Origin of the sequence: Enterococcus sp. AZ149 (genome assembly GCF_051714285.1) — a bacterium.
GTDB lineage: Bacteria > Bacillota > Bacilli > Lactobacillales > Enterococcaceae > Enterococcus_D > Enterococcus_D entomosocium.
In genome coordinates, this window is the sequence record NZ_JBIORO010000001.1 from 2,962,961 (window position 1) to 3,020,631 (window position 57,671).

The 57,671-nt window shown below is 43.4% G+C and carries 45 protein-coding genes and 1 other annotated feature (1 of these 46 cut by a window edge); of the genes, 14 read left to right on the forward strand and 31 right to left on the reverse strand.

What is annotated here, in order from left to right:
• Window positions 1-16: 16 nt before the first annotated feature.
• Window positions 17-140: a sequence feature (ribosomal protein L20 leader region), on the reverse strand.
• Window positions 141-239: 99 nt separating this feature from the next.
• A complete protein-coding gene (gene nox, locus IGI94_RS13680) occupies window positions 240-1,574 on the reverse strand; it encodes a H2O-forming NADH oxidase (RefSeq protein WP_061053308.1) in 1,335 nt (444 codons plus the stop codon).
• A 332-nt stretch (window positions 1,575-1,906) separates the two neighbouring features.
• Here nox and IGI94_RS13685 point away from each other — a divergent pair, with 332 nt between their 5' ends.
• The gene (locus IGI94_RS13685) at window positions 1,907-2,542 is read left to right on the forward strand and encodes a pentapeptide repeat-containing protein (protein WP_074536712.1); all 636 of its coding nucleotides are present in this window, start codon (window positions 1,907-1,909) and stop codon (window positions 2,540-2,542) included.
• Here IGI94_RS13685 and IGI94_RS13690 read toward each other — a convergent pair.
• Together IGI94_RS13690 and IGI94_RS13695 are read right to left on the reverse strand one after the other, a co-directional pair.
• The gene (locus tag IGI94_RS13690) at window positions 2,539-3,444 is read right to left on the reverse strand and encodes a magnesium transporter CorA family protein (RefSeq protein ID WP_008379505.1); all 906 of its coding nucleotides are present in this window, start codon (window positions 3,442-3,444) and stop codon (window positions 2,539-2,541) included. The two genes, IGI94_RS13685 and IGI94_RS13690, sit on opposite strands and share 4 nt — an antisense overlap.
• A 90-nt stretch (window positions 3,445-3,534) precedes the next feature.
• Window positions 3,535-4,179: a deoxynucleoside kinase gene (locus IGI94_RS13695; protein ID WP_008379503.1), complete on the reverse strand. Its 645-nt coding sequence runs from the start codon at window positions 4,177-4,179 to the stop codon at window positions 3,535-3,537.
• A gap of 305 nt (window positions 4,180-4,484) precedes the next feature.
• On the opposite strand from IGI94_RS13695, the gene mvk reads away from it, so the two are divergent.
• From mvk to IGI94_RS13720, 5 genes are all read left to right on the forward strand, one after another.
• Complete coding sequence (gene mvk / locus IGI94_RS13700) at window positions 4,485-5,417, forward strand: mevalonate kinase (protein WP_175445295.1); 933 nt, start codon at window positions 4,485-4,487, stop codon at window positions 5,415-5,417.
• Window positions 5,410-6,408: a diphosphomevalonate decarboxylase gene (gene mvaD / locus IGI94_RS13705; protein WP_034878304.1), complete on the forward strand. Its 999-nt coding sequence runs from the start codon at window positions 5,410-5,412 to the stop codon at window positions 6,406-6,408. The genes mvk and mvaD overlap by 8 nt, the downstream gene beginning before the upstream one ends.
• Before the next feature lie 36 nt (window positions 6,409-6,444).
• Entirely contained in the window at window positions 6,445-7,527 is a 1,083-nt protein-coding gene (locus IGI94_RS13710; RefSeq protein WP_005233792.1) for a phosphomevalonate kinase, read from the forward strand.
• Window positions 7,524-8,564, forward strand: a complete 1,041-nt coding sequence (gene fni / locus IGI94_RS13715) for a type 2 isopentenyl-diphosphate Delta-isomerase (RefSeq protein WP_074536710.1) — start codon at window positions 7,524-7,526, stop codon at window positions 8,562-8,564. Before IGI94_RS13710 ends, fni begins: the two co-directional genes overlap by 4 nt.
• A 294-nt stretch (window positions 8,565-8,858) precedes the next feature.
• Complete coding sequence (locus IGI94_RS13720; protein ID WP_061053311.1) at window positions 8,859-10,781, forward strand: heavy metal translocating P-type ATPase; 1,923 nt, start codon at window positions 8,859-8,861, stop codon at window positions 10,779-10,781.
• Window positions 10,782-10,862: 81 nt separating this feature from the next.
• Here IGI94_RS13720 and celB read toward each other — a convergent pair whose 3' ends face one another.
• From celB to rpsO, 4 genes are all read right to left on the reverse strand, one after another.
• Window positions 10,863-12,203, reverse strand: a complete 1,341-nt coding sequence (gene celB, locus IGI94_RS13725) for a PTS cellobiose transporter subunit IIC (protein ID WP_034872146.1) — start codon at window positions 12,201-12,203, stop codon at window positions 10,863-10,865.
• Window positions 12,204-12,205: 2 nt separating this feature from the next.
• Window positions 12,206-13,606, reverse strand: coding sequence for a glycoside hydrolase family 1 protein (locus IGI94_RS13730; RefSeq protein WP_438899882.1), 1,401 nt, complete (start codon window positions 13,604-13,606; stop codon window positions 12,206-12,208).
• Between the two features lie 219 nt (window positions 13,607-13,825).
• Window positions 13,826-15,943, reverse strand: a complete 2,118-nt coding sequence (gene pnp, locus IGI94_RS13735; RefSeq protein ID WP_438899883.1) for a polyribonucleotide nucleotidyltransferase — start codon at window positions 15,941-15,943, stop codon at window positions 13,826-13,828.
• A 558-nt stretch (window positions 15,944-16,501) separates the two neighbouring features.
• On the reverse strand, window positions 16,502-16,771 hold the full coding sequence (rpsO, locus tag IGI94_RS13740) for a 30S ribosomal protein S15 (protein ID WP_005228072.1): 270 nt from the start codon (window positions 16,769-16,771) through the stop codon (window positions 16,502-16,504).
• Between the two features lie 216 nt (window positions 16,772-16,987).
• Here rpsO and IGI94_RS13745 point away from each other — a divergent pair, with 216 nt between their 5' ends.
• Window positions 16,988-17,848, forward strand: coding sequence for a MurR/RpiR family transcriptional regulator (locus IGI94_RS13745; RefSeq protein WP_008379484.1), 861 nt, complete (start codon window positions 16,988-16,990; stop codon window positions 17,846-17,848).
• 69 nt (window positions 17,849-17,917) lie between these two features.
• On the opposite strand, the gene IGI94_RS13750 is transcribed toward IGI94_RS13745, so the two are convergent.
• The 7 genes from IGI94_RS13750 to IGI94_RS13780 all read right to left on the reverse strand — a co-directional run bounded on the left by IGI94_RS13750 (window position 17,918) and on the right by IGI94_RS13780 (window position 29,665).
• Window positions 17,918-19,303: a glycoside hydrolase family 1 protein gene (locus IGI94_RS13750; RefSeq protein ID WP_438899884.1), complete on the reverse strand. Its 1,386-nt coding sequence runs from the start codon at window positions 19,301-19,303 to the stop codon at window positions 17,918-17,920.
• Complete coding sequence (locus IGI94_RS13755) at window positions 19,300-21,555, reverse strand: glycoside hydrolase family 3 N-terminal domain-containing protein (RefSeq protein WP_438899885.1); 2,256 nt, start codon at window positions 21,553-21,555, stop codon at window positions 19,300-19,302. Before IGI94_RS13755 ends, IGI94_RS13750 begins: the two co-directional genes overlap by 4 nt.
• A 6-nt stretch (window positions 21,556-21,561) precedes the next feature.
• The gene (locus tag IGI94_RS13760; RefSeq protein WP_438899886.1) at window positions 21,562-24,609 is read right to left on the reverse strand and encodes an alpha-mannosidase; all 3,048 of its coding nucleotides are present in this window, start codon (window positions 24,607-24,609) and stop codon (window positions 21,562-21,564) included.
• Between the two features lie 84 nt (window positions 24,610-24,693).
• Window positions 24,694-26,346 carry an extracellular solute-binding protein gene (locus IGI94_RS13765; protein WP_061053315.1) on the reverse strand — a complete coding sequence of 551 codons (1,653 nt, stop codon included), beginning with the start codon at window positions 26,344-26,346 and terminating at the stop codon, window positions 24,694-24,696.
• A gap of 21 nt (window positions 26,347-26,367) precedes the next feature.
• Window positions 26,368-27,282, reverse strand: a complete 915-nt coding sequence (locus tag IGI94_RS13770; protein ID WP_008379474.1) for a carbohydrate ABC transporter permease — start codon at window positions 27,280-27,282, stop codon at window positions 26,368-26,370.
• Between the two features lie 15 nt (window positions 27,283-27,297).
• On the reverse strand, window positions 27,298-28,251 hold the full coding sequence (locus IGI94_RS13775; RefSeq protein ID WP_008379472.1) for an ABC transporter permease: 954 nt from the start codon (window positions 28,249-28,251) through the stop codon (window positions 27,298-27,300).
• A gap of 55 nt (window positions 28,252-28,306) precedes the next feature.
• On the reverse strand, window positions 28,307-29,665 hold the full coding sequence (locus tag IGI94_RS13780) for an alpha-L-fucosidase (protein ID WP_438899887.1): 1,359 nt from the start codon (window positions 29,663-29,665) through the stop codon (window positions 28,307-28,309).
• Between the two features lie 296 nt (window positions 29,666-29,961).
• Here IGI94_RS13780 and IGI94_RS13785 point away from each other — a divergent pair, with 296 nt between their 5' ends.
• The 4 genes from IGI94_RS13785 to IGI94_RS13800 are packed head-to-tail and all read left to right on the forward strand — an operon-like array spanning window position 29,962 to window position 34,324.
• Window positions 29,962-30,591: a YesL family protein gene (locus IGI94_RS13785; RefSeq protein ID WP_061053317.1), complete on the forward strand. Its 630-nt coding sequence runs from the start codon at window positions 29,962-29,964 to the stop codon at window positions 30,589-30,591.
• A 15-nt stretch (window positions 30,592-30,606) separates the two neighbouring features.
• A complete protein-coding gene (locus IGI94_RS13790; protein WP_438899888.1) occupies window positions 30,607-32,478 on the forward strand; it encodes a beta-N-acetylhexosaminidase in 1,872 nt (623 codons plus the stop codon).
• An 18-nt stretch (window positions 32,479-32,496) separates the two neighbouring features.
• Window positions 32,497-32,994: a hypothetical protein gene (locus tag IGI94_RS13795; protein WP_270276631.1), complete on the forward strand. Its 498-nt coding sequence runs from the start codon at window positions 32,497-32,499 to the stop codon at window positions 32,992-32,994.
• A gap of 25 nt (window positions 32,995-33,019) precedes the next feature.
• Window positions 33,020-34,324: an alpha-L-fucosidase gene (locus IGI94_RS13800; protein ID WP_438899889.1), complete on the forward strand. Its 1,305-nt coding sequence runs from the start codon at window positions 33,020-33,022 to the stop codon at window positions 34,322-34,324.
• A gap of 234 nt (window positions 34,325-34,558) precedes the next feature.
• Here IGI94_RS13800 and IGI94_RS13805 read toward each other — a convergent pair whose 3' ends face one another.
• The 8 genes from IGI94_RS13805 to IGI94_RS13840 all read right to left on the reverse strand — a co-directional run bounded on the left by IGI94_RS13805 (window position 34,559) and on the right by IGI94_RS13840 (window position 43,356).
• Window positions 34,559-35,059: a GNAT family N-acetyltransferase gene (locus IGI94_RS13805; RefSeq protein WP_005233764.1), complete on the reverse strand. Its 501-nt coding sequence runs from the start codon at window positions 35,057-35,059 to the stop codon at window positions 34,559-34,561.
• Window positions 35,060-35,209: 150 nt separating this feature from the next.
• A complete protein-coding gene (locus IGI94_RS13810) occupies window positions 35,210-36,511 on the reverse strand; it encodes a family 20 glycosylhydrolase (RefSeq protein WP_438899890.1) in 1,302 nt (433 codons plus the stop codon).
• Window positions 36,512-36,530: 19 nt separating this feature from the next.
• Window positions 36,531-38,798 carry a helix-turn-helix domain-containing protein gene (locus IGI94_RS13815; RefSeq protein WP_008379459.1) on the reverse strand — a complete coding sequence of 756 codons (2,268 nt, stop codon included), beginning with the start codon at window positions 38,796-38,798 and terminating at the stop codon, window positions 36,531-36,533.
• A 129-nt stretch (window positions 38,799-38,927) separates the two neighbouring features.
• Window positions 38,928-39,854 (reverse strand): ROK family protein, encoded by a 927-nt coding sequence (locus IGI94_RS13820; RefSeq protein ID WP_061053321.1) that lies wholly within the window; start codon window positions 39,852-39,854, stop codon window positions 38,928-38,930.
• A gap of 530 nt (window positions 39,855-40,384) precedes the next feature.
• Entirely contained in the window at window positions 40,385-40,921 is a 537-nt protein-coding gene (locus IGI94_RS13825) for a flavodoxin domain-containing protein (protein WP_008379457.1), read from the reverse strand.
• A gap of 19 nt (window positions 40,922-40,940) precedes the next feature.
• On the reverse strand, window positions 40,941-41,522 hold the full coding sequence (locus tag IGI94_RS13830; RefSeq protein WP_005233744.1) for a TetR/AcrR family transcriptional regulator: 582 nt from the start codon (window positions 41,520-41,522) through the stop codon (window positions 40,941-40,943).
• A 283-nt stretch (window positions 41,523-41,805) separates the two neighbouring features.
• Window positions 41,806-42,987 carry an AI-2E family transporter gene (locus tag IGI94_RS13835; protein ID WP_005233743.1) on the reverse strand — a complete coding sequence of 394 codons (1,182 nt, stop codon included), beginning with the start codon at window positions 42,985-42,987 and terminating at the stop codon, window positions 41,806-41,808.
• Window positions 42,988-43,002: 15 nt separating this feature from the next.
• Window positions 43,003-43,356 carry a PTS glucitol/sorbitol transporter subunit IIA gene (locus tag IGI94_RS13840; RefSeq protein WP_086298211.1) on the reverse strand — a complete coding sequence of 118 codons (354 nt, stop codon included), beginning with the start codon at window positions 43,354-43,356 and terminating at the stop codon, window positions 43,003-43,005.
• A gap of 118 nt (window positions 43,357-43,474) precedes the next feature.
• Between IGI94_RS13840 and IGI94_RS13845 the strand changes: the two genes are divergently transcribed.
• The 3 genes from IGI94_RS13845 to IGI94_RS13855 are packed head-to-tail and all read left to right on the forward strand — an operon-like array spanning window position 43,475 to window position 45,062.
• A complete protein-coding gene (locus IGI94_RS13845) occupies window positions 43,475-44,497 on the forward strand; it encodes a lactonase family protein (protein ID WP_034878296.1) in 1,023 nt (340 codons plus the stop codon).
• A gap of 19 nt (window positions 44,498-44,516) precedes the next feature.
• Window positions 44,517-44,867 (forward strand): hypothetical protein, encoded by a 351-nt coding sequence (locus IGI94_RS13850; protein ID WP_005233740.1) that lies wholly within the window; start codon window positions 44,517-44,519, stop codon window positions 44,865-44,867.
• Window positions 44,868-44,900: 33 nt separating this feature from the next.
• On the forward strand, window positions 44,901-45,062 hold the full coding sequence (locus IGI94_RS13855; protein ID WP_005233739.1) for a hypothetical protein: 162 nt from the start codon (window positions 44,901-44,903) through the stop codon (window positions 45,060-45,062).
• 43 nt (window positions 45,063-45,105) lie between these two features.
• Here IGI94_RS13855 and IGI94_RS13860 read toward each other — a convergent pair whose 3' ends face one another.
• The 9 genes from IGI94_RS13860 to IGI94_RS13900 form a co-directional block, all read right to left on the reverse strand.
• Window positions 45,106-46,653, reverse strand: a complete 1,548-nt coding sequence (locus tag IGI94_RS13860) for a bifunctional metallophosphatase/5'-nucleotidase (RefSeq protein WP_005228018.1) — start codon at window positions 46,651-46,653, stop codon at window positions 45,106-45,108.
• Window positions 46,654-46,828: 175 nt separating this feature from the next.
• Window positions 46,829-48,112: an ABC transporter substrate-binding protein gene (locus tag IGI94_RS13865; protein WP_005233730.1), complete on the reverse strand. Its 1,284-nt coding sequence runs from the start codon at window positions 48,110-48,112 to the stop codon at window positions 46,829-46,831.
• 16 nt (window positions 48,113-48,128) lie between these two features.
• Entirely contained in the window at window positions 48,129-49,421 is a 1,293-nt protein-coding gene (locus tag IGI94_RS13870; RefSeq protein ID WP_005228016.1) for an MBL fold metallo-hydrolase, read from the reverse strand.
• Window positions 49,405-50,223, reverse strand: coding sequence for a carbohydrate ABC transporter permease (locus IGI94_RS13875; RefSeq protein ID WP_005228015.1), 819 nt, complete (start codon window positions 50,221-50,223; stop codon window positions 49,405-49,407). The genes IGI94_RS13870 and IGI94_RS13875 overlap by 17 nt, the downstream gene beginning before the upstream one ends.
• Before the next feature lie 4 nt (window positions 50,224-50,227).
• On the reverse strand, window positions 50,228-51,109 hold the full coding sequence (locus IGI94_RS13880) for a carbohydrate ABC transporter permease (protein ID WP_005228014.1): 882 nt from the start codon (window positions 51,107-51,109) through the stop codon (window positions 50,228-50,230).
• A complete protein-coding gene (locus IGI94_RS13885) occupies window positions 51,109-52,182 on the reverse strand; it encodes an ABC transporter ATP-binding protein (RefSeq protein ID WP_005233711.1) in 1,074 nt (357 codons plus the stop codon). Before IGI94_RS13885 ends, IGI94_RS13880 begins: the two co-directional genes overlap by 1 nt.
• A 469-nt stretch (window positions 52,183-52,651) precedes the next feature.
• Entirely contained in the window at window positions 52,652-54,154 is a 1,503-nt protein-coding gene (abc-f, locus tag IGI94_RS13890; RefSeq protein WP_086316601.1) for a ribosomal protection-like ABC-F family protein, read from the reverse strand.
• A gap of 484 nt (window positions 54,155-54,638) precedes the next feature.
• Window positions 54,639-55,067, reverse strand: coding sequence for a hypothetical protein (locus IGI94_RS13895; RefSeq protein WP_005228008.1), 429 nt, complete (start codon window positions 55,065-55,067; stop codon window positions 54,639-54,641).
• Between the two features lie 171 nt (window positions 55,068-55,238).
• On the reverse strand, window positions 55,239-57,671 hold the 3' portion of the coding sequence (locus IGI94_RS13900) for a cation-translocating P-type ATPase (protein ID WP_086332708.1). 246 nt of this gene lie beyond the right edge of the window; only the last 2,433 of its 2,679 coding nucleotides appear in the window; its start codon lies beyond the right edge, outside the window; the stop codon is at window positions 55,239-55,241.

Here is a 57,671-nt window from a genome sequence, read left to right on the forward strand (position 1 = left end):
CTTGTCGATTCGAAATCAGACAATAAAAAAACGAGTTCTTCACGAACCCGCACGTACTCCACACAAATAAATGGTAGGAATCCTATTCTGCCCAGCGATATCTTCACTCAGGCGAGAAGCGGGTGCTTCTGCTTTTATTTCTCAACTTTTATAGTATACTGCTTTTTCCTCTTATTGTCAACAGTTTTCATGATTGTTTCAAAAAAAAGCCGGAGCATACGCTCCGACTTTCGTGTTTCTTATTCTGCTTTCAACGCAGCCATCGTGATGTAGTTGTATGGTTGATTGAAGTGAGGCAAGAAGAAGATATCTAATAGCTTCATCTTGTCGATCGTTACGCCTTCTTCGATCGCTAGTGAGAACATGTGGATGCCCATTGCGATTTCAGATGTTCGTGATGCCATTTGTGCACCAACGATGCGGCGTGATTCTTCTTCATAGACGATGCGGATTTTAACCGTCGCATTTTCTTTCATGAAGCCTGGTTTTTGGGTATCTTCGTAATCAGAGTATTTCACTTTCATGCCATTACGTTCGGCAGCTTCGACTGACAAGCCAGTTGAAACCATGTTGTAGCCGAAGATCGAAATCCCGTTTGATCCTTGAACACCTGTTGATTCTAAAGAAGTTCCGCCGATATTATGGGCAGCGACGATCCCTGAACGTACGGCATTCGTTGCTAATGCGATATAAGTGGTTTGTTGCAAAGCATTTGAGTACACAGTTGCACAGTCACCGACTGCGTAAACATCTGCATCGCTTGTCCGTTGATGGCGGTCCACTAAGTACGCGCCGTTAGCAAACAATTCCAAATGATCTTTGCCTAGCTCATTGTTTGGTAAGAAACCGATCGCATTGATCACTAGATCAACTGGGTATTCGCCGTTGTCTGTTACAACTGCTTCTACTTTCTCTGTTCCTTTGTATTCACGTGCTAATTCACCGAAATGCAATTCAATACCATTGTCAGCTAAGTTTTTGTCCATATCTTCTGTGAACCATTTGTCGTAGTAGTTTGGCAATGCCCGTGTCGCTGCATCAAAAAGCAACACATTTTTACCACGGCGTTTTGCTGCTTCAGCAATTTCAACACCGATGTAACCAGCACCGATAACGGCAACGTTTTTCACGTCTTCTGAGGCTAACTCTTTATCAACCGTTTGTCCATCTTGGAATTTTTTCAAGAAATGGATGTTTTTCAAATCACGTCCAGGTACTTTTGGTGAAATTGGCACAGAACCAGTTGCGATGACAACTTTGTCATAAGATTCAACGATCGTTTCACCGTCATTGGTTACAGCATGCACTTCTTTTTTCTCAAAATCGATATGGTCAACCACTGTTTCCATATGAATTTTTGCACCTTTTGCTTCAAAATCTTCACGTTTTGTATAGAACAAGCCTTCGTATGAATCGATTTGACGTCCAACCCATAAAGCAGTCCCACAACCTAGGTAGCTTAAGTTTGTATTACGGTCGATCATTACGACCTCTTGGTCTTTGTAGTTATCTAATAGTGTATTGGCAGCAGCAATCCCCGCGTGGTTTGCACCGATAATAACTGTTTTTGTCATGGAAAATTTCCTCCTTTTGTTTACATTGTCATTATAGCTCGCTTGTGAATTTGAAAACTATCAACTTTTTCGCGATTTTAAAAATTTGTGACAGTTTTTCGTTGATATACGTCACTTTCAGCGGATTAAGTTTCTATATCAAAATTATTTTCGTCTTGCAAGTAAAAAGATTGTGAAAAAATATGTATTCAAAATCAAAGGTTTTCCTTGTTATAAAAGCATTCTGCAAACCGATTGAATAAATTTCACAATACCCCACCGCTTTTTCGTAACTATCGCGGCATCGATTCGCCGTGTTATACTGAGAGAAAAACATACAGGATGGGATCTTGATGAAGAAAAAAATCGTATTGCCACTACCGCCCGTATTGTCGGCATTAGAGCCACAGGATTTTTATTTAGAAGAAGAACTGCTTTTCGAAGGTGGGTTGTTCGAAGGCGGTGATTATAGCTATGATACTTGCAAAAACCTTATCTTGAAGCAATGTCATTTCAAGAAAGTGACGATGCAAAAAACACGCTTGAGTCAATGGGAATGTCAAAATGTCCTCTTTGAGAACTGCGATTTTTCTAATCTGGAATGTTTTGGTGCCAGCTTTCATCGCGTTCACTTTAAACAGTGTAAATTGACTGGTACGAATTTTGCGGAAAGCTATTTCCGTGACTGTACCTTTGAAGATTGCGTGGCAAACTTTGCTTCTTTTAGCAATACCAATTTACGGACGATGCTGTTTCGTCAGTGCCAACTAAACGACAGTGAGTTTTATGAGATGGATTGGAAACACTTGACGCTACAAGAAAACCAGTTGAACAATAGCAACTGGTTTCACACAAAATTAGCAACTTTAGATTTTCGGACCAATCAATTTCAAAAGATCGCGTTGTCCTTTGAACACTTGCGAGGACTAACAGTCGATCAAGAACAAGCCTTGGTCATCGCCGCCGGTCTAGGTTTGGTGATCGACTAACGAATTCTGCGCCATAAAGCAATCAACATCCAGACGGATAACACTAAACTGATCAACAAGGCAATACCCCAACCGAAAATACTATTGGTAAAAGGCAGCGGAACATTCATGCCAAAGAAACTGGTGACGATGGAAGGCACAGTCAATAAGAGGGACCAAACGGTCAAAAACTTCATGGTATCATTCAAGTTATTGTTTAATAGATTATTGTAGGTACCAGACAATTGTTCCAAAATTTGGAATGCCAGTTGGGTCATTTCCACTGCCTGTTTGGCTTCGATCAAGGCATCATCCAGTTGTTCCCGCTCATCATCATCCATCAAACGATAAATGGATAATGCTTTGATTTGCTCCAAGAGGACCGCATTTTGTTTCGTGGCAGACACTAAAAAAACCAGTCCAACTTCCAAATCAGACATTTGCAGTAAGTTTTTATTGGTTGTTTTTTCCCGTAGTCGCTGATTCAAGCGAATCCGCTCACTATTGACTTCTTCGACTAACGGAAAAAACGTTCCAGAAATCAAGAACAAGCTTTGAAACAAAAAATGAATGGGCGTTTGCAGCGGGTTTTGCAGGATCAAGCGCTCCATCATTGGAATCACATAACGGGTATTGTGGGATGCAAAAGTAAAGAGTTGCTTCCTTTTTAAAATAAACGTCATCGGGCTGGTCTCAAAATGATTTTCACGCTTTTCTTGCTGAGGTACATTGAAAACCAGCAGCAATGCTTCCTCTTCGGCATCATATTCGACCCGCGCGCGTTCGTTTTTATCTAAAGAGTACGTAAGCATCTCGTCAGACAAATGATATTGTTTTTGCAGTGCCATCACGCTTTTTGCGTCTTGTTGGTCGACTTGAATCCATTCATAGTTTCCGTCATAAAAGACATGTTTGTTTTCCACAATCCATCCTCCACTCTTGCTTTCTTCTATTATAAAAGAAAACAGCCAGAAGCCCAATCAAAGGACTTTCCTGGCTGTATCGGCTATTACTTATTTACGGGCGTCTTTCAAGGCCTCTTCCACCATCGTTAAAACGGCCTGTGCCGCTTGCGGGTCTTCGACAAAATTGAATTGATCGCCATCGATCTGGATCTTTGGACTCTCATTGTACTCTTCGTACCATTGATCGTAGCGTTTGTTCAACTCTTTGTAGTAGTCGTATAACGAAGGATCAAAGGTCAACTGCTCATATTCCCGCCCACGTTTTTCAATACGCTCGAGCATCGTTTCAAAAGAAACGCGAATATGCACCAAAAGATCTGGATGCTTTTTGTGAGCTGCATACGGCAGCTCTTCTAACATATTGGCTAACAATTCATCATAGACTTTGACCTCGGTATCGGTCGCTCGCCCAAGGTCCGCATTTAAATGGAACAACAGTGAATCCTCATAAATGGAACGGTCCAGGACGTTATTGTCGTCTTTCATGGCTTGCTTGATACTTTCAAATCGTTTATTTAAGAAATAGATTTGCAGTAAAAACGCATATTTATTTGGATCTGCATAAAATAATGGTAACACTTCATTGTCATCGATCGATTCATAAAAGGCTTGACTGCCAAAATGATTGGCGATCAATGCGGTCAAACTTGATTTACCGGCACCAATCGTTCCTGCTAATACGATCACGCTCATATCCCCCAACTCACTCATCACTAAATATTGTATGTTGCATTTGCGATATCAACTATACAACACTATATCTTGTGCCGTCAACTGAAACTTTTGAAGCACAGATCAAGAATTTTTTCAATAAAAGTTTAAAGATTTTTGCTTTTTTTTGAAATCTCATACGGAATGCTTAACGAAAGAGCCTTCTTCTAGTAAAATAGGAAAGGATCTTTAATTAAATTGTGTTTTTGTCAGGAGATAGTTACAATTGACTGACAAACGATAAATGAATCATGTGGGGTAAGCTCCCTAGAGAAATGAGGAAAATAATGTCAATTGGTACTGGCATAGCTACAGGAAAAATCATCTTAATGGGTGAACATTCAGTTGTTTACGGTGAACCAGCAATTGCTTTCCCTTTTGCGGGAGCAAAAGTACAAGTCGAGATTACAGCAAATGAAACAAACACCTTGATTTCAAGTTACTATCACGGTCTGCTTGAAGAAGTCCCCAGCCACTTAAAAAATGTCAAAGACTTGCTGTATCGTCTGCAACAAGACTTCCACACGGGTCCTTTTGCAACCTCCATCGTCAGCACTATCCCTTCTGAACGGGGAATGGGTTCTAGCGCGGCGGTCGCTGTTGCACTGACTCGCGCTTTTTTTGATTGGATCAAAAAAGACTTTACAAAAGAAGAATTGATGACCTATGTCAACTTTTCTGAAAAAATCGCTCACGGCAATCCTAGCGGGATCGATGCTGCAGCAGCTAGCGGGACGGATGCCATTTACTTTATCAAAGGGCATCCCATCACTTCGTTTCCCCTCACGATCGACGGTTATTTGCTCGTCGCTGATACTGGAATCAAAGGGCAAACGAGAGAAGCAGTCAAAAGTGTCGCCCATCTTTTTGAAACCAGCAAGCAGCTGGCTAGTCAAGCGATCCAGCGTTTAGGGATCGAAACCAAAAGAGCCAAAGAGGCCATCATAGCCAATCAATTAGAAGTATTAGGCGAAAGCATGAACAATGCCCATCAGGCACTGCAGCAGTTAGGGGTCAGCAATCAGCAACTGGATCAGTTGGTTTCCTTAGCATTGGCACACGGGGCTTACGGGGCGAAGCTGACCGGCGGGGGCCGGGGCGGCTGTATGATCGCACTAACCAAAACGAAGGAACAGGCTGAGAATATCAGCCGTATTTTATTGTCCGATGGCGCTCGTGCGGCATGGATACAAGGATTAGGAGTTTATGAACATGTATAAGGGAAAGGCTCGCGCCTACACGAATATCGCATTGATCAAGTATTGGGGAAAACAAGATGAAACTTTCATTTTACCGATGAACAATAGTTTGTCCCTGACCCTCGATGCTTTTTACACAGAAACAACGGTGGCTTTTTCACCTGATTTTCCACAGGATTGCTTTACGCTGGATGGTGTGGTGCAAACAGACGTTGCTACCAAAAAAGTTGCGGACTTTTTGGATCTGGTACGAAAAAAAGCGGACTGCCCGTGGTATGCCACGGTGGAAAGTCAAAATTTTGTTCCAACCGCTGCCGGACTTGCCTCTTCTGCCAGTGGATTAGCGGCATTGGCGGGTGCCTGTAGTGAAGCACTGGACTTAAACTTGTCGGAGCAAGAATTATCCCGTTTGGCCCGTCGCGGTTCTGGTTCGGCGTGTCGGAGTATCTACGGCGGCTTTGCTGAATGGCATCAAGGCACCGATGAGACTTCTTTTGCCACGCAAGTGCCGTCGAATGGCTGGGAAGAAGAATTGAGTATGATCTTTATTTTGATCAACGCACAAGCCAAAGAAGTTTCCAGTCGTGAGGGGATGCGCCGAACCGTTGAAACCTCGAGCTTTTATCCGGGTTGGCTTACTGCCACCGCAACTGATCTCGTGAAAATGAAACAAGCGATTGCCGAGAAAGACTTTACTGCTTTAGGTGAAACGACCGAGGCCAACGCCTTGAAAATGCATGGAACGACCTTAGCCGCCGAACCACCTTTTACTTATTGGTCTTCTGAATCTTTACGAGCTATGGAATGTGTCCGAATGCTGCGAAAAAAAGGATTGGCTTGCTATTTCACGATGGATGCTGGTCCCAATGTCAAAGTTTTATGCCAAAAACAAGAAGAACAAACGATTTTACGTGAATTAAGTGCTCACTTTGCCTCAGAACAATTAGTAACTGCTCACGCGGGCAAAGGATTAGCCTTTTTACCGGTGGAAGAATCTTCTGCCATCAACTAAGAAGCCATTAAGAAGCCATCGATTAGGAGTGTCGAAATGATTGAACTATCCGTTCCCGGAAAACTATTTATTGCTGGTGAATACGCCGTTGTCGAACCTGGTCATCCTGCAATCATCGTTGCCGTTGACCAATTTATTACAGTCAATGTGGAAGAGGCCCGTAAAAACGGCAGCATCCAGTCTGCCCAATACAGCGACCTGCCGATTCGCTGGACGCGTCGCAAAGGCGAATTAGTCTTAGACCACCGGGATAATCCTTTCCACTATATTTTGGCAGCCATTCGTCTGACGGAAAAATATGCCCAAGAAAAAGGCATCCCCCTTTCCTTTTACGATTTAAAAGTGACCAGTGAACTGGATAACTCGAATGGTCGCAAATATGGCCTCGGTTCCAGCGGTGCCGTGACTGTTGCCACGGTCAAAGCATTGAATCTGTACTATCAAATGGAAATGGATCGGTTGACCCAATTCAAAATTGCGGCTCTTGCCCATCTCGCTGTTCAAGGCAATGGGTCGTGCGGTGATATTGCGGCCTCTTGTTATGGCGGCTGGATCGCTTTTTCAACCTTCGATCACGACTGGGTCTTAGCCAAACAAAAGGACCATACCTTAACAGAATTGATTGCTTTCGATTGGCCAGGATTATCGATCCGTCCCTTGACGGTTCCGAAATCGCTTCGACTATTGATTGGTTGGACAGGCTCTCCTGCCTCTACTTCTGATTTAGTGGATCAAGTCTATCAATCCAAAGAAGAAAAAGAAAACGCCTATGCCGCCTTTTTAGCAGCCAGCAAAGACTGCGTCAATCGATTGATCGACGGCTTCTTAAATGAAGACAGTCGCACGATCAAAAAAATGATCACGGAAAATCGAAAGCTCCTGCGAGAGTTGTCTGCACTAACTGGTGTACCGATTGAAACCCCCGCACTTAAAAAGCTTTGTGATCTAGCAGAAAATTATTGTGGCGCAGCCAAATCTTCTGGTGCCGGCGGTGGCGATTGCGGCATCGTGATCGTTGACCAGAAAACCGGTATTTTACCATTGATGAGTGCGTGGGAAAAAGCCGAGATCACCCCATTGCCGCTGCATGTTTACCATTACCGGGAGGACCTATCATGAATCGAAAAGATGAACATGTTTCCTTAGCAAAAGCGTTTCATAAAGAACACAGCAACGATTTTGATGCAGTTCGCTTGGTCCACCAGTCCTTTCCGCAAATTGACGTGGCTGATGTGGCAATTACGACGACTGTCTTTGACCGCTCATTTTCCAGCCCTTTTTTCATCAATGCCATGACAGGCGGCAGTGAAAAAACCTTAAAAATCAATCAAGAGTTAGCAGAGATCGCGCAAGCCTGTGATTTGATGATGGCAACCGGCTCCGTTTCGGCTGCCTTAAAAGACCCAAGTGTCGCCGATTCTTTCCGCATCGTCCGCAAAGCCAATCCTGACGGCTTCTTATTAGCCAATATTGGTGCGGGCAGTCCCGTTGAAAATGCACAACGGGCCGTAGAACTGTTTGGCGCCGACGCCTTGCAGATCCATCTTAATGCACCACAAGAATTAGTGATGCCCGAAGGCGATCGTCAATTTAGCCAATGGCTGTCCTTATTGGAAAAAACGATTGCTTCCGTTGCCGTTCCGGTTGTCGTCAAAGAAGTCGGCTTTGGGATGTCCCGTGAAACGATTCAGCAGTTACTGGCGATCGGCGTACAAACGATTGATGTTGCTGGCAGCGGCGGCACAAGTTTTACTCAAATCGAAAATGCTCGTCGAAAAAAACGTGAATTGGCGTATTTAGACACCTTTGGTCAATCCACCGTGATTTCCTTGCTGGAAGCAAATGAGATCCAACAGCCCTTTACCCGCATCGCTTCAGGCGGCGTTCGGGATGCTTACGATATCTTCAAAGCACTTTGCCTTGGTGCGGATAGCGTAGGACTATCCGCCACGATCCTCGTGCTGCTTTTGTCAAAAGGCAAAGAAGAAACCATCGCCACCTTACAATCATGGAAGGAACAGCTGCAGCTGCTCTACACAATGGCAGGACAGACAAGCACTAAAGACCTCACCAAGGTTCAGCTGATTTTTTCTGGCGCTGTCAAAGAGTGGTGTGAAGCACGTCAAATTCCCTTAGCAAAGTATAGTTTGCGTTGAGAGATCCAATCGCTGACTACCACATCAAATAAGTAAAAGCAGTACAATTCGTTTTTTATTGTGCTGCTTTTTTTGTGTTCTTTTTTCTATAATAGTGAGTTTCCATTTATCATTTGGATAGTAGCGTTATTTAATCGCTACTTGATAATCACTTTCATTATCAGGTACGTTGTTTTTTTACCATCTTGTTTTCGAATGTGCTATGCTCAAGTTGAGGGAGGAACAATCGATTGTTTCTTGAGAAAAGGATCGGTTTTTTCATTCCTAGACTACATTCAAAAGGAGGCGTTTCTTATGAGTAAATCCGAATCGTCGGCTGTTTTTTCAACGATTGCTTGTTTGCTATTGATGGCAACTGGCTTTCTTATGGCATCTTTTTCCATTCCTTATAGCTTTGTCCCTTATCTGTTAGCGATTCTTGCCGGGGGTTGGAAACAAACCTGGGAAGGCACGCAAGAATTGGTGCACGACAAACGGTTGAACGTCGATCTACTGATGGCGTTAGCCGCCATTGGTGCCTGTATCATTGGGCATTGGTTTGAAGGGGCGATGCTGACCTTTATCTTTTGTTTGAGCGGTGCCCTTGAGGAATATACGACCAACAAAAGTACGCGAGAAATTAGTTCATTAATGGCACTGCAACCAACGACTGCCTTAAAAATGATTGAATCTGGGGAGCTCGTCGAAGTACCAGTCGAAGCCCTTCAGTTAAAAGATACGATTATGGTGGCAAAAGGCAGTGCGATCCCGATCGACGGTATCGTGATCCAAGGAACCAGCAGTGTCGATGAGGCGGCCATCAGTGGCGAATCCATTCCTGTCGAGAAACGTTTAGGCAGTGAAGTCTTTGGGGGAACCATCAACCTTGGGCAGCCATTGTACATTGAAGTTACTCAAACGAGTGAAAACACCCGCTTTGCAAAAATCATTCAATTGGTGGAAGAAGCGCAGCAAATGCCAAGTCAAACGGCGACCCTGATCGAAAAAATCGAACGGATCTATGTGCCGATCGTCCTGATCGCCGTCCCACTAATGATCGTTTTGTGTACGTTTTTCACGAATTGGGGGTTCCAAGAAAGTTTTTATCGTGGCATGGTCTTACTAGTAGTGGCCTCCCCTTGTGCCTTAGTCGCCTCTGCTACTCCTGCGACGTTAGCAGCCATTTCTCACGCTGCTCGTTTGGGCGTTTTATGCAAAGGCGGACAAGCCTTGGATGCCTTTGCCAATGTCAAAGCGATCGCTTTTGACAAAACCGGAACGCTGACTCGAGGCAAACCTGCTGTCACTGATGTTCATCTGTTGTTGGATGAACCGTTTATTCCCCAACTGATTGTTGGGATGGAAAAACAATCAAATCACCCATTGGCTGAAGCGATCTTGGCGTATTTCCACGATGAAAGACCATTGGAATTAGCAGTGGAAGAACAAGCGGGGGTCGGTCTAGCCACCACTTACCAAGCTGCCCATTGGACGATTGGAAAAGAAGTCGATCTAACCTCTGTTGCTGTCAGTGAACAAACCCGCATCCAAGAATTGAAAGCAGCCGGAAAAACCTTGATTTATATCAATCGAGACCGTGTATTAGCAGGGTATTTAGCACTATTGGATCAGCCCCGTCCTGAAGCTCGTGAGAGTCTTGCCTACTTCAATAAGCAAGGAATTCACACGACGATGCTGACGGGTGATCATTTAGGTACTGCTAAAGTGATCGCAGCAGAAATCGGCTTGTCTGACTACGAAAGTGATTGCCTGCCTGATGAGAAAACCACTCGGATCAAAGAAATGAAAGAAACCTACCAAATCAATGCGATGGTCGGTGATGGGATCAATGATGCCCCCGCCTTAGCGACCGCAAGTGTAGGGATCGCTATGGGCGAAGGAACCGACGTCGCAATGGATGTGGCGGACATCGTCTTGATGAAAAATGATTTGCTGCGCTTGGTCGACAGTCACCGTTTGGCTAAGAAATTACAGCGGATCATCAAACAAAACATCGTCTTTTCTATCAGTGTCATCTTGTTGCTGATCGCTTCAAACTTCCTTGAATTTCTCACGCTACCTCTAGGGGTCGTGGGTCATGAAGGAAGCACGATCTTAGTTATCTTAAACGGATTGCGTATGCTTTTGCCATTACACAAAGAAACACCCCAGCAAGCCAAACCAACCCGCAAAGATTGCGATGATTGTGTCTTGTATCAACAGTCTTTGCATACGTGACCACTATTTGCACTAGCAAAAACGCCCATTGTTGGCACTTCACTAGAAGTCCATCAACGGGCGTTTTGCTGTTTTTTCTACTTATGCTTGATTGGCAAGTTGTTCCGTGTAGAGTTTGCCATCGTACATCTTAAAGAATGGATAATAGCAGAGAATGGAAACCCCTAAGTTGATCAAAGCGATCAGGATGGCTCGGAAATCACCGCCGGTTCCTAAAAACGCCCCTATGCCCACCGGTGAAATCCAGGGAATTCCCGTAATGACTTTATCGACAAAGCCAAACGAGCTAGCAAAGTAAGCAATCGTCACGTTGATCAAAGGTGTTACGATAAAGGGGATGATCAAATACGGATTGTAGACGATCGGTGCCCCGAAGATCACTGGTTCATTGATGTTAAAAAGCCCCGGTAAGATCGCTGCTTTTCCTAAGACTTTGAGCTGTTGTGATTTTGCCACAAACAGCATCAATAAAACCAATCCAAGCGTACTTCCTGCGCCGCCCATAAAAATATACATGTTCACAAAATCCCCAGCAAAAATATTATTGGCACCATCGATATTTTCAGTTAGAGCCACCAATAGGATGGGATTGATGAAACTATTTTTAATAACTGCCGTCCCATGAACCCCCACTGCCCATAAGAGGTGGATAAGGAGCATAATCACGATGATTCCTAACCAAGAACCCGTCAACTCCTTCACGAATTCAAATGGTTTGGATAGCAATCCGTGAAGATCCGTGTGGAAAACCGCCAGTACTCCATTGATCGCCACCATCAAAAAGGCAATCAAAATCGCTGGGATCAATGACGCAAATGCTTTGCTGACTCCATCGGGAACTCCTTCAGGCATCTGGATGGTGATCTTTCTTTTTACACAAAAACGATAGACTGACGTAGCAAGTACTGCAGTGATAATCCCGATGAAGATCCCTACTCCACTGAAGCGAGTGATCCAACCGCCTAAAGCGACCCCATTATAAACAATGGCGGTTTCGCTTTCTGACTGCAGCAATTGTGCCGCACCATCTGTGATATCGACTTGGACGATCGTCATTAAAAAGGCAAACAAACTTAATAACGCCCCTACAAAACTGCTCATAGTCAAATGCTCTTCTTTATGATAAATCTCAGTTAAATAATACCCTGTTGCTAAACAATAAAAAACAGCAATCGAGCCAACAGACATGGTAGTTACGACACTATAAAGTGGTGAAAATCGTAAAATCGTTTGTTCAAAAAAGCCAGCCAGTGGTGGAATGATTTGTGGTAAATTATTGATGATTAAAAAAATCGATCCGACGATCGTAAAAGGGACCGTAATGATCCCTGCTTGCATGATTGCGCGAATAAAGCGTAAATTCGCCAACTTATTCAAAGGCGGCATCAAACGCGTTTCTAAAAAGGTAAAAACACTTGTCATCGTTACTCCTCCAACGAAGGGATCGCCCCTTCTTCAATCAGCTTTTGATACCAATAAAAGCTGTCTTTTCTCACTCGTTTTTGTTCTTTTTCCTGTGCATCATTGCGATCCACGTAAATGAAGCCATACCGTTTTCGAATCCCCTCATGTACACTGATCAAATCAATGGCAGACCACGGACTGTATCCGATCAGATCCACCCCAGCATTGATCGCGGCTAAGCATTGGCTGATATGCTGCGATAAATAGTCGATGCGGTACGGATCATGAACCGTGCCATCTGCTTCTAGATGGTCTTCGGCCCCTAAGCCGTTTTCGGTAATGATGATCGGTAAGTGGTAACGATCATAAAGTGTTTGCAACGTCGTTTTCAGCCCCAAGGGATCGATGGTCCAATTGAAGGCATTTTTCTTCAAGAACGTATTGGTGAACCCTTTGTAAAAACCACGCTCCATAATGTCTTCACTTTGCTGATCGCTGATACCGTTCTTCATGTCCCCAGCTTCCGTCGGCTGCTCCACTGTCACTGTGGTGTAGAAGTTCATCGCGACAAAGTCAGGCTTAGCCCGTTCCATCAACGCCTTATCCTCCGGACCAAAGTCAATCGTGAGGCCGTTTTGGTTCAAATAATCTTGAAAGACCGTATTGTAACGACCGAAGCAGGCGAAATCAAGGTACGCCCAGTTCCGGACACTGTTGAAATACAGCGCCGCTTGGTTGTCTTCTGGTCGACTAGTCGCCGCATAGACCAACGAAATATTCGGCACCGGTCCGATTTTGCCATTCGGTACGATTTCATGACACGCTTCGAAAGCATATTTTTCAGCGATCATCAGGTGATGAAATTGCTGGTATTTTTCTGATAATGGAATCTTTTTCCCTAATATTTTTTGATCCACCAACAGCATGATATTTGGTTCATTGATCGTCAGCCAGTGCGTCACTCGATCCCCATAGGCTGTAAACAGCGTTTTGGCGTATGCGGCAAATGCCTCAACGGTGCTGCGTTTTGTCCAGCCGCCTTCGTCTTCCAATGCTTGCGGCAAGTCAAAATGGTTCAACGTTACAAAGGGCTGAATGCCGTGTTTCAGCAATTCATCAATGACATTGCTGTAATGATCCAATCCTTTTTGATTAATAGTACCGCGCCCTTCTGGAAAAATTCGCGACCAAGCGATCGAAAAACGGAAAATTTTGATCCCCATTTCTGCTAACAAGGCGATATCCTCTTTGTACTGGTGGTAATGGTCGACAGCCACAGTAAAATCCGCGATCTTGTGGTTGTCTCTTGGACGAGTATCTTGGACACTCAGTCCCTTGCCATCGGTTTGATACGCTCCTTCGGTTTGGTGAGCGGAAATCGATGCTCCCCATAAAAAATCAGTTGGAAATGTTTGTTTCATATCGTACTCCTTATCCTAAATAAGATGCGTTTAACATCTTAGAATTATTGCTTGCATGGCAAAGACAATATTCTGAATTATCTCTTATTTTTCGCACTAAAGCAAAAAATAACTCCTGTCAAGTAAGACCCTTTTGAAGATGTGCTACTTAGACAAAAAAAAAGCAAAGTCTAGTTTCCTAGACTTTGCTTTTCAATGCGATAATTTAGAAATAGCAGCTTATTTTTGCTCTGCTTTATCTTCGTTCAATAGTGCTTTTCTTGAAAGGTTCACACGGCCTTGTTTGTCGATTTCTGTGACCTTCACTAAGATTTCGTCGCCTTCTTTGACAACGTCTTCTACTTTGTTGACCCGTTCGTTCGCAAGTTGTGAAATGTGAACTAAGCCGTCTTTGCCTTTGATCAAGTTGACAAACGCACCGAATTTTTCAACACGGACAACTTTCCCAAGGTACACTTCGCCAACTTTTACTTCTTTCGTCAATTCTTCAATGATCTTGATAGCTTTTTGGATCATTTCTGCATCAGCAGAAGCAATCGAAACTTTTCCGTCTTGATCAATATCGATTTTCACGCCAGTTTCATCAATGATGCCATTGATGGTGTCGCCGCCTTTACCGATTACATCTTTGATCTTCGCAGGATCGATTTGGATCATTTCGATCTTCGGTGCGTATCGGCTTAACTCTTCACGAGGAGCAGCCAATGTTGATGTCAATTCATTTAAGATTTCCATCCGTGCTTTTTTCGCTTGATCTAATGCTTCTGTCAAGATTTGTTCAGTGATTCCTTGAATCTTGATATCCATTTGTAACGCAGTGATCCCATCTTTGGTTCCAGCAACTTTAAAGTCCATATCGCCAAGGTGATCTTCTAAGCCTTGAATATCAGTTAAGATCGTGTAGTTTTCACCATCAGATACAAGTCCCATTGCGATACCTGCAACTGGTGCTTTGATTGGCACCCCTGCATCCATCAATGCTAAGGTTCCTGCACAGATACTTGCTTGAGAAGAAGAACCATTTGATTCTAATACTTCTGCAACGAGACGGATTGTGTAAGGGAAGTCTGTTTCATCAGGAATCACTTGTGCTAAGGCACGTTCGCCTAATGCACCATGACCGATTTCACGACGTCCTGGTGAGCCGGCACGACCAGTCGAACCAACAGAAAATTGAGGGAAGTTGTAATGGTGGATGAATCGTTTTGATTCTTCAACCCCTAATCCATCAATGATTTGGTGTTCGCCTAAAGGTGCTAATGTACAAGCAGACAATGCTTGGGTTTGTCCCCGAGTAAATAGACCAGAACCATGAACACGTGGCAATAAGCCAACTTCTGATGCCAATGGACGGATTTCGTCTAATTGACGGCCATCCGGACGAATCTTGTCGATGGTGATCAATTCGCGAACCACATCTTTTTCAAGATCTTCCGCGATTTGTTTCACTTCTTTCAAGAATTGTGCTTCCTCTTCATGTCCAGCAAATTTTTCTGCATACACTTCTTTCACTGTGTCTTTGACTTTATCGATCTCGTCTTCACGAGCCAATTTTTCTTCAGTCATAACAGCAGTTTTCATTGTTTGGTAGTAGCCGTCGAAAATTTCTTTTTTCAAGTCAGCATCTACTTGTAACAATTTGACTTCCATTTTTGGTTTACCCACAGCTGCGACAACTTCTTCTTGGAAGGCAACCAATTCTTGGATAGCATCAAAACCGAATAATAACGCACCTAACATGTCTTCTTCAGAAACTTCCTTCGCGCCTGATTCAACCATGTTGATAGCTTTTTTCGTTCCAGCTACTGTCAATTCGATATCAGTTTGTTCTGCTTGTTCTACTGTTGGATTCAAGACGTACTCACCATTGACCCGACCAACATCAACACCAGCGATCGGTCCGTCAAACGGGATATCTGAAATAGACAATGCTAAAGAAGAACCTAACATTGCCGCCATTGCTGGCGTACAATCTTGTTCAACACTCATTACGATGTTTGTTACTTGTACTTCGTTACGGAAACCTTCCGCAAACATTGGACGGATCGGACGATCGATCAAGCGGGCAGTCAAGGTTGCTTCCGTACTTGGACGTCCTTCCCGTTTGATAAAGCCACCAGGTACTTTCCCTACGGCATACATTTTTTCTTCGTAATTGATTGTTAATGGGAAAAAGTCGGTATCTTTTGCTTCCTTAGATGCAACCGCTGCACTTAGGACAACCGTATCGCCATAACGAACCAATACAGCTCCGTTTGCTTGTTTGGCTAATTGGCCAACTTCTACTTCTAATGGGCGGCCGCCCCAAGTTGTTTTGAATACTTGTTTTTCTGTCATGTTCTGCTCCTTTTCATCGGATCCCAGCAAGTCACTACTAAACAAATGAAAAAATCGGAATGTCGTTCCGCTGCTTTCATTTGGTTAGTAGGATGCTGCTTACAAGGACCCAAAATTCTTTTTAGCTGCGCTTTTTGATTCACCAGTCAAAAGGCCGCTCTTTCGGTGTTTCACTTTTTAGATGACTCGAGATCACCTGTCAGACTGCATCAGCTGTTTTAGCCGACACTGCAGTCGCAGTGATTCCGCTGCTTGGTCACTACGCTCGTTTCCCTCGCCTAGTACTATTCATCATCTGCTCTGTGCGGCTTACGCCGCCCAGTCGCAGTGATTCCGCTGCTTGGTCACTACGCTCGTTTCCCTCGCCTAGTACTATTCATCATCTGCTCTGTGCGGCTTACGCCGCCCAGTCGCAGTGATTCCGCTGCTTGGTCACTACGCTCGTTTCCCTCGCCTAGTACTATTCGTCATCTGCTCTGTGCGGCTTACGCCGCCCAGTCGCAGTGATTCATAGCAAAAAAGTGAGATTCGGGTTGAACCTCACTTTTTTTTGTTTGATTAACGACGTAATCCTAAAGCTTGGATTAATTCGCGGTAACGTTGTACGTCTTTTTGACGTAGGTAAGCTAATAAGTTACGACGATGTCCAACTTTTTTCATCAACCCACGGTATGAATGGTGGTCTTTTTTGTGCATACGTGCATGTTCGTTCAAATGGTTGATTTCTTCTGTTAAAACAGCGATTTGAACTTCTGGAGAACCAGTATCTCCTTCATGACGTGCAAATTTGTTGATGATTTCGTTTTTGCGTTCTTTTGAAATTGCCATGTTTTTCACCTCTTTTTCTTTTTCCCCTGCGACTGAGTAAAACGTTGGTGATTCGTTAAACCAAGTAACAGGTACTGTGCTTTTCACACGTAATTACTTTACTTGATTCTAAGGAAAAAAGCAAGTTTATCTACCTATTCTTTTCGTTTCTTTTGAAAGCTCCTCCAAAACTTATGTTATACTTAGGATACTACTCTATCTAAAGGAAGTGTAAGGATGAGCGTTCTTTCCCGAATCGAGAGCATGAAAAATGAATTATCGCTTTCTGAGAAGAAACTCTTCGCATTCATGGAGGCCAATCCTGAAAAAGTGCCGTCGATGACTGCGAGTCAATTAGCAGAAGCCACTGGGATCAGTGCACCGACTGTCGTACGCTTTGCGAAAAAAACCGGCTTTGCTAGTTTGACAGATTTAAAAATACAATTATCTGCGGAATCCGGCTTGCGCCAAAATGCCAATGAAAACTTGGGCTATGCCGATGTTGAATTAAATGAGCCCTTTCATGCCATCACATCTAAATTAAGCCACAATGCACAGGTGACTATGAATGAGACGGCCCAATTGTTAGAAGAACAGCTGATGTTGGCTGCCGCTGAACTGATCGCGACTCGTGAGCGAATCTTTGTCTGCGGGATCGGTGCTTCTTCATTGATCGCACAAGATATCCAACAAAAATGGACCCGTTTAGGCAAAATCGTCGTGTTTGAAAATGACTACAATCTCTTGTTGCCGCAACTCGTCAAAAACGAGAAAAAAAGTCTCCTCTGGGTCATTTCCAACAGTGGACACACGCCTGAGATGGTTCACTTAGCAGAAATCGTTAAAAATCTTGGCGTCCCGATTCTGTCACTCACCCGATTTGGCAGTAATCCGTTAACAAAGTTGGCGGATGTTCCCCTGCAAGTGTCCCGTTCCAAAGAAGCCAACCAACGTAGTGCTGCTACGAATTCGATTATCGCCCACCTATTGGCGGTCGATGTCCTTTTCTATGTCTTTTTAAGCAAGAATGAAAAGCTGGCACGCAATATCTATGCCTCACGCCAAGCCATTGCCGATTTTCGTGAGAAGTATTTATAAAATATTCATAGCCAAAGAAGTCCGCAGGAAAGTTTTCCTGCGGTATTTTTTCTTCTAAGGACACTTTGATCAATCAAGGGCATTCTTGGCAGCTACTTCTGCCAACCAAAAACTGGACGCTTTGGGATAACGCTTGAAGTCATTTTTCAAATCCACTCGATAAAACCCATAACGGTTTTTATATGCGTTCAACCAGCTCCAGCAATCCATAAAGGTCCACATATGGTAACCGAAACAAGGAGACCCGTCTTCGATTGCATGATGCAGCTGACGCAAGTGGTCTTCAACAAAGGCGATCCGATACGTATCATTGACCTGCCCCGTGGCGTCCATGAACCGTTCTTCCTCAGATACCCCCATGCCATTTTCGGAAACAAACCATGGCATGTTTTGATAGTCATTCTTTAGACGCATCGCGATATCGTAAATCCCTTCTGGATAGATTTCCCAGCCGCGATGAGGATTGATTTTTTTCTCTGGCCAATCGTACCCACGAAATAACTGACGTGGCTCAAAGGGACCGGATGCTGCCTTCTGCGGAAGTGGTGCTTGGATCCGCAACGGTTGATAATAATTGCAACCAATAAAATCTACGGTATTTTCACGGAAAATTTCCGCATCTGCTGCCTCATATTCAGGGGACAAGTGATGCTCCTTGAATAAGCTCGTTAGCTTTTCAGGAAATTGTCCATAAACGACACAGTCCAAAAAACTGCGAATATACAAAAGATCTGCCCATTCAGCGGCTTCTCGATCAGCCGCTTCTTGACTTTTTGGATAAACAGGTGACAAATTCAAGATGATACAGATTTCTCCATCAGGAAGTGCGATTTTACGAAACTCGGCAACTGCCTTCGCATGGGCTAACAAGGTATGATAACCAACTTGAATTGCCCGCTTGAAATCACGCACTTGCGGCCAATGAGCATCTCCGTAATACCCACATTCAATATGCACCAATGGCTCATTAAAGGTCGCCCATTTTTTCACTAAATCGCCAAATTGTTCAAAAGCAGTTTTTGCATAAAATGCAAAATGGTCCACGGATTCCCGCGCCTCCCAGCCTCCTTTTTCCATCAGCCACCAAGGCATGTCAAAATGAAACAAATTAATGATCGGTTCGATGCCTTGATCCAGCATTTCCTGAAAATATGCCCGATAAAACCGGACTGCCGTCTGATTCAATGTTTTTCCATCTGGTAATAAGCGGGTCCATGCAATCGATGTCCGATAGGAATTCAAGTTCATGGCCTTCATGTTTGCTACGTCTTCCCGGTATTGATAGTAGGTATTTGAGGTGTCGCTTGGTCCGACACCATCGTAAAAGCGTGACGGCTCCAACTCAAACCATTTGTCCCATGTAGAGGGACTTTTGCCGTCAACCGCCGCGGCCCCCTCGGTTTGCGGTGCTGACGCGGCCGCTCCCCATAAAAAGTTTTTTGGAAATTGAATCATTCTTTTGCTCCTTTCTGAATTACCTGCCACGTGCGGTCAGGGTTGGATCGTTGAAATGCAAACTGATACCGCTGCGCAGCTGCCTCGATTTCTAAACAAAATAATGTTGTTTCTTCCAGAGAAATTGCCAGCTGCTGCAATGATGCTTCACCGATCACGAGTTGAAAAGCTGCTTGTCCTTGTCTAGGCACCCATACTTTTTGAAAGCCGCATAGGACTTTTTTCCTCGGCACATATGCTTTTGTATACTCTTTTAGATAGCATTGGACCACTTCTTTACCAGACACAGTAGAATGATTTTCAAGTGTGCCACTGACGATAATGCCTTCCCCTGCATATTCAGCCGAAACCGAGCTGCAAATAAAAGAGGCATAACTAAGCCCATAACCAAAAGAATATACTGGTGCGCCTTTTTGATCGAGGTAGTCTTTTTGAAACGCTGTGTTGCGATAATTATAACAGACAGGCAATTGTCCAACTGTATCAGGAATAGAAACTGCTAATTTCCCACTAGGTACTGTTTCACCAAAAAGAATCCGAGCAATCGCTTCCCCTCCATATTGGCCGGGATAGCCAGCGTAAAGCACCCCATCGAACAAGTCTTGCAAAGGAGCTAAGCAATGCGGTCGACCGGAAATCACGATCCCAATCAGCGGCTTTTTACTCTTCTTCAACGCAAACAGTAAATCCAACTGGCATTGCGGCAAATCGAGGGTAGCCAAGTCGATGTTTTCTCCACTGGTCATTTCCTGAGATCCCCTTAAGGCGGCACCGTTTTTGTCAAAATCCGTTGTGAAATCACGGGCACTGGAGCCGCCGACCGTCACTAAGACGACATCCGCTTTTTCTGCAATCTGACAGGCTTGCCTTCGTTGAGCCAGTGTGCCACTAGAGATTTCGCAGCCTTTCTCGTAGAAGAAGTCAGCTTGATGCGTACTTAAACTGGTCAAACCTTCCCAAAGGGTCGTACATGTTGTTTCTTCCTTGAATGGCGTATAATCCCCCAGCTGATGATAGAGCTGTTTAACGTGAGGACCGATGACGGCAATCTTTTGTCGCGTTTTCTTCAAAGGCAAAATACCATTGTTCTCTAGTAAAACAATCGATTCCTCCGCCAATTTCAAGGCAACTTGTTGCGCCTTTTCTTTACGGGGCAATGAAACACGGGGCGTTGCTTCTTTAAACAAGCCAAGTTTTTCTTTCAAAAGAAGCACACGACGGACTGCATCATCGATCGCCGTTTCCGCAAGTAGCCCCTCAAGGACAGCTTCTTCTAACACTGGGAAAACTTCATCCCATAAACTAACATCCACACCGCTGGTCAAGGATTTGGCGGCCGCTTGTGGGTGGCTCCCCAGCCAGTCAGCAATCCGATCCAGCCCACACCCATCGGCCATCACAATTCCCGTAAAGCCACTTTCTTCTCGTAAAACATCTTGCAGCAAATAAGCATTGGCATGGCACGGGATACCGTCTAGATCATTGTATGCAGCCATACACCCCAAGGCCCCAGCAGCAATCCCTGCTTTCATTGGTGGCAGATGGATCTCGCGGAATTCCCGATCACCGATTGCCACTGGCCCTGCATTGTGTCCCCCCATTCCTGCACCTTGGGCAGCAAAGTGCTTCAATACCGCTAAAACGTTCTGCTTTTCTATCGTTGTTTTTGATCCTTGTAATCCTCTGACGGCCGCTTTGGTAAAGCTGCTGGTTAAAAACGGATCTTCACTGAAACATTCTTCAGTTCGCCCCCAACGCGGATCTCTAGCAATGTCCAATGCGGAAACCAAGCCAACATGGGCTCCTTTTGCCCGAATCTCTTGAGCAGTGATAGTTTGGGCCGCTTGATACAGCTCTGGATTCCAACTAGAACCAACACTAAAATTGACCGGAAACGTCGTCGCTTCTAAACCTTGGTGCCCGTGAGGACACTCTTCACTGAGAAGGGCCGGAATCCCCAGCCGAGTGTGCTCCTGCAAATAAGTTTGAATCATAAGGGACAGCTCATAGGACTCCGTGGTCGTCAGGCCTGTTTGCTGATTTCTACCTGACCAAGGATCAGCTCGAAACACGCCGTAAATCCAGCCAAGACTGCCAAAACGAGCTACTTCTTTTTTAAAGGTTTCAGTCAACATAATTTTTCCGTTAGTTTTTTCATAAACTTCCCAACCATACAGATGCTGATTCAGCTGGCCGATTTTTTCTTTCAACGTCATTTGCCGTAAAAGTGTCTCAATCATATGCTTCTCCATTTCTATTTAGTCTTCTAAATAAAGCATGATGGTCTGGATCTCAAAAGGCTGGAAATGGATTGTGATGCTTTGGGCATCCAGCGGCTCGACCGGCAGTTCAGCGACGGTTTCTTCCAAAAGATTCGTTAAAACCGCTTTTTTGATTCTTTTTTGACAACGCAATTGACAGGCGGTGGTTTGATTGTGATATTCATACAACCGCACGATCAGTGCCTCTTCATCTTCGGCTTTTTTCACCGTATCCAGCAAGACATTCTTTTGATCGACTGCTAGAAAAGCTTCTGCTGATAGTTGTGGCACACTTGGAACGGTTAGAACGGGAACATTCAATGCCAAAGCTTCTTCCATCGTTTGCGCGTCTTGCCAAGTCCCTTCGTGGGCGTACAAGGAGTAGGTAAACTCATGAAAGCCTTGATCCGCTTCTGGATACGGATCGATCGGCGATTTGATCAAAGAAAGCCCGATCTTTTGATAATCCGTATTGAACCCATATTTCGAATCCGTCAAAATACTAACCCCATAATTCCCTTCTGAGAGATCTACCCATTTTTGTCCACAGCTCTCAAAACGTGCTTGGTCCCATGTCGTGTTTTGATGCACAGGCCGTTTTACCTGCCCGAATTGAATATCAAACGTTGCTTCCAATGTGTTAACATCAATCGGCATCAATGCCTTTAACAGCAGTTGATGCTGGTGCCAATCAACCGTTGTTTCAAAATCGATTCTTCCCGTGCCATGGTAAAAATGCAGCCATTGCGTAATAAAAGAATCTTCAAACTGACGTTTGATCTTCAAGGTATCGCGAATCTCCCCTTGCTCAACGACCTCAGCTGAGAGAACTTGCTTCACAGGATAAGGCTTCTTCTGGTAATAAATATCAATGTCCCACGCATCATAATCCATTGGCAGATCTTCGTAAGCCACTAACTGATTCAACCGCTCGCCTTTTGGTACGATCTCTCGTTGATGCCGTTTGTCAAATAAAGAGATGATGTCAAAGTGTTTGTCAAAAATCACTTTAAAATCAACCGTTTCAAACGATTCCTCCAGCCGCATTGCCACTTGCTTTGATTGAGGCACAGCTGAGACAGGGGTCAGTGTTTTGCAGCTCAATCCAGCCATGGCGGGAATTTTGACTAAGAGCCGGTCATCATAGGTCCGCTGAATCAGGTAAGCTTCTTTGATCCCTGTCTGATCGTCTAAATAGACCAGACCCGTCCGCTCTTGTCCCAGCGGATTAAAGACATGCCATGACGTAGCTTCGGCTGCTTGCACCGCTGGAATCAAAGTTTCGATCAGCTTGCAGCCTTTATCAAAGAGCTGTTGATACTCTTGATCCGTCTGATCATAAACTTCTTTGATCGAGCTTCCCGGCAGAATGTCATGGAATTGATTAAATAGCAGCTGTTTCCAAAGTTGTTCTAATTCAGCTTGCGGATAACGATTGATTGCACAAATACTATAAAGTTTTTCAATCGTCTGTAAGAAAAATTCTCCTTGGCGATTGGCCTTCTTGTTTTTGCCAATCGAAGTCAGTGTTCCACGATGGTATTCAAAGTACAATTCGCCGTACCAGACTGGGCCAGATTTTTCCTTAAAAGAATCTGCCAGTCGATCAAAAAAGCCCCCCACATGATTGCCAGTAATCGTCGGCATATCCGGCAATGTTTTTTGCAGCCGTTTCTGGACTTCTAGCATCTCTTTCGTCGGGCCTCCGCCACCGTCACCGTACCCATAGGCAATCAAAATTTCGTCGTGCTGATCTTTTTGCTGATAACGTTCAAAACTGCCTTTGATCGTGTAAGGATCTAGCAATCCATTATACGTCGTATAATAATCTCTTGGACTGTATCCTTCACTGATGGTGGTAATAAAATGCGTCAAAACGCGGCTGCCATCAATTCCTTGCCAATAGAAGGAATCATAAGGAATTTGATTGAACTGGTTCCATGACAGCTTCGTCGTCATAAAGTAGGGCGTATTTGTTTTGCGTAAAATTTGCGGCAAGGCGGCTGAATAACCAAAGACATCCGGTAGCCATAAGATGCGGCTATCGACTTGAAATTCCTCTTTCATAAACCGTTTGCCATAAAGGATCTGACGAACCAGCGATTCCCCTGAAGTCAAATTGCAATCGGCTTCCACCCACATCGCCCCGTCAACTTCCCATCTTCCTTCTCGAACTTTTTCTTTGATTGCAGCGTAAAGTTCAGGATAATGTGTTTTCATGGAGAGATACAGTTGTGGTTGGCTTTGAAAAAACGTGTAATCTGGATACTCCTCCATCAATTTCAAGACCGTCTGGAAACTGCGCTCACCTTTTTCAATTGCTTGCTGTGCCGTCCAAAGCCACGCCAGATCGATGTGGGTATGGCCGACAGCCGTCACTTTTTGTTTTGGTGTATGCGCTGGTAAGTAACATGACGCAAGCAGTTGCTTGGCTTTTGCGAGACTTTCATAGAATGCCGCTGAGTAGGGCGTACGAAAATCCAAGACATTGGCGACTTGACCAAGAACTTGTTGATAAAATGCTTCGTCACCGCCAAACGCACGAATGGCACGCCAACTATCAAACAGCGTATAAAAATCAAACCAGAGTTCATTGACGACAGGATCCAATGCCAATAAGTTGATATGCAGTGGGAATGGTTTATCGGAACGGCCCGAGAACAGATCAATCTTCAGTTTGACTGCTTTTTGTTGATATCCTTCAGCCAAAGTGACCTCTCGATGAATGACATCGATAGCTTGGACATAGGTATCGTCCAAATAAATTTTGATTTGGGGATTGGTGGTGTTGTCCCACTCTGAGAGGCTTGAATAGACTTGTAAGACACAAGGATTCCCTACCCAATCATTGGGAACTTGAAAGCTGCCTTTCAGCTGATAATAGGTGTTTTTTTCTCCGAAATAACTCCCTTGCTCATACGGTACCCAATCCTCTTGTTTTAAAAAAAGCGGGTCTATTGGCTGTTGATAGCGTACACGGTACTGTTTTAATTTGTAGAAAATTTTTCGGATGCGTTCAAACTCGTAAGGCTGCATAACTCTCATTTTTCATTTGACTCCTCTATCTATTTTTTGAAAAAAAACGGGTGGAGATTGATTGTCTCGACCCGTTTCCCTTATCGTATGATATTAGTTTGCTTTCCAGCGGTCATAGGCCGTTTGATAGACTTCGACATATTCGTCAATGCCCATTGCTTCGATCGTTTTCACATAATCGTCCCAATTGTCTAATGGCTCGACACCTGTGATAAACTTCGCTTCCATTTGTTCTACATAAGTTGTCAAATCAGTGGCAGTGGCTGCTACTTTGTCATTTTCTTCAATCGTTAAATACAGTAGCGGGAATGGTACTTCAGCGATGTCTTCCATCTTTTCTGCCGTTTCTTGTGCAACCCAATCACTAAAACGAGTATCTGGTTCTTCATCAGCCGTTTTGCGAATATGGTATTCACCTGTTGTATCAATGACAATGTTTGGTGTAGTCAATCCATATGCCGGCGTGATTTTGCCGCGTTCGTCTTCCGTGTTGTCTGTATCAATGCCATCCACATAAACCCGGACTTTTTCGCCATCCGCATTTTCTTGGTACTCCCAAAGAACACCTTCTGGCCCTTGTTCAATATATTTTGTGCCTTCTTCCGAATAGAAGTAATCCACCCAACGCATGGAAGCTTCTGGGGAAGGATTGACATTGGTCAATGCAAAAGTTCCCCGAGAGATTCGTGGACTGCCAGGGATCTTGGCTTCTGGTGCCCATTCAGAGGTCAACGGTTGGAACATCGGATCGTTCATCGCCTCTGCCTCACTGCGACCAGTAGTAAAGAAGCTGAAATAGTCGGCAAAAAGCCCTAGTTGATTGTTTTCACCCTTCGCTTTTTTCTGCTCATCTGACTGTCCATAAACTTCTTTATCCAGCAAGCCTTCATCGTAAAGTGTATTCATGTATTCCAAGAATGCTTTGTAGTTTTCTGATGTCGGTGTGTAGGAGACCACATCATCGTCCACTTGAATCCCGCGAGTCCGTAAGCCAAAGGCGGCCATCAACCAAACACGTGTCGAGTTCATATCGACATCCGTCAATGGAATCTCGTCTGCTTGACCATTTCCGTTAGGATCTTCGTCTTTGAAACGCGTCAACAATTCTTGCAGTTCCTCTGTGGTTTTCGGCAGTTCTGATACGCCTAAATTATCTAGCCACGTGCCGTTGTACCACATCGGGCCTTGCCACCAGATTGAAGTCGCATTCCGAGAGATCATTGGTAAGGAGTAAATGTGCCCATCTGGCGTGGTGATCGATTTCAAGATTGAGGGATCTTCTTGCGTCAGTGCATAAAGATTTGGCATGATTTCTGGCGTGATATACTCCTCTAAGGGAAGTAAAATCCCTTGTGAACCGTAATCGATCTCCATCGAAGCCGTCAGTGCTTGCGAACCAGCACCGTAAACGATATCCGGCAAGTCGCCGGAAGCAAAGGCTAAGTTCAGTTTCGTACTAAAGTCAGCCGATGGCGGTGTCGTATAAGTCAGTTTGATACCGGTTTTTTCTTGGTAATCCTGTAGCGTCGGCATGTCTTCCCACTCGGCCATTCCCACACCTGGTGCCATGATATTCAAGGTCAGCTCTTCGCCTTCTTTGATGATTGGAAATTGGCTGTCATGATTGATAGCAACCTCTTTTTTTTCTCCAGTTCCCTCATCTGAAGAATTGCCGCAGGCACCCAAGACGAGGGTACTGCATAAAGCGACACCCGCCATTCCTAAAAGTTTCTTTTTTAATCCCATTTTCTTCCTCCTTTGATTTTTTTATCCTTTAATTGAACCGACCATCATGCCCTTGACAAAATACTTTTGTAAGAACGGATAGACGATGATTACCGGTAACGAAGAAACGATCATGACACCGTACTTGATGACTTGAGCGAGTTGCTGTTTGCTGTATAGCATATTCGCCATTTCTGAAGTCACATTGCTGACGGTATTTGAAGACATATCTTGAAGAATCAAAATTTCTCTTAAAATCATCTGCAGCGGGTACATCGATCGATCAGAAAGATAGATCAATGCGTTAAAGAAGCTGTTCCAATGTCCGACGCCATAGAACAAAGCCATTACCGCAATGATCGGCGTTGATAATGGTAAAACGATCTGCATGAATAGACGAAAATCGGAACAACCATCCACAATCGCTGCTTCTTCCATCTCTCGCGGAATTGTGGATTGAAAAAACGTTCGTGTGACAACCACATTGTAAACCGAGACGGCCCCTGGAATCACCAGTGCCCAAACGGTATTCAGCATACCTAAGCTGCGAATCAGCAAATAGCTGGGAATCAAGCCACCAGACAGGAACATGGTAACCAGCATAAAATTGGTGAAGGCCCGTCGCCCATAAAAATCTTCTCGCGATAACGCATAGGCACAAGGCAAGGTTACCAAGAGATTGATCGATGTTCCTAACACTGTATAGTAGATCGTGTTCAAATAGCCACGCCAGATACTGCTGTTGCCCAATAATGTTCGATAGCCTTCGAAGGTGATTCCTTTTGGTAAAAGCCACATTTCACCTGAGTTTACCAGATGCGGATTTGAGATCGAAGCGCTGACGATATAGATCAGCGGATATAAAACGATCAGCAATGAAATTGCTAAAAACACATAAACAAAAATCAAAAAGATTTTATCAGCACGGGTATCTTTTATTAAAGAAGTTGTTTTCACTTTTGGTCCTCCCTCCTACAATAGACTAGAATTGCTTAAACGTTTGGCAATATGATTGACTACGATCAACAATACGGAATTGATCAATGAGTTAAATAGGCCGACTGCCGCAGCAAAACTGTACTGCGCATCTAACAGCCCTTGCTGGTAAACAAAGGTCGCAATCACATTCGAGGATTGCATATTCAAAGGATTCTGCATCAAGATGATTTTTTCAAACCCAACTGACATCAAGCTGCCGAAGCTCATGATCAATAAGATCACCATCGTGGGCATGATCGTTGGAATATTGATATACCAAACGCGTTGCAGACGAGAAGCGCCATCGATCGTTGCCGCTTCGTGCAGTTGCGTATCGACTCCAGATAGAGCTGCCAGATAAATCACAGACCCCCATCCCGTTCCTTGCCAAACTCCGGACAGGACATAAATCGTTTTAAACCAACGAGGATTGGTCATAAAGCTGATCCGCTCGAAACCCAAAAATTCTAATAGGTGATTGATGATCCCTGTTGAGGGAGATAAGAAAGCAATGACCATACCAACCATGACCACCACAGCAATAAAGTTTGGGGCATAAGTGACTGTTTGGGTAATCTTTTTAAACGGGCCGTCTTTGATCTCATTCAAAGCCAATGCCAGGATGATCGGCAGCGGAAAACCGACAACCAACGAATAGATACTGATTCCTAAAGTATTTTTGATGAGTTCCCAAAAATAATAGGAATCGAAGAAACGTTGAAAATGTTTAAATCCAACCCAAGGACTGCCCAAAATCCCTAATGAAGGCATATAATCCTTGAATGCAATAATGATTCCATACATCGGTCCATAAGAGAAAATCAAAATAATCAAAAATGCTGGCAACACAAACAAGTACAATTGCCGATTTTTCTTGATCTTCATTTTTATATCTTGTTTCTTTGTTTTAGGTACTGAAACGGTTTGTCTGATTGGCGCTGTTTCCATTCTTCCTCCTCCTTGCTTGGTGTTAGCCTTATCATGAATTGTATTCGCTTTCAAATCAATGTGTATTTTTTTCCCTATGTGTCGAAACGCGAATCCCAACTGCCCCAACGTTCGGCTGACTGATATCCGACCATAAGAGGTACGGTTCGGTAGCGTTTTTATAGACTGGTAACGCTTTTTTAGTGGCTAGATCAATTAGCTCGTCTTCTTCAGTTGCGCCGATCTCTGTTAAAGGAATCTGTTCGCAAGCGCCTGCAGCGATACTGCGAAATGCAAAATGAGCCTTGCCCTCTTTTTGATGGGTCAAATGCCATTCATTTGGCCAAGCTATTGGTTTCGCCCGCGTTTCATAGATGCCTTCACCATATAGCGCCAACCAATTGCCGATTTCTTCTAAGCGTTGGGTCTCTTCGAATGTAAATTCGCCATCAGGTGTTGGGCCGACACCTAAAATCAAATTTCCCCCTTTGCTGACTACCTCAATCAAGGTTTCCAGCAGTTCTTGGCTGCTCTTGAAGGTATCATTCGGCACATATCCCCAATCATTCCCAATCGGGATATTGCTTTCCCAAACTTTTTTAGGAATTTCTGCTAATGCAGGAATTTTGCGTTCTGGTGTCACATAGTTTTCATGACGGCCACCCATCATTCGATCAACGATGATCAATTCCGGCTGTTTCTCACGTGCAATCTCAGCTAAACGATCCATTTGTAGGTCTTCTTTTCCTTGCCCGCACCAACCAGCATCTAACCAAAGAAAATCGACTTTTCCGTAATTGGAAGTAATCTCTACAATCTGACGATGCACAAATGACACATAGCGCGCCCAGATTTCTGGGTGAAGGTGGGTGTCATAGCTAGCATGACGGCCTTTGACGGTATCATCATCCAACCAGTAAAAAGGAGAATACCAGTCAGCTTTAGAATAGTAGGCTCCTGTTGCAATCCCTGCTTCTTGAAACGCCGTAAACACTTCTTGTAAAATGTCGCGTTTAAAGGGACTTAATTTCCCGCCGATTTTAAACTCTGACTCCATTGTGTTGAACATCGAAAACCCATCATGATGCTTTGTTGTGAATAAACAGTACTTAAATCCCGCCTTCTTACAGATCTTGGCCCATTTACGGGTATCCAGCTTCTTCGGCTCAAATTGATTAATCAACTGCCAATAATCCAAACGCAGTGCTTCGATAGTTTCTCGATAGGGCTGGTTTTCTCTAGCCCATTCATCTTTTTCAGATAATTGCCATGATTCAACGATCCCCGCTTCAGCATACAGCCCATAATGGAAGATTACTCCGAATTTCAAGTCTTGAAACCATTCCAGACGCTGCTTGAGCATTTCTGTTTCTGGGACCCACGCTGCTTGCTCTCTCTCCTTGGCTTCTTCAATATCGCCGCGAATTTTTGTCATGCATTTGCACTCCTTTCTTTGTTCTAAATGTAAGCGAAAAAAAGTCCATCTAACAATATGTAACTTTTTTTACTGTGTTAAACCAAGCAAGAGCGTTTGTAAAATTTGTAACGAAAAAAGCTTCCTTCCATAAAAGCGTTAGGAGAAATAAAGCGGATCAAATATATTTGCTGTGTTTTTCCTGTATGGGATGTGTGATTTTTTCATCCATGCCCATTATCCATGGATCAATGGTACGATAAGGACAACAATTAAAGCGGATACAAAATGGTTATCCGTAAGAAAGTGAGGATTTTATGAAACAATCCAATGGTCTTTATCATGTTTCCTATCAAGTCGGTGAATGGCTCCTCCATTGCCTAAAATTGCAGTTTCTTTGGTTTTATTGGGTATTTCGATATGGGATACTTTTAGGCATTTTCCCTGCCACCGCTACGATTATCCAAGCTTTTTTCAACAGTTTCCAAAAAAAGGAACGCCCAGCGGCTTTGAAGCCTTGGTTCAGAACTGTCGTGAAAAAAAATTTCCGTCGCGCCAATCAATTAGGAGCCATGCAAGCGGGTTTGCTGCTTTTCTTATGGCTAGAATTGCGCATCTCTAGTACCTTTATCCAAAATAGCTTGATTCACTTTTTTTTGCTGCTGTTGTTTATCAGTGCCCTTTTGATCAGCTTGTATCTGCTGCCAGTGTATTTGCGTTATGACTTGCCCCTTCTTCACTATTTTAAGCAAGCAGTAATACTGATGGTTATCAGTATTCCCCAAACGATTGCGATGATTTTGGGAATCTTAGTAACTACAATCATTTTGACTTTTTTACCGATTTTATTAGTCATCGGCTTTGTTCCTTTTTTCCTTTTTCCAAATAGTTGGTTCTCTTTTCAAGCGATCCAACGTTCAGAATCATTGCTGATAAAAGAAACTTAAGAAGGGACGTTCGTAATGAAAGACATTTTTATCCAAAGTAATGAAAATCTTGATGATTTTTTTAGTCACATACTACCGGAACTAGCGTTGCGAGAATCACCGCAAGGGCATCCATTACAGCTGATTCAACGGCCCGGTTCTCTGAAAATTTGCCATGGTCCGCTAGCAACAATCATTTACTATCAAGAAAAGGCCCATTTATTTCGGGCATTAACTTTATGGGTGCATGAAGACCGCCCAGTCTATGTCTTAGAAGAACAGCCGCATTTTGAAGCAATTGGACCAATGATCGATCTGTCCCGCAATGCAGTAATGACCGTTGAAAAACTGCAACGCTTTATTCTATTGACAAGCAAGATGGGGCTTAATCGCCTCATGCTTTATATGGAAGACACTTATGAAATTCCAGAGTATCCTTATTTTGGTCATTTACGAGGCCGTTATACACAAGGTGAGTTAAAGAAGCTTGATAGCTACGCGCAATCTATAGGTGTAACTTTGATTCCGGCGATTCAAACATTGGCACACTTAACGAATCCCTTAAAATGGGGATTTACTAAAAACATTCGGGACACGGAAGATATTTTACTGGTGGGAGAAGAAGAAACATATACCTTTTTGGAAGCAGCGATCCGTTCGATCCGTTCGTGTTTTACGACGGATCAGCTACACATTGGCATGGATGAAGCACACCAATTGGGGAAAGGAAGATATTTGGTATTGCACGGTTTAAAAGACCGTTTCACGATTATGGCCGCACACCTAAAGCAGGTAGCTGCGCTTTGTCAAAACATAGGTTTTGAGCCGATGATGTGGAGCGATATGTTTTTTAGAATCGGTGCGCCTACGGGTGATTACTACGATTCAGACGTGTGTTTTCCGACAGAATTATTTGCTGACCTTCCTGCGGTCAAAATGGTTTACTGGGATTATTATCATCATGATCATGCCTCTTATCAGCGAATGTTTGCGAAACATCGGGAATTAAAACAGCCGATCGTCTTTGCTGGAGGTATCTGGACTTGGAACGGTTTGGCGCCGAACTACGGCAAAAGTTTCGCCACCATGCATCACGCCTTGCAAGCCGCCAAAGAAAACGATGTCCAAGAAGTCTATGCCACACTTTGGGGCGACGACGGAGCTGAAACACCATTGATTGCTGCGCTACTAGGTTTGCAATATTTCAGTGAAGCGCAGTTTGGAAACGACCTTTCGTTAGAGAATTTAACTAAAAAATTTCAGCTATTTCACCAGTCAATAGCCAACGACTTTTTACTGCTTGATCGCTTTGATCAAACTGCAGGTGTGCCAAAAAACAATCCTCACGGAGAAAACCCCAGCAAGCTGTTGCTCTACCAAGACTTGCTGTATGGCTTGTATCAAGAAAATTTAACTGATCTTTCTTTTGCATCCCACTATCAAACATTGGCTCAAGAGTTGGCTGCTGTGAAAGCAACACGGGACACACAAACGATGTTTGCCTTTTATCAGCAGCTGGCTGATGTTTTGGCACAAAAAGCCTGTATTACCACCCAGATCACCAGTGCCTATAAAAGCAAGGATCGCACCGGACTGCACCAAGCAGTAGATGCGCTCAGTGTCTATAAATCCGCCTTGCAATCCCTTTATGAAGCCCATCGTCAAGTCTGGTTTGACTGGAATCGACCTTTCGGTTTTGAAATTATCGATCTGCGATACGGCGCCTTGCTGATGCGCTGCGATACGACACTTTGGCGGCTTACTGCCTTCTTGGACGGGGAGCTCGATACGTTGGAAGAATTGACTCAACCGTCCTTACCAATGGTGACCCCTTTCAGTGGCAGTACTTCTGTGGGTCGCAATTTATTTCATGGAATCTATAGTGCGGGGAAAATTTCTGATGTTTAAAAGAAGGAGTGAGAACTTATGAAAACATCCTTGCTGCGCCGAACCGTCATCGTGAGTCTGCTGGCTATTGTTAGCCTATTCTTTCTCTATTTTCTAACAACCGGTTCTTCTGCTCCAGTTCATGCCCAACCTTCAGAAAAACTGGAGATGACAGGCAATATTACAAATCAAGCAGCGGCGGAGGCGTGTTTGGCAGTGCTGAAAGAAAATTTACAAGCAGCCTCTGACCAAGACGCGTCAGCCTATGCCGCAACGCTAGTGGCAGCGGCACGAGCAGAGACGACCCAAGAATTAGCTGATTTTTTTGCAGAAGAACAGCTGCAGCACACGCTGCTTTCTTTTGAAGTTGTTAAACAAGAGACAGGATCCATGCTGGTCGCGGCTCAACAGAAAACGATCAGCCCAAAAGACTCTTCTTACCGTGACCACATCACAGAGGCTTACCATACCTTTGTCAAGGAAGCAGATGGCTGGAAAATTCAAGAAACAGTCATGACGAATACAGAATTTCTTTAAGTGATTGAAAAAGGAGTTATTTTTAATGAGAACGTATAAAAATTGGCCTGCCGACTACCCTGACCCAAACTGGTTCCTCCATGATCGGTTTGGCTTATTCATCCATTTCGGCCTATTCAGTATTGGCGCTCGACACGAATGGTTTATGACGACAGAAAAAATTGAACCCACCACCTATCGCGAGAACTATTTTTCTCAGTTTGATCCTGATCTTTTCAACGCGGAGGAATGGGCTCAAACCGCAAAGAAGGCCGGTTTTCAATACATGGTCTTCACAACGAAACATCATGAAGGCTTTGCCCTTTGGGACACCGCGCTCAGCGACTACAAAGTAACCAACACCCCATTCAAGCGAGACCTCTTAGCAGAACTGCTGCCGGCATTTCGCAAGGTAGGCATTAAGGTCGGACTGTATCATTCGCTGATCGATTGGTATCATCCAGATTTCACGCTCGACGGCCTGCATCCGCAACGAGAGACTATTCAAGCCCGTCAAGCCAATGACCAGCGGGACATGCGCCGTTATCAAGATTTTTTGGCTGGTCAAGTCACCGAACTATTGACCAATTATGGAACCATCGATTATATGTGGTTTGATTTTCCTTATAGCCATCGAGATTGGGGCTGGTCAAAAGGCAAGGGTGCCGCCGATTGGGATAGTAAGCGGATCGAAGAAATTTGCCGAAGTCTACAGCCGGAGATGTTACTGAATGACCGTTTGGATTTGGGCCGAGGGATTACCACCCCTGAGCAATTCCAACCAGACAAACCATTAGAAGCGAATGGATTGCCTTTAATATGGGAAGCGTGCCAAACGATGTACGAAACGTGGGGCTATGATCGTGATGCTCAGCACTGGAAATCCAGTGAAATGATGACCAAAATGCTGATTGACACAGTAGCAAAAGATGGGAACTTTCTCTTAAATATCGGCCCGAATGCTCGTGGAGAAATCAACTTACCAACTCACGGCCATTTAGAAGCCATCGGTTCATGGATGCATTATCATCAGCAAGCGATTATCGGCTGTGGTGCCAGCACTTTTCAACCGCCTATTGACAGTCGTTACACCCAAAACGGGAATAAACTTTACTTGCACCTCTTCTCCTACCCCTACAAATCCTTACATCTTCCGGGACTTGCAGGATGCGTGAAGCATATCCGTTTCTTACATGATGGCTCCGAGTTGTTTTATCGAGGATTTGATCCCGAGGAAGTTCTCACGTCAACGGAAGCCATCATCAACAAAGAGGACCTTGTTCTCAGCTTACCCGTCTGCCCCCCAGATGTGTTGGTACCAGTGGTCGAAATCACTTTAAAAGAAACGTAAGCGCCTATTGCACTGTCCTAAATGAATATTTTATTGATACAAAAACATTGTCCTTACTTTCTTTACAAAAAAATGACTAGAAACTGATCGTTTCTAGTCATTTTTTATGGCTATTTTTTCAAAAACTCCCCAAATTCGCTTATACGAAAGTAGCTAGCTTGTTGAACAGGTGATGAGAACATGCAAACATGCTGCGGGATTGATCCTTTTTTAAAGGTACTTACCACGGGAGGGTCAAAGTTCCTTAGACAAATAAAGAACAAGATCGTCATTGTTACAACAAGGCACATTCATCGCACAATTCTGATTATTGAACCAAACACCAGATCCATCTGGAATATAGCCTTGTTTTACATACAGTCTCTGGGCCGATCCATAACCATTGTGTAAACCTACCCCTAATGTCACCACGGCAGCTATTTCTCGTGCCTTTTCTTCGGCTGCTTTTAAAAGCTGACTGCCTACCCCTTGTTTTTGATAGGATTCAAAAACATTAAAATCCACAATTTCTGGGTACAAGCCTTTAAATGGTCCGTGCTTTGCTAGAGGGACCAATGTCAAATACCCGGCAGTTTTGTTGTTTATTTTGGCAAGCAAAATGTATCTCTCCCCCGCTTCTTGTTCGTTTAAATACTCCATCAAGAGCTGCTGGCGAGAAGGCCACCCTTGCTTTAAAAACATTTGATCCATTTCAAGGATATCTTTTTTCTTCAACGGTTGAATGTCTATGATCACTTATTGCTCCATTTCTCCCCTCACTCGGAGTTACGTTCATTTTATCAAAATACTATTGGCTTTTGTTTCACTTGTCACTAAACTTATTCATCATAAAGAAAACAACAGGGATTGTCAGCGATGTGCCCTTTCACCCAATTCCTCTAACAATCAGCTAAATGTCGCTTCCCACCCATCATAAAGCTTTCGAAATGTCTCTTTTGGTCGATTTGGCTCATTATAAACTTTTTGGCTAATGGCCGTTTGGAGCCAAAAAATCGCTTGGATCACTTCACGACTAGTCTGAGCCTCAGGTACATCCGCCCAGACGGATAAAGCGATCGCCTGTGTTTGGGCAAGCTGTTCCTGTGCAACTGGTTGTCCATTGGCAAACGTCGTCAACTGGAATTCATTGCTGATTTTTTCGTAAGTTGGGTAGGTATACCCTGCTGCTTCTCCTAAGACATAATAGAAAAAATTATCATTGTGATTGATCATGGTATAGCCCTTTTCAAAAAAGACATCCGCCGGCGCCATATTCTGGTTCCAACGGGTCCAATAGGAGATTTGACAATTCTCCGTCAACGTTGTCTGCTCTTGGCGATTCAAGCGGTAAAAACCATCATTCCAGACCCGCACAACAAAGCCGAGACTTTCAACAAAGGCCACCAGCTCATTGACATAATCAATAAAGACTTCGATTCCGCTGGCTTTTTCCCCATAGCGCTCGCGGGCAGCTTCGATCATTTGTGGAAAGTTTTCTAACTGGTCAAAATCAATAAACTCATCGGCCCCGATGTGAAAATAGGTGCTGTCTTCAAACAGTTGCGCATATTCTCGATAAACTTCCTGAATAAAGGCTACCGCTTCTGAATCCAAAATGTTCAGTGCTCGATCATCACGAGTGCCATCTGCTGTCGGCAATTGCCATTGAGGTTTTTGTGCTAGGACTTGACGCAAATGACCAGGAGAATCAAAATCAGGGATAATGGCAATTGCATGATTTCGAGCATACGCAATCAATTCACGAATTTCTTGCTTGGTCAAACATTCTTCCGAAACAATTTCTGGAAATTGCTGGGATTCAATCCGAAAGCCTTCGTTTTCCGAAAAATGAAGTTGCAGATGCGTGAATTGGAAGCAAGCCATGCTGCGAACGATTGCTTTCAAATCAGCTAGCGAATAAAATTTGCGCCCGATATCGATCATCAGACAGCGTTCTTTAAGCGCTGCTATATAGCTTTTCTGTGCTAATTGACCCGTCGCCTGATCTCGGCCATATTTGGTTAACGCGTAAAAGGCATGTTCTGGCGAGGACACACTGATTGTTTGGTTTTCAAATCGAAAATCAGCATCCAGCTGCGGATCGATCACTATTTTCGGTAACGGATCTTTCGCCGACTGCCAACCTATTTCCTCAAAAAAGACGGCTGCTCGTTGCTGAACTTTTGTCAAATCAACTTGTTTGTTCATCTCATTTTCCCCCATACTTTCAATAATTTCTCATTTTTTGGTTCATTTCACGGTATTGCCCTGGTGTCACACCCACTATTTTTCGGAACTTTCTCGTATAATTGGAAACATCATAATACCCATTGTTGCGAATAATTTCTTTGATTGGCAAATCTGTTTCAATCAGTTCCTCTTTGATTTTTTTCAGTCTTAGTTCTTGAATATATTTGGAGAAGGTTTTGCCGCTTTCTTTTTTTACAAAACGGCTGACATAAGAGACAGAAACACCAACCTCCTCTGCCACCGATTCCAAGGAGAGCTGTGAGGAATGGTAATTTTCTTGGATAAAACTGAAGATTTTCTCATTCATTTCCGACTCATCATCCAGCGGCTGTTTCTGCACCTTCGTGCAAATCTGCTGGGCAATCGTTAACAAGGCAGACTGCAATTGATTCAAGCTGTTGAAATCAGCACTTTCAGAAGCGGTATGCAGTACTTCTGCCCCCACCAATTCACCGCCGACTTGCGCGATCGTATTCAACAAGTAGTAGCCATACATTTTTTGGACACGAGGCGAAGTCTGTTTACTCTCGCCTTCTTCGATCAACCGCTGGATCGTTTCACTGGCAATCTCAATATTTCCTTGATTCAAGGCTTGGATCAATTTTAATTTTTGATTGTCTGGGTAATTGATTGGCAAATGATTGGTCTCTTTGGAAAGCTCCGCATAGTAGCTGATTTGCTTGCCTTGACTCCCTTGATTTTCCAGTGCTGCCAACCCTTCGATATAGGATTCATTGATGGCGGTTAGTTGATCGACCGTCATACCGACACCCATTGTGGGTGTTAGGGAGATCGCATGGGTAATTTTTTCCGCAATGGCATCCACAATTTCTTGTTGTTCTTTGCCATCAACAAACCCTACGGTCAAGGCTAACATTTCTTTGGATAAAATTTCCGTCGCATATGCCGTATAATCCGCCTCTTTGATTTCCTCGATATAATCGATCAGAAATTTTTTATCTCCTTGCTTGGCTTTGGAATCCACAGTTTTCGTATCGATGGCGATCACAAAGTAATTTGACTTAGGAAAGCAGACATGAACCGCTTCTAAAAGCAAAGCCAGTTCTTGCTCGGACCGAAAACGTCCGCTCATTAATTTGCGCAGCACTTGCTCTCTGGCATGAGGTGTTTGCAGGCGGACTTCCTGATGTAGTTCTTGGTGCTCAACCAAAAATGCCGCCAAGGTATTATGGACATCATCCATCGAATGAAGGGTCATTTTGGGGTCCCGATGAAACTCCTGAACCAGATTTTCGATTTTGCGAATTGGGCGATAACTACGTAACCCAAGCATCACGACTGCAGTGATACCCGTAAATAATATGGCGATAAATACTAGGACGAACTGCTCTTGTACACGGTTGACCGATGCCAGCGCTTGATTCGGATTAGCAACGGCTACCACTGAAATATTCAATTCATTATTGGCAATCGCTTGAACAAAATACGTTGATTGTTCAAACCGCATTCGTCCTGTTTGAATGCCTTTTTTCATGCGTTCGGGATGATTTAAAAAGCGCGCTAACTCATCATTGGTGGTACTGGCTAATAACTGGTACTCATCATTGATAATATAGGTGTTACTGATCCCATCGTTATTGCTGAGATCAAGAATTCTCTTCAAATTGTTCTCTTTGATTTCATAGATCGCTGAGCCATAGACAGTCATCTCTTCACTTTGAATGGGAACGATATAAAAGAAACGGGAATATCGCTGCTCCTCACCGGCGCCTTCTAATGTCAACAATGTAGGCGCTGAGGAATCCAATTGTGCGGCTAACTGTTCCTGGCCCATTTCATTTTTCGGCAGTACTTTTTTCAAAAATGTGTCAAAAGAGAATGATCCTACGGTTGAATACAAGGTTGCTGGGGACTCTTTATAATATAAATAGACTTCTTCGACTAAGTCGTTGGTGATTTTGTACGTTTGCATGGCCTCTCTTGCTTCTTTGGTCAAGTAAGGATGCTGCAAATATTTCAATGAGACAACATGATCATTGGTCATTTTTTGCGTCAGATAATTCAATTGAATAAACGTATTTTCTAAAGAATATTTCAACTGAATCAATTGATTTCTAGCGGTCAGCATCACTTGTTCATTGATACTTTTGACAGATGTATCATACCAAATCCATGACACGGCTAAAAAAGGCACTAAAAACACGATTAAATAAGAGCTGATGGCACGAATGATTCCCCTAAATAGTTTTTGACGATTCAGTTCCGTGTACTTTCCCATTTGCATCACCTATTCTCTGTTATTTCGAAAGCTCAAAAACGCTTTCATTTATCGGTACTTATTTAGGAGAAAAGAATGTATGATACTCTAATAAAATACGCTTTATTTTAATAAAAAACAATGCTTTTTTACAAGTCAGCTATCAGGCTTGTATTTTCTTAACCAGTTATAACAAGCGCCCAATAAATTAGATTCATTGCCGAAACGACAGGCACAAATGTTTGGCACGATAACAGTACTAGGAATCTGCTCAGCAATCATAGCTAATCGTGCGTTTACATGTGGGATCAAGAAACGGCTCGCACTGATTCCACCGCCAATCAAGATGATTTCCGGATCAATCATATATTGCAGGCTATAGCAAGCCGCCGCCAGTTTATCGACAAAATCAGCTACTACTGGCAGACATCGCGGATCTTGTTCTTGAACCAGTGTATCAATACGCTGGCCATTGATTGTTGGGTCTCCGATACGTTTTGCTGTTTTCTCTACTAATGTTCTGGTTGACCCTGCGATGCTCCAAAGTTCCCAATCCTTCCTTTCGGTCGGAAAAAGCAGATAACCAAACTCTCCTGCTAGTAAGTGTTTGCCGCGAATCAATTGATGATCGATCATCAAGCCACCGCCAACGGATGTACCTAGGACAATTGTCGCAAAGGACGCACAATTTTGAGCGTGACCCAACCATTTTTCTGCCAATAGCGCACAGTTGCCATCATTTTCGGCAGCAACTGGACATTGGTATGTACTGCGCAAATGCTTAACCAGTCTTTTACCAAATCCTTCATATAAAGGTGATGTCATCCCGATTTCTTGGCTTTGTGGATCAACCAGTCCCGTTGAGCTAATAGCGATGCCATCAAATGCTGCTGCATAGAATGCATCGATCTGTCGACATATACGTTGCGTGACTGTGGAATATTCCTTGTTCATAGGAAATTGAGTCAATTGTCTGCGTTCCCCTTGACTATTCACTAACCCACATTTAATAGCAGTACCGCCAATATCAATTGCTAAAATCCACATTTTCTTGACCTCGCAAGGTTTTCTTTTGTCTTGCATTCAGTATACGCAACCAATGTTTTCAGCGACCATATGTATTTCTTGCAACAATATGTCAAATCCGTCCAAGCCATAAAAAAGCCCGCAACGAAAGATATCTTGCATTTAGAAAGAATATACATTGTACATACAGAGATAGCTTCTCTGCTTATTTTTTTAGCACTTGAAAGACCTGGTTTAACGTTCAGCTTCACAAAAATGTTCATCATGCAAAGCTAAAAAATAGAACTATTAGATACAATGTCTGAGAATTTTATAAACAAAGGAATCAGCTACTCCCGTTTTTTCTATTAAGATAAGCTATAAACAAAAAAACCGTCACGCATAAGACATCCTCTCATGCGTGATCGGCATTCTACTTACTCATTGAATTTTAGGAATAGATCAAACAATTTTAAGAACTTAGTTGCAGACTCTTGGTGTCACAACAAAAAATCTATTCGCAGTAAACTAATTTTGTTCTGTTCTTACACTCTGGTCACTTATTGCTCATTTGATTCATAAAACCTCAATAAAGCGCTTGTGCTCGTTCAATACAATTCCTGCTCCAAATAATCCACCAACGGAACCAAGTATTTTTTATCCGTCCAATCGCAATCTTGTCCATTGGCTTCCATGAGTACCTTCGTCTGTGGGTCATAGGTGTGTGGCTCTTTTTTAGCGGCCGCTTTTCTTAACATTTTCACTAAGGTTCGATCGAAAAAGTTCATTTTGCTTTCCTGCCATTGTCCTCTTCCGTAAAAAAAGGGGATGTCCTTTAGCGGACCCGTGAGATTCTGTTCTCTGAGTTTTTTCACTACCACTTTTTCAGGAACAGAAGCTCCCGCACAAAAGATGAGTATCTCTTTGCCTTTTAGCTGATTGCTATTCTTTTTTAAAAAGGACAGTCCAGCAATACCCGAAGCATAGATTCCCCCACAGAAGATAATTGTGTCATAATCCATTACTTCAGCTATTTTGGCTTTTGGGGTTTCTAGGCAGGGAAAACCTGTTGCTTCTTGAAGCCAGTGGACATACTTTTTGACAGCGCCGTATTTCGATTGATAAACAATAATGCCATTTTTCATGAGGAATTCCTCCCTGCAGTTAGGACTGCGACCTACTTTTTGTGCCATCTATTGCCTGTTTCAAAAACATCTCGTAAGCTTCTTCCTGTTGTGCATAGATTTCACCTAGTGGAATACCTGGTGTCGTTACTGCGAAAATCGTGCCGATTCCGATCGTGTAAATGAGCATATGCAAGTGCAGCTGTTTGGCGGTTTCTATGCTGATGTTCAAATCGGCGGCAATCCTTTTTGCTACTTGAGGATTCGTCTCCAACTGATACAGCTCTTCTAATGACGAAACATTCGCTCTTTTTTGTAAGACAAAAATTCTCAAAATTTGGGGTTCTTCTTTCGCCAATTGCAAATACGCGTGTCCGGTACTGCGAAACAGATCCTGGGGGTCGCTATGGGCTTCTAGATACGCTTGTAAAAATTGCCGTGCTTTCTGCTCTACTTCTGTTCGCAGACCCGCCATATTGGTGCAATAACTATAAATGGGCTGGACTGAACAGCCTAACTTTTCCGCAATATTTTTGACAATCACTTGCTCCATACCGCCTTTTCGAGCAATCTCAAAAGCGGCATCAACCACCATTTCCTTTGTTATTCGTTGTTTTGGCATCCAAGCCCCTCCTTAAGCACAAGTCACATTATATAAATGATTTATATAACTAGATTATATTCTTTTGTTCCTGCGAAGTCAATCGGGTCCAAGACACTACTCCCTCGCTCTTTCTATTGAATAAAGAGCTGTCGATTTCTCACAAATCATCGTTCATAGGTTGTAAATCTTCCGTTACTTTCCAATGATTGCTGGCTCTTTTTATCCGCACAAAAAAGGTACAGCCCACAGAAAAAGGCTGTACCGTTGATAATACGTATGGACTCTTTTGCACTCGAAGCTGCTAAACTTCTGGGGTGTCCTCTGGTGGTGCTTCGAGGATTGGTTCTTCCTCTTCATACAAGGAGGAAACCCGCGTATACCATTCAAACACATGGGTAATGATCACCTTGGCAGCCGCATAGACAGGAATCCCTAAAATGACCCCAACAAGACCAAACAATTTTCCTGAAGTCAAGAGGACTAACAGGATCGTGACAGGATGGATCGACAACTCATTTCCTAGAACTAATGGCGAAATCAAGCGTCCTTCAATGGTTTGCTCAATAACAAAAACGATCAGAACTTGGATCAGTAACACGGGTCCGCCGACGATTCCTAAAAAGACCGCAGGGATCATGGCCAAAAAGGAGCCTAAATAAGGGATCAAATTTAGAAATCCCGCTGCAATCCCCAGTGTGATGGCATAATCTAAGCCAATAATACTAAAGCCGATCATAAACATCACTGCGACCGCAAACGCCACTGTCAGCTGTCCCCGAATATAGGAGGATACCTGGTCATTCATTTCTTTTAAAACGATCAGTGACGGCTGGCGCATTTTGGTTGGTAAAAATTTGACAAAATAAGGGGCTAGTTTGCGGCCATCTTTCAGTAGGTAGAACAAAATAAACGGCATGGTAATGACCGCTAAAACGATCGTCGCAACGGCCCCGAAGAAACTACCTAGATTTTGAATCGTACTGCGGGAAAGATTTTGGACGATATCCGTCAGAGAAGAAATCAACTTCTCATTGGAAGCTTCGATCTGATCTTGGACTTGCGAGAAGATTGGATCAGACAAGATTTCATTCACCTTATTCTCAATAATCGTCAAATACCCCGGCAGATTATCCGCAAAACTCATGGATTGCTCTTGAATCTTAGGAATGATGACCACCACCCCCCAGACAATCAGACCAACCACCAAAACAAAAAGACCAAAAATACTGTAAATTCGTTTGATTCCTTTGCGCTCCAAATAGTCAACAGTGGGATTCATCAAGTAATACAAGATCCCAGCCAAAATGATTGGCAATCCGACGATGGCTAAAAATTGCCAGACAGGCTCAAACAAATATGAAACTTTCGTGAAGAGCAGCAAAATTAAGAGAATCAATAAAATGACCAGCAAGCTGGTCACTGCTTGATTGTTTAAAAACCATTTCCAAAACCAGGAATGCGGCTTTTTCTGCGTTTCTTTCATGACATTCTTTGCCTCCTAGTTGTACGCCACTTGCATGCCGACTTCGAGGTTCGGCAAAACAGTTGGCGTTAAATAAATCGCACTTGAAAGCGGTTCTTCAGCCGGCACTTCGTCAAAGACAAAGGTCACATGCTGGATCGTTTGCAGGATTTGGTTAGCCACCGTTCCTACATATTGGACTTGATAGGTCTGATCACCAAAAGTAATCTGATCCTCTTTCTTTACGACTAACGCTTGCGAATCAGGAATCGTTTGGATGACTGAATATTCTCGCAATGTATCGGTCGCTTCTTCCCCAAAGAAGATGATCATTCTTTCTTGCGAATCGATCGCTTGTGGACCAATTTCTTTGATCGTCCCTTTTTTCATATGACAAACTCCCCTTTCTATCTTCTCGTTTATTATAACATAAAGAGTTTTTCTACCCGCCCAAAACCGCATTCTATGGTAGAATTAAAGAGGAATGAAACTATTAGGAGGTTTTTTTATGTTGCAAACGATTTATTTGGGTACGTACACTCGTCGCGAAAGTAAAGGGATCTATTCGATCGCTTTAGATACGGAAAAAGGAACACTGACCGATTTGACCTTATGCGCGGAAGAAAAAAGTCCGACTTATCTTGCCCGCAGTAAAAAAGAAGCAGTTTACAGCGTCACAGAAGTAGCTGGCAACGGTGGCGCCGCTGCTTATACCCCAGACTTTACCTTGCTGAATACCGCAACGGAAGAAGGCGCACCCCTTTGCTATGTAGCAGTTGATGAAAACCGTCAGCTTTTATATGGTGCCAACTACCACAAAGGTGAAGTGAATGTTTATAAAATTCTAGAAGATGGCAGCATCGAAGCAACGGACAGCATCTACCATGATGAACCCGTCGGCTCTCATGAAAACCAAGACAAACCTCATGTCCATTATACTGACTTAACACCAGACCAACGTTTAGCAGTTTGTGACCTTGGAACGGACCGGGTCTATACTTATGATATTTCAGAAGATGGCAAACTGACAGAAGTAGCTGTCTATGTGGCAGAAGACGGAACTGGTCCTCGTCACTTAGTCTTCCATCCAAATAACCAATACGCTTACTTAGTGGGCGAATTAGACAGCTCATTGACTGTTTTACGCTACAATCAAGCAGATGGCAGTTTTGAGAAAATCCAAAAGGTGCCAACGATCCCTGCGGACTTTACGGATTTCAACAGTGGCGCTGCGGTACGGATCTCGAACGATGGACGTTTTGTTTACAGCTCAAATCGCGGCCATAATTCAATCGCTGTTTTTGAAGTAACCGATGAAGGCGCTGGCCTGGCTTTTGTTCAATCAATCTCAACAGAAGGCGACTTCCCTCGCGATTTCGATTTGGACCCGACAAACGATTATCTGGTTTGTGCCAACCAAAATTCTGATAACCTAACGTTATACAAACGCGATGAAGCCACTGGCAAATTGACTGTCTTAGAAAAAGACATCTACGCACCAGAATGTGTCTGCGTCTTATTCAAAAAATAAAGTTTTGGAGGATTCCCCCATGTTTGATAAAACACCAAAGGAACTCGTGCTCAAAGATTTTTCTAATATCTACAATAAATGTCAATCAACCTTTGAACTAGTGACGAGCCGCAAATACAATGAATCATTGGTCCTATTAACGACTGCGGAAACGTATGCGATCGCTGAAAAAGCCTATATTCGCTGCGATACTGCCAAAGAGCTGCAAACAGCGGAAGTCATTGCTTTCTTTGATGCTTTTGAGATCTATTATTTTGAATTAAAACAAGTCCTTTTTCATGATGACGATGATTTTGTTTCTTTAAAAAATCGTTTAGAAAAAATGAAAGACACTTACGAAGCATTGACAGCCTCATTTCATTTGTTATGATGAAATCAAATCAAAAGTGAAAAAGGTGACGTTATGAACCAAGAACAAGTGTTGGATCGTTTACGAGAAGAATTGGCCATGCCATTTTTCGAAGCAAAACTAGAAGACAAAGACTATTCCGAAGAAGACTATCAACAAGTCAAAGCGGATTTGGTAAAATACTTTGATGACTATGTACGTAATGTAGAAAATTAAGAAACAGCCTGCGATGATTCATTCATCGCAGGCTGTTTTGCTATTATAACGTCACTAGAAAGTTTTGATTCGTCGTGGCTTCGATCTGAGGATGCTGTTTCAAATAGTCAGCAATCAGTTCCGTCATATCGACTTGAATCTCACGAACGATTTTTTCGGCAGAAAACATGGCGTAGTTGCCACCGCCCACGGCACGGTATTGGTTGATGACGATCTCTAATTCCTGGTCCATCGCAATGGCTTTTTCTTCAAAGTCCAAACGGGTGATTCGTTGACCAACGGGTTGACTAAGATCGATCGTATACTCGATGCCTTCATACATATCGTAGTTATAATATTGCGGTTTTGGTTCAATAAAAGCAGGATTGAAAACGATCTGACCGTCAACAACGGCTAAATAATCCGCCGTTTGTTCTAAAGCAGCTTTTAATTCGGCACCTGTTATTTTGACTACAGCTAACGTATTTGGGTAAATATAATTGGTAATCACATCCCGCATCGTGATGGTTGCGCCAAAGCCTTTGCCTTCATTGTTGAAAAGAGCAGTGCCAGAAATTTTGGCGCCACTGGCAGCCATCTGAACACGATTGATGAATTCAATATAAGGATGCTCTTTCAAGCGTGCCCCCATCGGATCGGTGATTCGCATATCCCCACTGACTTTGCCTAACGGCTGATCTAGCCATGTTTGTAACTCTTCTTCGATGGGTGCTAACAAAGCCAACGTCTCTTGATCTGGGACAGCATCCGCAACAGGGATCAACGCAGCCGTACTGTTTGTGACATGAACCCCTGTCTGATTTTTTTCAACCGTCAATTCGATGGCGCCGATAAAGCTTCCACGATAACCGGGCTGTACAACGGGAACACCATTGATTTTTGTGGCGATCTCACGATGCTGGTGTCCTGTGAAGAAGGCATCGATTCCTGAGACTTCCTGCAATAATTGATAGCCCTCATTTTCGCCGGTCAATAATTCAGTCGGTTCCCCAGTGACTAAATCACGCTCGAAGCCGCCATGATAACTGACAACAACAATATCGGCTTGTTCTCGTAAGTAAGGTACATAGTTTTTCGCTGTCTCAACGATGCTGACAAACTGCATCCCGCGAATCGTCGCAGGTTGTTCCCAATGAGGAATATAGGGCGTCACCATTCCTAAAATCGCGATCTTTACCCCTTCTTTTTCAATGATGGTGTAAGCTTGCCCAAAGAATGGTTCCCCCGCTTCATTTAAAATATTGGCTGCAAGTACCGGCGTTTGGTAGCTGGCGATCGCTTCTTGCAAATAAGGCAGACCGTAGTTGAACTCATGATTGCCTAAGACATGAACATCAACGTCTAGGTGGTTGACGACAGCGGTCAATGCGGCAACGGAGTGCTGGCTTTTGGCAATGTAATAGCTTAAGGGCGAGCCTTGGATAAAGTCGCCATTTTCGATCGTTACGACCGGTCCGGTGGCTGCTTGGCGCAGTTCTTTCATTTTGGTGGCAACTTTTGCCACGCCGAATCCTTGTTCCGTGTCATCGGCAAAATTGGTTGGATAAACATAGCCATGCATATCGCTCGTTTCTAAAAACGTGATTTTCATTCAAAAGACTCCTTTTCCCCTCAATACACCAAAAGGGCATGCGCATAAGTCGAAAACCCTCGAAAGCCAGCAAATTTTGCTTCCTTGCGTCTTCAAACCTTATGATACAAACCCTTTGGTGTTTCATCTCAGGTGTTTCCCTGATTATACCCTATTTTGACGAAGAAATTCAGAATTATTGGTTCCAAGCATCTTCTAATTGTGGTTTTGCGTTTTCAATCAATTGATCGACATCTTGATCTGTATTAGACAAAATGTTTTCCATGATTGAACGCATTTCATTGTAAGCAGGATCAGCATTTTCAATCACTGGGATCGAGAACAATTCTTTGGTTGCATCTTCTAATTTGGCAGCCACTTTTGTTTCAGGATTGTTTTTGTATTCATCGCTTTCCAAAACAGATTCAACAACTGGCATGTAGCCGGTATCGATTGCCCATGTTTTTTGCGCTTCTGGAGAAGTCAAGAATTTCATGTATTCAAAAGCAGCAGTACGTTGCTCTGGTGTTGCGCTGTTGAACATGTACAAGTCAGTTCCTTGTTGCAAGTTGATTGGTTCTGGACGAGCTGCTACGTCATATTCAAATTTGCCTTCGGTATCTTTTTTAACAAAACCTTCCCCTGCGATTGAGCCGACATACATTGCGACTTGCTCGTTGGCAAATGGTCCAGACAAGTATTGATCAGAACCAGCGATTCGGAAGTAGCCCTCTTTGACACCATCCAGGTAGTAGTTGATGACTTCTTTTGATTCATCGCTGTCTAGTTGCAAGTCTTTGTCAAAATCAACACCTTGGTTTTTCATTGCGATGGCGTAGTAGTTGTTTAATGAGTCAAAACCAGCACCTACTACTTCACCGTTTGATTTTTCAAAGATTTCTTGAGAAGCTTCTTTTAATTCTTCAAGGTTTGTCGGTACGTCAATACCATACTCGTCTAACATGTCTGCATTGTAGAACAGCATTTCTGTTGATTTGTTGAAAGGAATCCCGTATTGCACGCCGTCGATCTGCGCGCCTTCTAAAAGGGCACTGCGGATCTCTTCTTGGTCACCCCAACCGATAGTATCATCGTTGATGTATTCGCCAAGGTCAACCAACATGTCATCTTGGGCAGCATTCCATAACCAACCAGGATATGCTTGGGTGATAGTTGGTAGATCTTTTGGTGAAGGCAAGGTTGAATTCACCTTTGCTTGTAGATCAGAGTAGCTGGATTGGTTTTGCAATTCGATCTTGATGTTTGGATTTTCGTCCATGAATTGCTCCGTCAATTTCGTCAATGATTCTTCTTGCGCACCATTCATTGCATGCCAAAAGGTGACAGTCGTATCTTCGCTTAGTTCTGTAACGATTTCATCACTTTCGGTAGAACCAGATGAATCGTTGTTGTTTCCACAAGCCCCTAATACCAATGTCGCGGCTGCAGCTGCTGCAAATGCAAGTTTCTTTGTTTTCATTTTTTCCTCTCCTCTATCACTCTAAAATAATTTTTTCACCGCGTTGCGGCAATATTCTTTCACCATACGGATTCACCAGATTTTCTGGTTTCAGCGTATGGATTGGAACCAATCGTTGGGGCTCGATCCATGCAATGATCTGATCTAAATCAGCTGGTTTCGCATGTCCCGAGTTTGGCAAACGGACAAATTCGATCTCCAGTGCTGCCAGTTGATCCAAAAAGACTTGATAAGCTGGATCAAAATCGCCTAACGGCTGCGCATCACTGTGAATATACAATCCACCTGTTTGCAAGTTTTCAAAATGCGCGACTGCTTGCCAAAGGTACTGGCTCGTGTCGGCACATAATGCCTGATAAGAAATGGCGAAGGCTGGATCGAGAGTCGCTGGTACTTGATCATCGATCGTATAGAACGGTACATCTTTATTGAAAATTTCTTTCAACAAAGCAGCTTGCGTCGCCTCTAAAACAACCGTCCGCGGCGCGGCTTCAACAAGCGCCATAAAGCGCTCAACATTGGCTGGATAGCCATTGAAGGTAATTTGTCGTTGGGGATTTTCTTTGACCAAACGCACGAAGGTCTCAATCAATTCTGTTTCACTTTCCACCGTGATCGCTTTGGGGTCCGGTTCTCTTTCTGGGAAGCTGATGCTGACCCCTTCCATCATCAATAGATCCGTGTGTTTGGCTAATTGACAGAATTCTTTGGTACGCTCTGGATGATAGCCATGCAAACGCAAATCACCGGTATAAGCGATAAAATGATCCGGCGTGCGAATTAACAAGGCCGCCGCACCGTACGCATCATGATCGACTGGAATGATCTCGACTTCGATTTCCCCGACCCGAATCACATCATGGGGTTCTAAGCCGATCAATTCACGGACAAAGCTTTTTTCTTCATGAGGAACGGGCAGCAAGAAGTCCCCTTTTTGATTCAATACTTCGAGGATCGCTTTGGTTTCCTTCAAGGTGTACATAGGAATATTTGGGTCTAAAAAGTTGATCATCTTGGAATGATCCAGATGGGCGTGGGAAAGAAAAACTGCTGTTTCTTGGTATTCTTTCGTTTCGCTTCCTTGGTACGTGTAGTCTAAGCGTGGATCGTAGACATTTTTCAGTTCTGGTATCCAGCGATGCGCAACTAACGTTTGTAATTCTTCATCTGGTAAGGGTGTTTCTGGATGATACTCCGAACCGAAATCAAAAAAGATATGGGCATCTTTGTACGCAACTTCGATGACGGTTCCTCCAATCGTTAAAATTCCGCTATGGAAGGTGATCGTTGTTTTATCCTTTGATGCCATCTTTAGCCACTCCTTTGATAATTTCTTTTCTAAAGATCAAGTAAATGATCAGAATTGGAATGACGGTCAAGGTCGCTGCCGCCATTTGTAAATGAACGTCACTGCCGCTTTCTGTGGTAAAGGCAGCCAATCCATTATTTAAGAGACGGTATTTTTTCTCATTCGTCACTAACAACGGCCATAAGAAAGAATTCCAGCTAGAGATGAACGTCAGAATCCCGACTGTCACCAAGGCTGGTTTAGACATGGGGATCAAAATTCGGCGGATATAAGCTAGGTCGCTGGCACCGTCAATTTTGGCTGCCTTATAAAAGGTATTAGAAATACTTTGTAAATAACCGTTTAAATAATAGATGTAAAAAATACTGGTCAGAAACGGAATGATCAAGGCACTATACGTATTCAATAAGCCCATTCGAGCAATCGTATTGTAATTGGTAAAGATGATCGATTCATATGGAACCATCAGTAAGGAGATCATCAAACCAATCACGAGACGCTTATATTTGAATTCAAGACTCGTTAATGCAAAAGCAGCTAAAATTGCCGTGATCAGCGTCGCGATAGTCGTCACCGCGGAAACGAAGACCGTATTAAAGAAGTAGCGTAAAAACGGTGCTCGGGTAAAAACTTCCCCGTAGTTGCTCCACTGGAAAGACTCTGGCATGATCGTCGGTGGAATACTGGTTGCTTCACTGTAGGTCATTAGACCAGCTAAAATCATATAGACAAAGGGAAACAGCGTGATCACTGCTAAAATTGCTAAAAACAGCATCGAAACAATCGTGACAATTTTTTTCATTCGTTTATTCGCCCACTTTCTTCAAAAGTTTATTTTGGATAAAGGTGACGAGCAAAATAATGATGAACAAGATCACGGTTGCCGCCATTGCAATCCCCGGACGTCCGGCGATATGGAATTTGTCATAAATATAAAAGACTGCCGTGGTTGCACTGCGGGCGATCCCTGGCTGTCCGCCAAACAAGGCATATACTTGAGTATAGACTTTAAAGGCACTGATCAGATTGACCGTTAACAAGAAGGCAAAAGTCGGGATCAACTGCGGAAAGGTGATTTTCCGAAAAATCTCGCCATCGGTGGCGCCAAACATTTTTGCGATTTTGTAGTGTTCTTTGTCGATGTTGCGCATTCCTGCCAACAAGATAATAATGTTGAAGGCGAGGCTCGTCCAAACGCCAAAGATGATCAAGGTCGTCATACTCATATTGACATTATCCAGCCAGTTGACTGGTGGAATGCCGACAAGACTCAACAAATAGTTGATGATCCCGTAAGAGCCATTGAAAAAGTAGCGAAACACGATCCCGATGGCAATCGTACTCGTGACATAAGGCATAAAAAAGATCGTTTCAAAAAAACTTTTGTATTTGACTTTTTCAAAAATGATCCACGCAATCGCTAAAGAAAGGATCAACGCGATCGGTACGACCGCAAAAGCAAAGAGCGCCGTATTTTGCAGTGCTCGAAAGAAGACTGGGTCCGTTAAAACCCTTTGATAGTTCTCAAGCCCAGCATACTGTTGGTTAATCAAGGTTCCTTTTTGGAAACTCATGATGAAGGAACGAAACAGCGGATATACACTGAATAAGAAAATAATGACCAATGAAGGCAGTAAAAACAGCCATGCTTTCGGTTGGTTCTCAGGGTTATAATTTTTTTTGAACATTAGTAGACCCGCTCTCCTTTTTCATCAAAGATAAAGGCTTTTTTGTAATGAAAATCAAATGACACTTGCGCGCCTTCTTCAATGATTTCTTCAATACTAACGATCGATTTCATATGTTTAGCAGCCAGATCAAAGTTCAAGATTCGTTCTCGTCCGATCAGCTCCACACTCTTGATTTCTGTTTGGAACAACCCCGTTTGTAAGGTGGTCAGCACATCTTCTGGACGAATACCTAACGTATATTGGCCGTCTGTCAATGGTTTCTTGAAGCGAATGTCGGTAAAGCGGTCAACTGGGATCGTGAATGCTGGATGGATCATTTGTCCCTCTTTGACTTCTACTGGCAAGATGTTGATGATTGGATTACCAATGAATTTCGCTACGAAAAGATTGTTTGGTTCTAAGTAAAGGTTTTGCGGATCATCATTTTGTTGAATGATCCCTTCATTCATCAAAATAATCTTATCACTGATAGAAAGAGCTTCTTCTTGGTCATGAGTCACGAAGATCGTAGTGATTCCTACTTCTTTGACTAACCGACGAATTTCTTCACGGATCTTCAAGCGCAAACGGGCATCTAAGTTACTCAATGGTTCATCCAGCAGTAACACTTCTGGACTTTGCACCAAAGCACGAGTAATGGCGACCCGTTGCTGTTGTCCACCGGAAAGGGTTCCTGGTTTTTTCTGACTTAATTCTTCAATATTGGTCAGCTTCATGAACTTTTCAGCAATTTTCTGTGCTTCGTTTTTCTTGATTTTTTTCTCTCCGACTGTCAAGGGAAACATGACATTTTCTAACACAGTCATATGGGGATAAAGGGCATAGTTCTGAAAAACAAACCCGATATTGCGGTCTTTCGGCTCCGTCTTAACAACGGAAGTACCATTAAAGCGGATATCACCATCGGTGGGACTTAACAACCCCGCGATCAAATTCAATATCGTCGATTTCCCGCAACCACTAGGTCCCAACAAACAAACCAAATCGCCTTTTTCTATTGTAAAATCTACTGCTTTCAAGGCTTCGAACTTATTATCAAAAACCTTCTTCAACCCGACTACTTCTATCAAAACTGCCCCTCCATTTTCTCTTTTTCCTCCGAATAGTTGACTGGCATTTCAAGTCACAAAAAAAACGAACTCTTGATGTTTCGGTCAAACGCTCAAAGAAATTCGATTTTAATCATAACAAACGAATGTTTTTATTCGATACTATTATTGTAAATGTTTTGTAAAAACCAATGGGAATTATGAAAGAATTTTTAATTAATTTACCAAACAATGAGAAAACGATGAGTGATTCAAAGGGAATTCTACCCGCTAATCCCGAACATTTCGTCATTTTTCGAAAATTTTCATGAAAAAATGAATGAATTTTATCAAATATACATACCTGTGTATAATAACACTATTTTTACACAACTTTTTTATCAAAAGCACCCTTATTAAATACTTACTAAAATCGTCAGTATCTCTCCGATTAAAATAACAAAAAAGGACGGTTTCCCCAAAGAAAACAATCGTCCTTTTTCCCCTTCAGTTATTCGACTTCATCGATCGTCAACGTCAGCAATTTCGTTGAGACTTGCTCAAGAAAATAACGGTCGTGTTCAATGATCAGCATAGAAGGCTCCACCAAATGGATTACTTCCTCTAATTGCTTCTGATTGAAGACATCCAAATAATTCAGAGGTTCATCCCAGATAAACAATTCTGCTGGTGTTGCTAATGATTTGGCTAGTTCCACGCGTTTACGCTGCCCCATGCTCATTTGCTGGATCGGCGTTTGAAAAACAGCTCTTTCCAAGCCAAGTTTTTTCAAATTATTTAGCAGATCTTGATAATTCAAGCCATGTTCTTGGGCAAACTCTGTCAGCATCCCACAATTGTCCTCGTAGTTTTGTCGAACATAACTGATGGTGATCCCATGGGCTGTTTTGATCGTCCCTGTCTGCTGTCCTTCGAAAGTACCTAAAATACTCGCAATCAAACTGGACTTGCCAGATCCGTTGGCCCCTTGAATCCCCAAGCGCTCTTTTTGACGGATCGCAAACGTCAGCGGTTTAAACAAAGGCTTCTCATAGCCGAGCTGAAAATGCTCTGCTTCCAGCAACACGTCATGATGGCTAACAAGCGGGGTCATTTTCAGAGGATCGATCCACTCAATGTCTTTTAACAACGCAGACTTGTCTTGAATTTGATCTTCCATCCGTTTAACGATCGCTTTCGAGCGCTTCATGGTCCGTGCCGCTCGGGCACCGATCGCCCCCGTATCATAGATTGCCCCACTGCCTTTTTTGGTCGGCGACCCTAATTTGTCCCGTTCGCGTCCTCGGGACCACTCCGCTTTCTCGGCTGCCGTCTGCTTCAAACGACCGATTTCTTTTTTCAACTTGCTGTTTTGTTCTTGCTCATAGGCATCTTTTTGCTGCTTTTGCAGTTCATAAACTGAATAATTCCCTTTGTACAACACCAAGCGGCTTTTTTCGATCGCCAATACATGATCGACGACTTCATCGACAAACTGTCGATCATGGCTCACAACGATAAACCCGGTTTTTTGCTGCAAATAGCGGGCAACATGTTGGCGAGCGGTCACATCCAAATGGTTGGTTGGCTCATCGATCAAAGCAAAATTCTCTTCATCAACGAACAAACGCGCCAATAGAACTTTCGTTTGCTCGCCGCCAGATAAAGTGGCAAAGGGCCGCCAAAGAACTTCTGGATCAAGTTGCAGCAGGTTCAATTCTCGTTCCAAACGCCACTGCTCAAATTCACCGGATTCTTGTAAAACAAAAAGCGTCAGTTGCTGATCGTCAGCGACGGTTAAGGGAAAATAAACGAATTGCTGCTCATGGGTAATCGAGCCGCTATAAGGCAATTCATTGAGCAGCAAACGCAGCAAGGTCGTTTTGCCGCGACCATTTCTGCCAATCAACCCTAATTTCCATTGAGTATCAAGGTTCAAGTTGGCATCCTCAAAAAGCAACCGTTCCTGGCTATCAAAGCCAAAAGTTAAATGATTAATACTGATATTCGACATAAATATACCTCGTCTCTATTCACGGAATAGAGTAGACTAAAGCTATTTTCAGAATCAGTTTTTAGAGGTACACAAAAAGATCCCCCATTGAAAAAGTCAACCAATCCTGAAAATCTGCAGACTATCCCCTTGGAGGAACAGTTTCATGCAGCTTTCAACAAATTGGTTAATTTTTCAATGGAGGATCCCTCATTTCGTTTAATAGTGCCCTAAGTATAGCATTGATCGACAAAAAAGCGCAAGCTTGCTATTCCTTGCTATTTCAACTTTATATTTTGTTCACAAACTATCCCCGCTTTTGATGGAAACACTTCATTAAAAAACAAAAAAAACCATCAGGTTGGTTAGTCCTGATGGCAAAAGGAGTAAAATGAAAAATAAAAAGGTTGTTGGTTGTGAATTCATTATACCTCCGATAAAAAAACTTTACATGTGAAAAACATAACAGTTAAATTAAATAACTCTTGTTTAACTTGAATGTTTATCATTTTTTTAACAATAAAGCGGTCATCCGTTGGATAGCAAAAGAAATTTCGTCCGTTGCTTCATCTTGCTTAGCTTCAGCTGCATCAAAGGCTTCTTGGTCGATTTTGTTATCCAGACTCAAAATCATCTCATCACAGCCGGCAACATATTTCATATACGCTCGCTCGAATTTTTTATGGATCCCCATCACATTCGCTGGTGGACGCAATTTGCTGATTTTTTCCAGCATCAAGCGGTATTTGTCTGTGCCTTCTTTAAAAATTCTGGTAATCTCAGCTAGCCGCTCAGGTGTTACCTCTGCTTCTTTCTTCTCGTCGATCGCTTTGCGGATCTCTTCATAATTGGGATTCATTTTCTCCCCGATTGCTTCTGTTTCTTTGACAAGATCGTTGATTGTTTGTACATAAAAACCTAAGTTTGGTCGCACAGTGGGTCCCCTACTTTCTTTGTTATTATCTTCTATTTTACCGTTTCTTGCTGCAAATGAAAAGGTCAAGAAACAGCCATAGGGTTTATCGAAAATAATCCAGCAAAAAAAGGCCTGCTGCCCATGGAGAAGGACAGCAGACCATTCGTTGTTTTTCTGTTTATTTTTGGCTTATTTGCGTCCCATTGCTCGTTGGATCGCTTTGACGATCTCAACGACTGGAATGATCGCAAAGGAGGCGCCTAAAACGATGCCCCATTGATACAAGTCAAGGTGTGCGACACGGAAGATATCGTTTAATCCTGGCACAATGAAGATCACTAGCATCAACGCAAAGGACAACAGGATCGCCCAGTTGAAGGCTTTGTTTCTAAATGCTCCTACTTTAAAGAGCGACTGATGGATCGATTTGACGTTGAAGGCATGGAACAATTGCATCAATCCTAACGTGGCAAAGGCCATCGTTAAGGCATCGGCATGGATCGCATCATACGTATTGTGGACGGGCCATTGGATCGCTGACCAATAAACAAACAGCACGGTTGCCGCTTCTAAGATCCCTTGGTAGATGATACTACTCATCACACCACCGGAGAAGAAGTTGGAACTGCGTCCCCGCGGTGCATGCTTCATTAGATCTTTTTCAGCAGGCTCCATTCCTAAGGCAATTGCTGGGAAGGTATCGGTTACTAGGTTGATCCAAAGCAAGTGGATCGGCAATAGCGAGTCCCAACCCCACAAGGTTGCTAAGAACAAGGTCAAAACTTCCCCTAGGTTAGCGGCTAGCAAGTATTGAATCGCTTTTTGAATATTGGAGAAAACTTTACGTCCTTCTTCCACTGCTACGACGATCGTAGCAAAGTTGTCATCTGCTAGGACCATATCGGAAGCACCTTTAGAAACTTCGGTACCTGTGATCCCCATGCCAACACCAATATCGGCTTGCTTCAGTGATGGTGCATCGTTGACCCCGTCACCGGTCATGGCAACGACTTTGCCTTCTTGCTGCCAAGCTTTGACGATGCGGACTTTATGTTCTGGCGATACCCGCGCATAGACTGAATAGTGGGCTACCTTTTGGGCAAACTCTTCTTCGCTCATTTTATTGAGTTCAGCGCCGGTCAAGACAGCATCATCATCGCCCGGTTTGATGATCCCTAAACGTCCCGCAATGGCTTCAGCTGTATCCCGGTGGTCTCCGGTGATCATGATGGGACGAATCCCAGCTTCTTTGGCTAAACGTACCGCATCGGCTGCTTCTGCCCGTTCTGGGTCAATCATTCCGACTAAGCCAGCAAAGACCAAATCATTTTCGACGATTTCTGATTCTAAGTTTTCTGGCACTTGATCTACGTATTTGTAGGCCATTCCCAATACCCGCAGCGCTTGTTTTGCCATATCGGTATTGTTGAATAAGATTTTTTCTTTTTCTTCATTCGTCATTGGTAGCTCTTGGCCATCCAATAGTACTTTTGAGGTTCTGCCTAGTAAGACATCCGGTGCACCTTTGACAGCAACTAAATAGCGGCCGTCTTCTTGTTGGTGGATCGTACTCATAAGTTTTCGGTCAGAATCAAAGGGCAGATCCGCTATCCGTGGTTCTTGATTGACGAGATCCCGCACATGGAATCCTTGATCCATCCCGAATTGCACCAATGCGGTCTCGGTCGGATCACCGATCAAGTTGCCTTCTTCACCAAATTTTGTATCATTGGCAAAGTTCATGACTTTTAATGCCATGTTGTCTAACGGAATATCTTCTGAAGCAGCATGTTGTTTGTTATTGACATACAATTTTTCCACGGTCATTTGATTCAACGTCAAAGTACCAGTTTTATCAGAAGCGATAATATCCGTTGCCCCAAGGGTTTCAACCGCTGGTAATTTACGGATCACTGCATTTCGTTTCGCCATTACTTGCGTACCTAAGGCTAAGATGATCGTTACGATCGCTGGCAGCCCTTCTGGGATCGCCGCTACTGCTAATGAGATCGAAGTCAATAGCATGTCGACCCATGACGTATTGTTAAAGATCGTTCCAACAAAGAACATGATCACTGCAATGATAATGATGGCGATCGTCAGGAATTTTCCTAGTTCATTTAAGTTACGTTTCAATGGTGTTTCGGTTTCTTGGGCGCTAGCTAGCATGCCAGCGATTTTCCCAACTTCGGTTCCCATCCCTGTATTGACCACGACCCCTTTTCCGCGGCCATAGGTCACATTACTGTTTGAATAAGCCATATTGACGCGATCGCCGATCCCGACATCCGTCCCTTCGATGACAGTCAATTCTTTTTCGACTGGTACGGATTCACCGGTCAAAGCGGCTTCTTCAATTTTTAACGAACTTGCTTCTAAGAGGCGTAAATCTGCCGGTACGACATCGCCAGCTTCTAATAGGACAATATCCCCCGGAACCAATTCATCGCTCTTGATGGTGACGGTATGACCATTACGCAGGACATTGGCATTTGGTGTGGACATTTCTCTTAGTGCTTCGATGGCCTGCTCTGCCTTTGCCTCTTGAACAACACCCATGATCGCGTTGATAATGACAACTGCTAAAATAATAATTGAGTCCACGACTTCATGGGAAACGAC

Bases quoted from the DNA above. Each gene is read 5' to 3' on its own strand.
- nox (WP_061053308.1), bottom strand. From the start codon at position 1,574: ATGACAAAAACAGTTATTATCGGTGCAAACCACGCGGGGATTGCTGCT.
- IGI94_RS13685 (WP_074536712.1), top strand. From the start codon at position 1,907: ATGAAGAAAAAAATCGTATTGCCACTACCGCCCGTATTGTCGGCATTA.
- IGI94_RS13695 (WP_008379503.1), bottom strand. From the start codon at position 4,179: ATGAGCGTGATCGTATTAGCAGGAACGATTGGTGCCGGTAAATCAAGT.
- mvk (WP_175445295.1), top strand. From the start codon at position 4,485: ATGTCAATTGGTACTGGCATAGCTACAGGAAAAATCATCTTAATGGGT.
- mvaD (WP_034878304.1), top strand. From the start codon at position 5,410: ATGTATAAGGGAAAGGCTCGCGCCTACACGAATATCGCATTGATCAAG.
- IGI94_RS13710 (WP_005233792.1), top strand. From the start codon at position 6,445: ATGATTGAACTATCCGTTCCCGGAAAACTATTTATTGCTGGTGAATAC.
- fni (WP_074536710.1), top strand. From the start codon at position 7,524: ATGAATCGAAAAGATGAACATGTTTCCTTAGCAAAAGCGTTTCATAAA.
- IGI94_RS13720 (WP_061053311.1), top strand. From the start codon at position 8,859: ATGAGTAAATCCGAATCGTCGGCTGTTTTTTCAACGATTGCTTGTTTG.
- celB (WP_034872146.1), bottom strand. From the start codon at position 12,203: ATGACAAGTGTTTTTACCTTTTTAGAAACGCGTTTGATGCCGCCTTTG.
- IGI94_RS13730 (WP_438899882.1), bottom strand. From the start codon at position 13,606: ATGAAACAAACATTTCCAACTGATTTTTTATGGGGAGCATCGATTTCC.
- pnp (WP_438899883.1), bottom strand. From the start codon at position 15,943: ATGACAGAAAAACAAGTATTCAAAACAACTTGGGGCGGCCGCCCATTA.
- rpsO (WP_005228072.1), bottom strand. From the start codon at position 16,771: ATGGCAATTTCAAAAGAACGCAAAAACGAAATCATCAACAAATTTGCA.
- IGI94_RS13745 (WP_008379484.1), top strand. From the start codon at position 16,988: ATGAGCGTTCTTTCCCGAATCGAGAGCATGAAAAATGAATTATCGCTT.
- IGI94_RS13750 (WP_438899884.1), bottom strand. From the start codon at position 19,303: ATGATTCAATTTCCAAAAAACTTTTTATGGGGAGCGGCCGCGTCAGCA.
- IGI94_RS13755 (WP_438899885.1), bottom strand. From the start codon at position 21,555: ATGGAGAAGCATATGATTGAGACACTTTTACGGCAAATGACGTTGAAA.
- IGI94_RS13760 (WP_438899886.1), bottom strand. From the start codon at position 24,609: ATGAGAGTTATGCAGCCTTACGAGTTTGAACGCATCCGAAAAATTTTC.
- IGI94_RS13765 (WP_061053315.1), bottom strand. From the start codon at position 26,346: ATGGGATTAAAAAAGAAACTTTTAGGAATGGCGGGTGTCGCTTTATGC.
- IGI94_RS13775 (WP_008379472.1), bottom strand. From the start codon at position 28,251: ATGGAAACAGCGCCAATCAGACAAACCGTTTCAGTACCTAAAACAAAG.
- IGI94_RS13780 (WP_438899887.1), bottom strand. From the start codon at position 29,665: ATGACAAAAATTCGCGGCGATATTGAAGAAGCCAAGGAGAGAGAGCAA.
- IGI94_RS13785 (WP_061053317.1), top strand. From the start codon at position 29,962: ATGAAACAATCCAATGGTCTTTATCATGTTTCCTATCAAGTCGGTGAA.
- IGI94_RS13790 (WP_438899888.1), top strand. From the start codon at position 30,607: ATGAAAGACATTTTTATCCAAAGTAATGAAAATCTTGATGATTTTTTT.
- IGI94_RS13795 (WP_270276631.1), top strand. From the start codon at position 32,497: ATGAAAACATCCTTGCTGCGCCGAACCGTCATCGTGAGTCTGCTGGCT.
- IGI94_RS13800 (WP_438899889.1), top strand. From the start codon at position 33,020: ATGAGAACGTATAAAAATTGGCCTGCCGACTACCCTGACCCAAACTGG.
- IGI94_RS13810 (WP_438899890.1), bottom strand. From the start codon at position 36,511: ATGAACAAACAAGTTGATTTGACAAAAGTTCAGCAACGAGCAGCCGTC.
- IGI94_RS13815 (WP_008379459.1), bottom strand. From the start codon at position 38,798: ATGCAAATGGGAAAGTACACGGAACTGAATCGTCAAAAACTATTTAGG.
- IGI94_RS13820 (WP_061053321.1), bottom strand. From the start codon at position 39,854: ATGCAAGACAAAAGAAAACCTTGCGAGGTCAAGAAAATGTGGATTTTA.
- IGI94_RS13825 (WP_008379457.1), bottom strand. From the start codon at position 40,921: ATGAAAAATGGCATTATTGTTTATCAATCGAAATACGGCGCTGTCAAA.
- IGI94_RS13830 (WP_005233744.1), bottom strand. From the start codon at position 41,522: ATGCCAAAACAACGAATAACAAAGGAAATGGTGGTTGATGCCGCTTTT.
- IGI94_RS13835 (WP_005233743.1), bottom strand. From the start codon at position 42,987: ATGAAAGAAACGCAGAAAAAGCCGCATTCCTGGTTTTGGAAATGGTTT.
- IGI94_RS13840 (WP_086298211.1), bottom strand. From the start codon at position 43,356: ATGAAAAAAGGGACGATCAAAGAAATTGGTCCACAAGCGATCGATTCG.
- IGI94_RS13845 (WP_034878296.1), top strand. From the start codon at position 43,475: ATGTTGCAAACGATTTATTTGGGTACGTACACTCGTCGCGAAAGTAAA.
- IGI94_RS13850 (WP_005233740.1), top strand. From the start codon at position 44,517: ATGTTTGATAAAACACCAAAGGAACTCGTGCTCAAAGATTTTTCTAAT.
- IGI94_RS13855 (WP_005233739.1), top strand. From the start codon at position 44,901: ATGAACCAAGAACAAGTGTTGGATCGTTTACGAGAAGAATTGGCCATG.
- IGI94_RS13860 (WP_005228018.1), bottom strand. From the start codon at position 46,653: ATGAAAATCACGTTTTTAGAAACGAGCGATATGCATGGCTATGTTTAT.
- IGI94_RS13865 (WP_005233730.1), bottom strand. From the start codon at position 48,112: ATGAAAACAAAGAAACTTGCATTTGCAGCAGCTGCAGCCGCGACATTG.
- IGI94_RS13870 (WP_005228016.1), bottom strand. From the start codon at position 49,421: ATGGCATCAAAGGATAAAACAACGATCACCTTCCATAGCGGAATTTTA.
- IGI94_RS13875 (WP_005228015.1), bottom strand. From the start codon at position 50,223: ATGAAAAAAATTGTCACGATTGTTTCGATGCTGTTTTTAGCAATTTTA.
- IGI94_RS13880 (WP_005228014.1), bottom strand. From the start codon at position 51,109: ATGTTCAAAAAAAATTATAACCCTGAGAACCAACCGAAAGCATGGCTG.
- abc-f (WP_086316601.1), bottom strand. From the start codon at position 54,154: ATGTCGAATATCAGTATTAATCATTTAACTTTTGGCTTTGATAGCCAG.